Raw genomic sequence first — 57671 nt, 5'->3', positions numbered from 1 at the left:
TACATGTACAAGGCTTGCAGTAGGGGCAACTGTCGTTAGAGATAAGCGAATTATAGCAGGTGGTTATAACGGTTCAATTACAGGGGATGAACATTGTATTGAAAATGGCTGCTATGTTGTTGAGAACCATTGTGTGCGTACAGTGCATGCCGAGATGAATGCACTGCTACAATGTGCAAAATATGGTACGCCTACAAAAGGTGCAGACTTATATGTTACGCATTTCCCGTGTCTACCATGTACGAAATCTATTATTCAAGCAGGTATTGAACGAGTGTATTACGCTACTGATTATAAAAATAACCCTTATGCACAAGAACTATTTGAAAAAGCAGGTGTAGAGGTTGTACACGTTCCGTTTGATGAACGTAAAATCGACTTTTTAAGCGATGAAAAATTAGCCTTGTACATAGACATGCTAAACGAGCTTCGTGAGAGTGGTATGCCTGCAGAAAAATTGCTCCCATATGAACAGAAGGTGAGTGCATTATTTGGCAAAAAGCTTTAAAGCATAAATGGATTTACGTAGCACTAGCTGTACTTGTTGCTTCAATAGCGGCACACAAGTCAGCTTGGCTACTCGCTATTCTTCTAATTTTCGCGTTATGGCTTAAATTGAAAGGTGAAAGGCGTTTAATTTCAGCGCTTGTTATAGCCATTGGATTTCTTTCTTATTTCTTCATCGTAACATTTCAACTGACGGAACCTTCCCCTCTACCGTCAACATTCTCAATAACTTGGTCGAGTGAATATAAAATAAATGGTCAAAAGCTTAGAGGCTTTGTCAAAACTGAAACAGGTGAGAAGCTGTATGTCGTCTATACATTTTCATCAGAAGAAGAGAAAAGCTTGTATGAAACTACTTCATTGACAGGCAGGACCTATCTAGTCCAAGGAGAACTTGTAGCCCCTCTTCCACCTGCACATGCGTATGCGTTTTCTATGGAAAAATATTTAATCAGTAAAGGTGCTAGGGGAATATTTGAAGTTTCAAGCTGGACCTTTATTGAAGAGAAAAAATCTATACGTTCGTTTCTTGCTAAACAGAGACACTATATGAAAAAACATATTGAAACAACATTCCCGGATTCACTGGTTGCAGAGGCACAAGCACTTCTAATAGGATTGCAGGATCAAGTCGATTATGAGCTTCAAAGGGCCTATCAAAAGCTTGGTATCACCCATATATTTGCTATCTCTGGTTTGCATGTGGCACTTGTCTCATGGTTGTTTTTTGAAGGCCTTTTACGTCTAGGCGTACGGAAGGAAATGGCGACCTTAGTTTTACTCATCATTTTACCTATCTATGGGGTGATTGCGGGTGGTGCTCCTTCCGTATGGCGCGCAGTATCTGTTGTAGAATTAATCATGCTGATGCGTTACGCTAGGTGGCAAATATCGATTGACGATGCCCTAGCAATTAGCTTTCTTTGCTTTGTCCTACTTGAACCAGGTGTCATTTATCAGATTGGCTTTCAATTGTCATATTTAGCAACGGTTAGTCTTGTCTATTCGGGTGTCATTTTAAGACGATCCACGAACTGGTTAATCCGTTCATTTTTCATTACATTTGTATGCCAGCTTCTTGTTTATCCATTATTACTCCATCATTTTTATGAAATTTCTATTTCTTCATTTTTAGCGAATATTATTTTCGTACCACTGTTTTCCCTTGTTATTTTGCCTTTTAATATTGTCTTGTTTGTCATAACGATTATATCGATGCCAGTAGCGAAAGCTTTGTTTGTTGGATACGAGCCGTTCCGTGTGTGGCTTACAAAGTTTATTTTATATCTTCAGGAATTGCCGTTTCAGATGTGGTCGCCAGGGCAGCCTGCTATATGGCTTATTTGCGTAGCATTGATCAGCATATTAGCGGGCTTCTATTTTATAGAGATAAAACAGTATGGTAAATTTGCAGTTGTCATGTTTATTCCTGCATTGTGTATTCATTTATCACCGATGTTGTTTACCGATACTAAGCTGACATTTTTAAACGTTGGTCAGGGTGATTGTACAGTTATAGAATTACCGTTTAGAAGGGCTGTGTATGTTATTGATTCAGGCGGCGTACTACGCTTTGAACAGGAGATATGGAAGACTTCAGAAAGCCCATATGAGGTTGGGAGACAAGTTGTGGTACCATTTTTGAAAGGAAAAGGGATACGAAACATTGATATTTTTATCGCCACTCATGCGGATGCTGATCACGTAGAGGGAGCTGAAGAGATTTTGCAAGAGATTAATATGCATGAAATTCATCTCACTCCTGGTTCGATGGATAAGCCTGTTATGCGGGATTTACTGATGGAAGCCAAGAAGCAAAAAGTTTCTGTGAAAGAAAAAATGCGGGGAACTGCATGGCGCATAGGAAAAACTAGTTTTTATTATTTATGGCCCCGTGACACTCTTTATGAGGGGAATGATGATTCAATTGTTTTATATATGCAACAGGGGTCATTTCGAGCATTGTTTACGGGTGACTTAGAGGAATATGGTGAACAGGAGCTTATCCATCTTTACAACAAGCAATTAGCGAATATGACAGTGTTGAAGGCTGGACACCATGGCAGCAAAACATCGAGTATGGAGCCTTTTGTAGAGCTGTTACGGCCTGAATTAACCATTTTCAGCGCGGGACTAAATAACCGCTATCGTCATCCACATGGTGAGGTAGTGGAGCGTTTTACAAGTCGAAATTTAGCTACTTTAACAACTGGAATAGATGGGACGATTGAAGTAAGAATTCGTGGCAATAGTTGGTCTGTGCAAAAGGGAAAAGACCTTGTCCAATGAGCAAGGTCTTTTTCCTCGTACATTAAATTCAATTATTTAGAGGCTACTTCTACTACTATCGCGATGAGAAACATAAGTGCAAACATTCCAAATGATACACCGAAGCCAACTCCTGAATCAGTTGCATCGTTACGGCGACATTGTATGTTTTTTCCTTCAAATGGATTCATTGTTATCCCTCCAATTCTGTTATTTATTATAAGACATCGTTTTCATAAAAGCTATATCGAAACGGAGAATTTACCATGTGGCAAAGAATCGACACAATTCGGTCAAAGTCACAAAGGAATTTCAAATCATGTATACTAGTAGTATTGCTAGATGGAGGGAAAATTATGATTTCAACGGTTTGGAATAATATCAAAAAAGGAGAGCTCTCACCAGTGTATTTACTCGTTGGTGAGGAAGGTTATTTTATAGATGAAACAGTTAAACGGTTAAAAGAAGCGATAGGCCCCGAAGAAGAGATAGAGATGTCAACATTTGATTTGGAAGAAATGCCAGTGGATGCCGTTATGGATGAAGCAGATACAATTCCTTTTTTCTCTGAGCGAAAGCTTATCATTGCTAAAAACGCATCCTTTTTAAAGGCAACTGAAAAAGGAAAAGAAAAAATTGACCATGATATTAAACGCTTAGAAACATGGCTTGCTAATCCTTCTGATTTTTCAGTTACAGTTTTTATCGCACCTTATGAAAAATTGGATGAACGTAAAAAAGTGACAAAGATGATGAAGGAGCATGCGTTATTAGTCCAAGCTGAAACACCAAAGGAGCAGGACTTAGCTGTGTGGATACAGAGTAGAGTTAAAGCAGAGGGCAACCGCATTACACAAAATGCGATTGAGCAGCTTGTCGCAATGGTTGGATCGAATATGCTACAGTTGCAAATGGAAATTGAGAAGCTAACCCTTTATATAGGAGATGGCGGTGAAATAACGGCTACGCTAGTTGAGGATTTAGTGGCAAAAACGTTAGAACAGGATGCCTTCAAAATGTTAAATGCTTATTTTGCAAACGATTCTGTAGGGGCACTGTCTATTTATCACGATTTACTACGTCAAAAGCAAGAGCCTATCATGCTTGTCGGTTTGCTTGCATCAAATGTACGTACGATGTCCAATGTGTTTTATTTATTAAAAAAGGGCTATCATCCACAGCAAATCGCAAAAAATTTAAAAATACATCCTTATCGTGTCAAGTTGATGGTTGAGCAGCGTAATCGTCCATCAGAGGAAAGTTTATTGAAGGCGTTATATCAGTTAGCAGAGGTTGATTTACAACTGAAATCAACTGGAGGCAATCGTGAGCGTTATTTAGAACTCTTTTTACTACGTCGGCTTTAAGGATTGTGTAGAAGAAAACATCTATTGATGAGCTGTCCGAAGCAATAGGGGCAGCTTTATCAAGGTGTAATTAATTTTCTTGTAAATTAAAAAGATCAGCTACTCTTAATAGAGTAAACTGATCTTTTATAACAATTACGCTTTTTTAGCAAGGCGAGACTTTTTACGAGCCGCCGCGTTTTTGTGGATAAGTCCTTTTGAAGCTGCTTTATCTAAAGATTTGTAAGCTGCTTGTAAAAGTTCTTGTGCGTTTTCAGCTTTAGCAGCAACAGCGTTCTCAGCTTTTTTCACTGTAGTACGCATTGCAGATTTAGCTTGAGTGTTAGCAGCGTTAGCTTTTTCGTTAACTTTTACGCGTTTAATCGCAGATTTAATGTTTGGCATATGTTTCACCTCCTAAAATAGGTACGAGATGATATCTTCTCATTGATTTCTTGTGTCAATACAACAAAAATCATTTTAACAAACGCTAGGACAAATTGCAATAGATAAATGCAAAGAATATTTACTTGACAGTTTGAACAAACTACAGTTGAGGTGAACTGTATGCAAAATTTTAATTGGCAACGTACGGATTTGATTGATGAGTCTGAAGAGGTAGTTTTACATCAAACGAAAGAGCAAAAAGATACACTTAAAGAGTCGAGTGGTATTCAAATTGAAGATATCAATGCTGGTCGGGTAAAAATCACTGATGTGCTCGTCGATGCAGAAGGTGAGAAGCAAATTGGAAAGAAGAAAGGGAAGTACATTACTCTTTCTGTGCCTACTTTGACGTTAGAAGATCAGGATGGATTTGAGCAGCTTGAGAAAGAATTGCTTGCGAATTTCAAAAAAATGCATGAATCCATGTCATGGAAAGAAGATGACAAAATTTTAATTATTGGTTTAGGGAATCGGACAATTACACCAGATGCTATAGGACCGTATCTTATTGATCATTTGCATAGTTTAGATGTAATAGATGAAAAATTCGTCATGTATGCGCCTGGTGTAACGGGGCAAACAGGATACGAGACTGGTGAATTTGTAGCGGCGTTAGCAGAGCGACTAAAACCTAAATTAATTATTGTTGTAGACGCACTTGCAACGAGAGCTAGTGATCGCTTATGTAAAACAATTCAATTAACAGATACAGGGATACACCCTGGTTCAGGTGTAGGAAATCAGCGTAAGGAAATATCATATGAGATGCTTGGCATTCCTGTTACCGCAATCGGTATCCCAACAGTAGTTGATGCACCTGTATTAATTGCGGATGCTGTAGAGGTAATGCTACGTTCTATAGCTGCACGAGTGGCAGAGCGAAGTAAACCTTCATCCAAATTGTCATTGTCGTCTTGGCAACCAGATATAAATAAAGAACTAGATATGTCTTTAGTACAGCCGATTTTTGGAGAATGGGCTACATGGTCTAAAGAAGAGCGTCAGCAATTATTTGCAGAGACTTTCGCAGGCTCGCATACACAGCTAATGGTAACGCCAAAGGAAGCCGATTATTGGGTAGATAAGTATGCAAAAATCGTGTCTTCTATGCTTATGAAATGGGCAAATAATCTATAATTTTTTTCGTTCTAAAAGGCATACCCCCTCCATACGATAAGGGGAGGAGGGTGTGACTTTGCTAAAAAAACTACAGTGGTCATTTGGTTTATTGTTGTTCTTTTTCGTATTACCTGTCATTGCTGGGCAACTTCCGTTCAACAAGCAAGCATCGACTCCGATTAAAGAACCTGAGGATAAACAAGTCGTGTTTGCCGCTACTAATTTACCTGAACAAAGTGCACTGGAGCAGACAAAAGAGGAAACAAAGAATCAAGCAAAAGAGGAAACAAAAGATCAAACAAAAGATCAAACAAAAGATCAAGCACAAGATAAAACACAAGATCAAACACAAGATCAAACACAAGATCCATTTAAAGTCTTGTTATTATTTACGCATTCACAGGAATCATATCAACCAATGGTGAAAGCTGTTAGCGGGAAGGCGGCCTATTATGATGAAAAAACAAATATTTATAATTTAAAAGATACTATTTCTAAGCATTTTAGCATGAATGGTATACAAACTGACGTTTTAGATGTTGATGTTATGAAGGAACTAAAACTTAAGGGAAAAAGTTTTCCGGATTCTTATAACTTTGTACGTCCTTATTTAGCAAAACGTTTACAAGAGCAATCCTATGATTTAGTGATTGATTTTCATCGAGATTCTGCCAAGAAAAATGCGACAACGATAACCCATAATAACGAATCGTATGCACGGATTGCGATTGTCATTGGTGCAGAGCATAAGAATTATAGATGGAATACTGCTTATGCAGAAAGTCTATCAGCTGCTATGAATGAAATTGTGCCGAAAATTTCCAGAGGTGTTATATCAAAAAGTGGTGACAATGTGGATGGACGTTATAATCAAGATTTAACAAAAGAAATGATCTTAATCGAAATAGGTGGAATTGACAATACAGAAGAAGAATTGAATCGTACAATTGCTGTAATAGGAAAAGCTATATCAAAATCCTTCAATACAGGAAAATAAAAAATAGATTTTTTGGATTGGCAAAAAGCTGGACTTTTTTATAGTCTTCTTTTTGCCAATTTTTGTTTAGATGTAGCACTTAATCATTTTTTGGACAAAGTATGAAAATTGAATGATTGTTAGCAAAAATACCAGGAATTTGTTTTAGAAAAAATAGTTGTTAAGCCTTTTAATTATTCATTTCTTGCCTTATAATTTTCGAGTCAGCACATAAAGATTTGACGAAGAGTTGTAAAAGTTTTAAAGCGGCATATGCAATAGGCGAAATACGCTAAGCATCTACCATTTTGGAGATGCTTTTTTGATGGATAAAATATGAAAAAGATTAACCTTTATTTTAAAAGAATGAAGGAAAACATACATATGAGAAGTTATTTCCGAGTTGTTTATGTGATCAAAAAGAATATTAAACTTCTATCAGCAAATGTTTTCTGCGCGAAAGCGAAACGACAGCGGCAAATGTTTTCTGCGCGAAAGCGGCAATTATGCCGAGGGGATAATTAATAAATATCATTAGATGTAAACTTTTATTTATACTCATCCGTCATTTATATAAGTGAATGCACTGAATCATTAGTTAAAAGGGGACGATATTGACTTAATACTAAAATTTACACTATAAAAAAGGTTTGTAGATTATCGGAAGAAGAGGAAGGAATATTATGTCAGGCAAGACAGTCAATCATCGTTATATCCCTGGATTAGATGGGATTCGAGCTTTAGCAGTACTAGCTGTGATAGCTTATCATTTTAACTTTAAATGGGCCAGTGGAGGGTTCCTAGGAGTTGATATCTTTTTTGTTTTATCGGGTTACTTAATAACCTCTACTATTTTACCTTTACAAGGAAATCAATTAAAAGTAGGGCTAGGAGAATTTTGGATTGGACGATTTCGACGCCTAATACCTGCTGCGTACGTAATGATTATTACTTCATTCGCTTGGGCTACCTTATTTCATAAGGAACTTCTTCATACATTGCGCGGAGATGCAATATCTTCTATTTTTTATTCAAGTAATTGGTGGTTCATTTTCCATAAGCTCTCTTATTTCGACAGTTTTGGATCCCCTTCACCTATAAAAAATTTATGGTCTTTAGCAATTGAGGAACAATTTTATCTTATTTGGCCAATTCTGTTAATGCTAGGGCTTTATCTTGTTAAAAAACAGAGTAAATTAGCCATTTTTATCTTTATCGGTGCATTATGTTCAGCTGTGTTAATGGGCTTACTGTATGAGCCAGGAGCTGATCCTAGTCGTATATATTACGGGACAGATACACGTTCCTTTGAATTACTTATAGGCTGCTGGCTTGCTCTCGTTTGGCCGATGAAAAGACTATCTTCTCAAAAACTAACTACTGACCATGTTAATAAACTAAATGCTATAAGTTTGCTTGCTTTTAGTATTTTCATATTAAGTATTATTTTTGTAAATGAATATCAAACTTTCTTATATAGAGGAGGCATGTTCCTATTTTGTTTGAATGCAGCTATATTAATAGCGTGTGTTTGTCATCCAATTAGCATTTTAGGAAAATTACTTTCTTTGAAGCCTCTACGTTGGATTGGTTCAAGATCATATGGAATTTATCTATGGCATTATCCAATCATGGTGTTGGGTACTCCAGTCCACGAAATAGGTAATCCTACGTACTGGCGAGTTGCTATACAGCTAGTTCTTATTTTGATTATTGCAGAATTATCGTATCGTTTTATTGAAATGCCAATAAGGAAAGAAGGTTTCCGCTCCTATTATCGACAATATCTTGTAGTTAATAAAGATAAATGGGGCAGCATTTCGTTTACTAGAAAAATTTCTACTGTGCTTGTTCCACTATTCCTTCTAGTATTTTTTACTGGAATGACAGGCGTTATAGGAAAAGAACAAACGGAATCAAAAGAGTCTAAGCCAACAGAAATTAAAATAAATGGTGGAGAACAACCTTCTAAGCAAAATGATACCGTAGCGGAAAAAGAAACAACGGAAAGCGATTCATCGATTGTTAAGAATGAAAAAACTGAAACTAACCATCAATCGGACAAAGAAGAACCTAAGCAAGGAAAGAATGATACAACTGCTAATCCTAATGAATCCTATAATGGTATATTAGCTATTGGAGATTCTTTAATGATAGATATTGCTACAAGCTTACATAATGTCTATCCTAACATTACAATTGATGCAAAAATTGGTCGCCAAGTTTCACAAGCTGTCCAACTGGCACCAAATTATGCTAGTTTTAATGAGCCAAATAAAGCGGTTATTATTCAACTTGGCACAAATGGTTACTTTACGGATGATCAGATCGATGCACTACTTAAAGCATTCTCCAATGCCGATATTTATTTAGTGAATACTCGAGTACCGCGCTCATGGGAAAGTAATGTAAACTCTTCATTACAACAAAAAGCTCAAGAGCATGATAATATTACATTGATTGATTGGCATTCGGTTGCAATTAATCATCCAGAGTTTTTTGCTCCGGATGGTGTCCATTTAGTACAAAAAGGTGTTAATACGTTAACAAGCCTTATTCAACAAACAATAAATATATAATTTAGTAATAAAATATCCAGAGTGCACGTAAGTGTAGCTGGATATTTTTTGTAGGAAAATCTTAAGCACTCTTTATCATTTTTTTATTGATTGCAGAGGAAATGGCACGCTATTTAGAATAACCATTGATTTAACAGCATTTATGCCGTTCTAATGTTATGTTACAGACTGCTCCTCTAATTCCTTCAATACATGGCCGTAAATCTTATAGACACAGCCTACAGTCCAGATACGAGATTTTCATTCTACATTGGCGTTCCAATGTTAATACTGTACGTTATTGTCGGTACATATTTGCATAAAAAAGGAAAGATTAATAATCCTAGTTACAAACCATTTTTAGATGCACAATAAATGACAAAGAAATTAAATAATCCAACTATATATAAATAGTTGTTTGCATCCATTTTTCTAGTAAATAATCAGAATATTTCAGGGATTGCAATGAGTTAAAGAAGATACTGAATGTGTGAGGTTTTTAAATAAGAAATAATCCATTTGACTGCCCTCAATTCATTCTAGTTTTTGGTTGCTTAACCGGAAGATAGAATTTTCGAAATAATTTGACATTATTTTTTATCCTTGATAATATGAAATCGCATACATCACTTACATAGAAACTAGGGGGAGTAAATCAAATGGTGAAAACTCTGTACAAACTAGATTTAAGCAAATCAATGGAAGAACAGGCGCATCCTGGTCACAATCGATGGCACCCAGACATACCAGCAGCATTTTCAGTAGATCCAGGCACTTCTTTTAGAATGGAATGTAAAGACTGGACAGATGGACAAATTAAAAATGATGATAGTCCAAATGATATTCGAGATGTGAATCTTGCATGTGTTCATGTGTTGAGTGGACCGGTCTATGTGAACGGCGTTGAACCTGGAGATTTATTAGTCGTAGATATTTTAGATATTGGTACTTTTCAAGATTCGGCGTGGGGGTTTAACGGCATTTTCGCAAGAGAGAATGGGGGAAGTTTCTTAGTTGACGAATTTCCAGAAGCAGCTAAATCAATCTGGGATTTTGAAGGCATTTATACGACTTCGAGACATATACCTGGTGTGAAGTTTGCTGGGATTATCCATCCTGGCTTAATAGGTGTTGCTCCCTCTATGGAACTTTTGCAAAAATGGAATGCACGAGAAAAAGAACTCATCATGACCAACCCGGACCGGGTTCCAACGTTGGCAAATGCACCGACTCCGGAGAGGGCAGTGGTCGGCACATTAAAAGGGGCTGAGTTTGATCGAGTAGCTAAGGTAGGAGCTCGAACAGTACCACCAAGGGAAAATGGCGGGAACTGTGATATTAAAAATCTATCTAAAGGGTCGAAAATCTTCTTCCCAGTATTTGTGGAGGGAGCGAAGTTATCGGTAGGCGATCTTCATTTTTCACAAGGGGATGGAGAAATCACATTTTGTGGTGGTATCGAGATGGCAGGATGGATTGATCTAAAGGTGGATGTCATTAAAGGTGGCATGGAAACCTATAAAATTTACGAAAATCCTGTATTCCAACCGGGCCCAGTAGATCCAAACTATAATGATTTCCTCGTTTTCCAAGGGATTTCAGTAGATAATAAGGATGGGAAACAACATTATTTAGATGCTAATCTTGCGTTTCGTCGGGCATGCTTGAATGCCATTGAGTATTTAAAAACGCTTGGTTATACAGGTGAACAAGCTTATATGCTGCTGAGTACAGCACCAGTTGAAAGTCGAATCAATGGCATAGTCGATGTTCCAAATGCTTGTTGTACCATTGCAATCCCTACAAAAATATTCGATAAAAATATTATGCCAAAATGATAGGATAAGGAGGTTTATTCTTGCCTAGTTACACATTTCGTTGCAATGATTGTGGAGAGTTTACGTTATTTTTTAAATCAATGGCAGGGAATAAAGAAAAATCAACTTGTCCTATTTGCCAATTAGAGTCAAATCGGGTCTATTTTGCACCGAATGTGTATTCACTTTCGAGAGCACTTAGTTCGCAAATCGAAAAGGGAATGGAACCGCAAATTATGAGTCGAGAACAATTAGGGACCGATAAGCCAAGGAAAAAGGCGGGCGCAAATCGTCCGTGGCAATTCGGGTAAGCACCTGTTGCTTTACTAAATATATAGGCTAAAGATGCTATTCTATCATTCAGCGAAGGCGCCTACTGTGGTAGGCGAAAATAATAAGACTGACAGTAGTTTTCTGTCTAGTTTATTGCGGGTGGTATCCCTAAGCGCCGAGCGTTGTCGGTAGGATTTTTGATCAGATCCCGACAAAAGACTCCCACTTCAATCGTTAGCTAAGTGGCGAGTAGTTCAATTCAACGTACATTAATCATCTCTAAACGATAAAAAAGCTGATTGCCCGTTGTAAAATGGCCAATCAGCTTTTTGTGAGTCTTGAAGTGCATTATCAAAACGCCAAGCGGTTTAACAGCTGGCCTGGACATAACTTAGACACCGCGAATATCTTTATCAATCATCAGTGTATGGATTTCTAACTAATTCCAACAAATTTCTCCTAATATGCCGTCGTGGATTTGATCATTTTCACCTGTGAGGCGGTAACTAAAAGTCTAATAATAGTCGTCTTTTCGCTATGCTTCTTAAAAATGAGAAATCGTGAAATTTGAGGAGTGTTTACAAAGTACTTCCTTCGACACTTAAGTATAATCCTGCATTATTTATTGTCTAATTCAGAAGGAAATCATCCCCTTTTGTCGAATTAAAGTAGTTGGAAAAAGGAGAGGTTTTATGCAAGGAGAACAGCTTAAACAAAGAATATTAAGAGAACCATCTAAATTTATTTCATATTTGAAAGAACTAATAAGCGAGAATAGATTTGACGATGGTGAAGCGTTAGAAATATCATTGCTCCTCATAAAAAATGGATCTGAAAGTTTATCGGATAAACAATGGCATGTCTTTTTAGAGAATGGTATTTTAGGTGATAAATATGTAGATAAATGCGAAAGATGTTCTGAACATATTCCTTGGACAAATATGTACAGTGCTATATTTATCAATAAAGATTACCTTTGTTCTAACTGTAGTTATTTAGAAAATAAAGTTACCTTCCATAATTAGCTCTGAAGGGTTATCGAATGTACCTAGAAATGCACTGTACCAAGCAGTGCAAATTTTTATGTAAGTGTGCTATTCTTATAATTTACTAACAAAAAAAGACCGAAGCAATTAGCCTCAATTTTTCTTACTCACACATTCCTGTACACACGCTCGCCATATTTTTATTAGCCCCATTTAGCCCCAAATCCATGCATTTATATGCCTTATCTTGCAAAATCTAAAAACCGTAAAAACACTTATAAGTATTGATGTAATAGGCTTTTGAGTCTAGTTGTTGTTGTACTTTGCATATCTTTCATAGTATAATTCATTATAGTTTAATTAGGAGTGGAAAAGATGAACCGAGAAGCACGTTTAAAAAGACAAGAGAATATACGAAATTTCTCTATTATTGCACATATTGACCACGGGAAATCAACGCTTGCTGACCGTATTTTAGAGCAAACGAAATCTTTAACATCTCGTGAAATGAAGGCACAGCTCCTGGACTCAATGGATTTAGAGCGTGAGCGAGGCATTACGATTAAATTAAATGCAGTCCAATTAAAGTATGAAGCGAAAGATGGTGAAGTGTATACATTCCATTTAATCGACACACCGGGACACGTCGATTTCACATACGAAGTATCACGTAGTTTAGCCGCTTGTGAGGGTGCAATTTTAGTTGTCGATGCAGCACAAGGTATTGAAGCACAAACACTAGCAAATGTATACTTAGCGCTTGATAACGACCTAGAAATTTTACCTGTTATCAATAAAATTGATTTACCAGCAGCGGATCCGGAACGTGTACGTCAAGAAGTTGAAGACGTAATTGGGTTAGATGCTTCTGAAGCGGTTTTAGCTTCTGCTAAAGCCGGTATCGGGATTGAAGATATTTTAGAACAAATTGTAGAGAAAGTGCCTGCACCAACTGGTGACCCGGATGCACCATTACAAGCCCTTATTTTTGACTCTGTTTACGATGCTTACAAAGGTGTTATTATTTCCATTCGAATCATGAATGGTACAGTAAAACCTGGCGATAAAATTCGTATGATGGCTACTGGAGCAGAATTTGAAGTTATCGAAGTTGGTATACACACACCGAAAGTTGTAGCACAAGATGAATTAACAGTCGGTGACGTAGGTTATTTAACAGCGTCTATTAAAAATGTAGGTGATACTCGTGTGGGGGATACAGTTACATTTGCGAATCGCCCAGCAGATGGGCCATTAGCAGGTTATCGTCGTTTAAATCCAATGGTATACTGCGGATTATATCCAATCGATACTGCGAAATATAATGACTTACGTGAAGCGTTAGAAAAGTTAGAACTTAATGACTCTGCACTTCAATATGAGCCAGAGACATCACAAGCACTAGGATTTGGTTTCCGTTGTGGCTTCTTGGGGCTTTTACACATGGAAATCATTCAAGAGCGTATTGAGCGTGAGTTTAACATTGATCTAATCACAACAGCGCCTTCTGTAATTTACAATGTTCAAATGACGGATGGATCTATAGTAAAGGTTGACAACCCTTCATTTATGCCGGATCCTCAAAAGATTGATCGAGTGGAAGAACCATATGTAAAAGCTACAATTATGGTACCAAACGATTATGTAGGAGCTGTTATGGAACTTTGTCAATTAAAGCGCGGTAATTTTATGACAATGGATTATATTGATACGACACGCGTCAGCATTGTTTATGAAATGCCGTTATCAGAAATCGTTTATGATTTCTTTGATTATTTAAAGTCGAATACGAAGGGCTATGCTTCATTTGACTATGAACTCATTGGTTATCAGACTTCAAAACTAGTGAAGATGGATATCTTATTAAATGGTGAGCAAGTCGATGCACTAAGCTTTATCGTACACCGTGACTTTGCATACGAGCGTGGCAAAGTGATCGTTGAAAAATTGAAAGAATTAATTCCACGTCAACAATTTGAAGTGCCAATTCAAGCAGCTGTTGGCCAAAAAATTGTGGCACGTTCAACAATTAAAGCTATGCGTAAAAACGTATTAGCGAAATGTTACGGTGGGGATATTTCTCGTAAACGAAAACTTCTTGATAAACAAAAAGAAGGTAAAAAACGTATGAAACAAGTAGGTTCAGTCGAAGTACCACAAGAAGCATTCATGGCTGTTCTGAAGATGGATGATTCGAAGTAATGTTGATATAACAACGTTTATAAGGATTTTAATTGTGTGTTTTTATATTAGTATGGTGGAGGTTGCCACCGATTTGCCACCGCATTAAAATTGTGCCAGCAATTTATAAATCTTTTGCGATGGAATTAAAAATATCGACAGCATCTCTTGCCATCTTTTGAGTTAAATGGACATAGCGGTCTTCAGTAGTTGCTGACCTGCTATGTCCCAATCTTTTTTATACAGTTTTAACAGATGTACCATTCTCTATTAATGTCGTTGTATGTGTGTGACGCAATGAGTGATAGTTAAAACTAATATTTAATTTTTCTAGTATTATATTTGATGACACTTGGCGTACAATGTTCTCCATTTTCTTTTTTTAGGTCAACATATTCCTCCAGCCATAAAATTTTCATACACTAAAATCTTTCTTCGTAATATTGCTTCTACTTTTGACTATTATTTTCTTGAAATTCTCCAGTTGAAATAGGTAACTAAACAATTAAAACTAGGTGCTAAAAATGGTGAGTATCTAGCATTTTAATATTCATCCTAAAAATCCCTTTTTAAAAATCAGAAAAAACTAGTATACACGTCTATACATAGAATTAATCGCTACATATTCTAGCAATATAGAGAGCGCTCTCTAATACTAAAAAAATGAAAAGAGGGAATTTTTTGAGTGATCAATTAGATATTCAAGTTAATCAAGTCGAACCTTGTCCAGTAACATCAACAGAACAGATACCATTAACTACTGCTACTACTCCAGTAGTCGCTACACCGTTAGTGACTCCAACTATTAAAGTTCCAGTTGTACTTGCAGAACCAACACTTCAAATTGCTGTGGAGTCTGATATTACGCTTAGTCCTGCAGCAACAGAAATCAAAAGAGTGAAAAAAAATGTATTCCTAAATCAAGTGAAACTAGTACCGGTTGCTTTTGCGCGTATTGCTGGCACTGACTTTTTTGCGGTAACAAGAGCTAAATTATTTGTAGCTGGAAATATTCGCAAAAATATAGAATATGCTTCAGCAGCATGTAACGGGGCACTCCAAGATAGAATTGCCGATGTTCCGTTTTCAGGTTTTACAGACCTTACTTTCCCACAAACACTTGGAGGCCCTACTCCGATTTTAGGAATTTCCGAGTTTGCGGAAGCGAACTTCCTTAATGAAACTACGCAAATGGATGCTCGATTGGATAAAGCATTCTTCCAAAATCTAGTTAAATACAATGAACAACCATTTGGCGAGTTAGTAGCTGCAAACTTCTTTGAACTTGACTTTTCACCGGTTATGGCAGCACCAGAAGGCACTTTCGACACATTACGTGAAAAAATCGTGTTAGAGCTTACTGTAAAAGTACTACAAGTTCAACAAATTCGCCTTGGAGCTGGAACTAGTGTTATAACTCCTGTTCTTACAGGGCTTACTCCTCCAGTTAGTCCTTGATAATCTCTAGTTTTTAGAGGAGCAGAACAAAAAAAACGCAGTTCGCTGCAACAAAATTTAATCGAAAAAACAACCTTGTAATCAAATATTTGAGTTGGCAGTTGAAAGTGCGGCAGAATCTGATTTTCAACTGCCTTTTTGCATTTAATAACCAAAATGTATTTGACGGTGTGTTATTAGGGGAAGGCTAGAGGGTTGTAAACGGGCATTTATCAACAGTTCCCGAAAAATATTTTGTACAAATTAAATCTAAAGAAAGCACAATGAAGATTTATTCATCAATTCTTAGAACAATCGATTTAAAAGCCTTACATAGATGTTAACAAGACTGTTTACATTGATAGAGATATAAAGACCACTCCAGTGTGTGACGGATGGTCTTATTTTTGCACATCATATCACCACCATATGTAGAAAATAAGGCGATAAAAGCATGAATAAAATTAAATAAAAAACAACCGAAAAATCCTTATGTAGTAAAGGATTGTCGGTTAAATAGAAATATAAAAAGATAAACTTGACTATACATTTCCATAGTCTAAAATATTCTTTTTCATTTTCATCTGTAAATTTTTATTTTTTATTTATTAGTTGCTGTTCAATTTCTACTACCATTTCATCAAAATTTATATGTTTCCATTCAAGCCCGCATAATTCTCCGACCCGAACACCACAATGAAGACCAATATAAAAAGGTAAATAAAGTGGATGATCTTCATTTATTCTCTCATTCTTAGTCATGAATTTTCTTTCGATGAATTTTTAATCATCCCTCGTAGTTTTGCAATCTTTATCTTTTAATAACTCGACATAATGCATTGGATTACAACACATATGATTTATAGAATCATTTGAGTCATTCTACTTGTAAATTATTTAAATTGTATTCCCTCTTAAAAGTTTCGATAAATTTAATAGCACTTTTTGAAAGGTAACGGTCCTTCAACCAGATAACGGCGGAATCTGATTGGATACTAAGTTCTTCGAGCTCCAATATTTTCAGGCCATTCATAGAAAATGAACTTAAGACAGATATTGGAAGTAAGGAAGCACCGACACCTTCTCTAACTAGGGACATAATCATATCAGCGTCTGAACATTGACAGACAATATTTGGTTCATAGTGATATTTTCTACAAGCTTCTATAACCAGTTCGTATTGACCAACACCCTTAAAACGTTGTAGCAACATTAGTGGCATACTTGAAAGTTCATCTAGTTTTAATGTATTTTCATAATTCCACGTCTCGGGGATAACGGCTACAAAATGGTCCGGAGGTAATGGCAGTGAGGATAAGTCATCTGATTCTGATTCTAAAGGTAACCTGACTATAGCAACCTCAATATGCCTATTTCTTAAATCTTGTAATAATCGATAGGTATCCCCTTCGTATAAACGAAATGTAACGTTTGAATACTTTTCTCGGAAAAAACGAATGCGTTCAGGTAAGTGAGAAAAGCATGTTTTTACAGATCCAATTGATAAGGTACCCTTAAGTCCTTCTCCTACTTCTTTCACTTCCATAATTGTTTCATCAATCTGACTTAACAGATTGGTAGCTCTCTTATACAAAACTTTTCCTGCTGCTGTTAGTTCTATATTCTTTCCATTGCGTACTACCAAAAGAGTACTAAGTTCTTCCTCCAGCGCTTTTAGCTGTTGACTAAGAGGGGGTTGGGCCATATGCAATTTTTTTGCTGCTCGAGTGATTTGGCCTTCTTCAACAATAGTGGCAAAGTATCGCAATTGTCTTATATCCATGAAATTCCTCCTTAGAAGTATATTTATTTTGTATGCATCACGAATATTTTAAATATTTTAAATATTTTATACTTAATGATACATTAATCTTGTAAACGATTCCATAAAAAGGTATAGAGGGAGAAGATAAAATGTCTAGAATTCGAAAAGCTAAAGAAAGTTTAAAAGGTTCAATTGCACCAGTTATTACACCATTCAAAGAAGATGAAAGCTTAGATTTACAGACATTTAAAAGTTTAATTAACTGGCAAATAGAAAGTGGGAGCCATGGTATTTCGGTAACCGGTACATCTGGGGAACCTAGTTCTCTAACGATCGAAGAGAGAGAGCTTGTGATGGAAACAGCAATTAAAACGATTAACGGACGAGTTCCATTTGTTCCAGCAACGGGATCAGTTAATCATAATGAAGCACTTCGGCTAACAAAGGCTGCTCAAGAAATGGGAGCAGATGCTGCGATGGTCATTGTTCCATACTATAACAAGCCTTCCCAGCAAGCATTATATAAACACTATAAAACTATTGCCGATGCCGTGGATATTCCAATTATTATATATAACATCCCTGGAAGAACGGGTGTAAATATGGAAGTAACAACAATGGCTCGACTTGTTGAAGATTGCCCGAACATTATTGGTGCCAAAGAGTCAAATAAAGATTTTGAACATGTCAATCGGGTGCTATTAAATTGTGGGAGAGATTTTAGTCTATTCTCGGGAATTGAACTTCTTTGCTACCCAATGTTAACAATCGGTGGAAAAGGTTCTATTAGCGCCACAGCAAACGTTGCACCAGCAAAAGTAGCAGAAATGCACAATGCTTGGGAGGAAGGCGACGCTGAAAAAGCTTTAAATCTTCATTATGAATTGATGACATTAAATGATGTGTTATTCAAAGAAACTAACCCTGGACCAGTAAAAGCAGCTCTGGGCATGATGGGTAAAATTACGCCAGTTTTACGCAAGCCAATGGATTTACCATCTGAGGCACTTCAAAATGAAATTCGTGAAGTTTTAAATCAATACGGCATTTTATCAAATGAGATTGTAACTAAATAATAATTCAAAATCTAAAAAATTCTCTTACTCCTCGTTACAGGAGTAAGAGAAGAATGAGGAGTGTAATAACATGCAAGTTCAAGTAACTGAGACTCAAAAAAATCACGAACACAAGCAAGTAGAAAATGTAAAACTCTATATTAATGGACAGTTTGTCGACAGTGAATCAAGTGCTACTTTTGAAAATAAAAATCCATTTACCAATGAAATAAACAACTATATCGCTGAGGGACGTGAAGCGGATATAAATCAAGCTGTTCTTTCAGCAAAAGAAGCGTTCGAGAATGGTCCGTGGGGCAAGATGAAATTGAAAGAAAGAATGAAATATATTAATAGAATTGCAGATATCATCGATGAGGAGATTGAAGAAATTGCTTTCTTAGAATCATTAGATACAGGTCTGCCAATTAGCCAAACAAGAAATCAAACCGCACGTGCTGCAGAAAATTTCCGTTTCTACGCACGAATGGTTGAGACAAAATTGCATGGTGAATCTTACCCAATGGATGATGAATTCATTAATTATACAGTTTATAAACCATTAGGAGTTATAGGATTAATTACTCCGTGGAATGCCCCATTCATGTTAGAGACTTGGAAAGTAGCGCCTGCATTAGCAACTGGAAATACTGTTGTGCTAAAACCAGCTGAACTTTCACCATTAACTGCAAATAAATTAGCTGAAATTATTCATAAAGCTCAAGTTCCGGATGGAGTTTTTAATGTCGTTCATGGTTTTGGAGAAACTGCAGGGGCTGCTCTTGTTGCTCACCCAAATGTGAAAGCGATTTCATTTACAGGTGAAACGACTACAGGTTCCACTATTATTAAAAACTCTGCGGATACTTTAAAGAAAACATCGATGGAGCTTGGTGGGAAATCACCTTTAATTGTATTTGATGATGCAGATCTTGAACGAGCTCTAGATGCAGCAATATGGGGGATTTTCTCTTTTAATGGGGAACGTTGCACATCCAATTCTCGAGTATTCTTGCATAAAAATATTAAAGATCAATTTGTTGAAAAATTAAAAGCACGTGTCGCTAACATTAAAATCGGTGACCCAATGGATTCATCAACTCAGCTTGGTCCGCTAATTGAAAAAGATCACTACAACAAAGTAAAAAAATATATAGAAATCGCTAAACAAGAAGGTTGTGAAGTAATTCAGGGAGTGGTTCCGGAGAAGGTAAAGGCAGGTAATTTTGTACCACCGACACTTTTATTAAATGCAAGAAATGACATGAGAGTATGTCAGGAAGAAATCTTTGGTCCCGTTATGGCCGTAATCGAATTTGAAACAGATGAAGAAGTACTTCATATGGCAAATGACGTATCTTACGGACTAGCTGGTTTTGTATGGACAAAAGATTTAAAACGAGCACATCGTATGGCGGATGCTATTGAAGCAGGTATGCTTTGGATTAACGCTCAAAACGTACGAGATCTTCGAATTCCATTTGGCGGTACGAAAGATAGTGGAATTGGAAGAGAGGGTGGTCATTACGCAATTTTTGAATTCTATACAGAACCAAAGGTAATCCATGTTGCTATAGGTGATCATCATATTCCGCAATTTGGGAAGTAAAAACTATTTTTTAAGGGGGACACAATAATGCCAGCAAAAACAGGAAAGCAATATATTGAAAGAGTTGATAATGCACAGGCAAATATATGGATTGATGGCAAACGAGTAGAAGGGAAGATTTCTGAACATTCAGCTTTTAAAGGGGTTATGAAGACTCAGGCAGAACTTTACGATTTGCAACATGATCCAGACAAAAAGGATTACATGACATATGTATCTCCAACAACTGGTGAACGGGTAGGTACATCTTTTATTCAGCCAAAAACAAAAGAAGATTTGGTGACACGTCGCAAAATGATGCAAGAATGGGCGAAATATAATGGTGGCATGATGGGACGTTCCCCTGATTACATTAATGTCGGGATGATGGCGTATGGTTCAGCTTCAGAAATGTTTGGAAAACAGGACTCCATCTATGCCGAAAACATGACCAACTACTACGAGTATTGTCGTGAAAATGATTTATCTTTAACACATACGTTGATTCAGCCTCAAGTCAATAGGGGAGTAAATTCAGCACAGCTTCCAGATCCGTTTATTGCAGCACGGATTAAAGAGAAAACATCTGAAGGGGTCGTTATTAAAGGGGCAAGATTACTTGCTACTCAAGGTGGTATTACCGATGAAATCATGGTATTCCCATCTACTTTGTTAAAACAATCAGCTGAAGAAAATCCATATGCATTTGCATTTTCTATTCCTAATAACACACCGGGCTTAAAATTTATTTGTCGAGAATCTTTTGATTATGGTAAGTCTCATTTCGACCATCCGCTAGGATCTCGCTTTGAAGAAATGGATACCATTGTTGTGTTTGATGATGTTGTCGTTCCGTGGAATCGAGTCTTTGCCCTTGGTGATGTTAATGTGTGCAACCAGGCCTACAATGAAAGTAATGCAGTTGTTCATATGACGCATCAAGTTGTATCAAAAAATATTGCGAAGACAGAGTTTGTACTTGGTATTCTTCAATTAATGGCAGAGACAATTAATATTGGCCAATACCAACATATACAGGAGAAAATCTCTGAGGTAATTATTGCACTTGAAACGATGAAAGCATATGTCGTTGCTGCCGAAGCAAATGCAAAAGTAGATAGATGGGGAATTATGACACCAGAGTTTGCACCGTTAAATGTAGCACGTCATTACTTCCCAAAAATTTACCCTCGCTTTACAGAAATTATGCAACTAATGGGTGCAAGTGGCTTAATGGCGATTCCATCAGAATCAGACTTCAATTCTGATATTCGTCCGGATCTTGATAAGTATTTACAATCAGCCACTGGGGATGCTTATAATCGTGTGAAACTTTATCGTTTGGCATGGGATGTATGTATAAGTTCATTCGGTTCTCGACAAACACTTTATGAGCGCTTCTTCTTTGGTGATCCAATTAGAATGGCAAGTACGCTTTATAACGGATATGACAAACAGGAATATGTTGATCGTGTAAAAGAATTTTTGGATCGATCAGAAGAGTTTGCTAAAAATAGCTAATTAAACGACTAAGGGAGATGAGGAGTATGGATTTCAATATCATTCGTATTGCCAGAACGGTTATTAATGTGAAGGATTTAGACCGTTCAAAAGATTTTTATGTAAAAGCGCTCGGCATGATTGAAACGGAAACAAAGGACGACTGTGTTTATTTGAGAGGGCTTGAAGAACACACACACCACAGCTTGGTTCTTAAAAAGTCTGATAAGTTAGGGGTACACGCACTCGGTTACAAAGTAGCAAAAGAAGAAGATCTTGACCGTCTGGCCGAATTATTTCAATCAAAAGGCTTAAAAACAAAGTGGCTTAAGGAAGGAACTCAGCATGCTCTTGGGCGTGCACTGCATGTACATGATATTTCAGGGATGCCTCTTGAATTTTTCTGTAAGATTGAAAAAGCAGAGCGCTTACTTCAGCGCTACGACTTATACAGCGGTGCCCGAATTCAGCGGATTGACCACGTAAACTGTGCTGTACCGGATGTAGAAAAAGCTTACAACTTCTTTATCAACGAGCTAGGTTTTGCATGTTCTGAATATACAACTATAGAAGATGGGAATATCTGGGCTGCATGGCTCCACCGCAAACAGACCGTGCATGATCAAGCCTTTATGAACGGAGATGGTCCGCGTCTTCATCACTTTGCTTACTGGCTACCGGATCCACTTGCTCTAATTCACTGCTGCGATGTTTTAGCTTCTCTTGGTTATTCAGAGAACATTGAAAGAGGTCCAGCTCGCCACGGCTTATCCAATGCGTTCTTCTTGTATTTAAGAGATCCAGATGGATACCGCATTGAGCTGTATAACGGAGATTACTTAACAAGTGACAATGACTTCGAGCCAATTCGATGGGATTTAAATGACCCACGTCGTCAAACATTATGGGGGGCAAAAGCACCGGACAGCTGGTTTAATGAAACGTCTTCGTTTTTAGATATTGAAACCAATGAACAAATTCAATCGACGGCACCAAACCTTGCACAGCGCAAACCAGAATTAGTTATTTAAATAAAAAGAATGGAGGAATTTCAATGGATGATCGTACATTTCGAGATGCCATGGGTAAATTTGCAACCGGTGTAACAGTTATTACAACGGACATTGATGGAGAGCCTCATGGCATGACAGCAAATGCCTTCATGTCAGTGTCGTTAAACCCGCAACTCGTACTAATATCGATTAAAGAAAATGCAAAAATGCTGGATAAAATTAACCGCTCCGGTAAATTTGCAGTGAATATTTTATCGGAAGACCAGCAAGAAGTTTCTATGTTATTCGCCGGCCAGATCAAAGAAAAGCGTGAACCAGAATTTGACCGACTAAATGAAATGTCGGTAGTAAAGGATGCGCTGGCGAATATTACATGCAATGTATATGGAAAGCAAGTAGCTGGTGACCATACGCTGTTCCTTGGAGAAGTAGAAGATATTGTCCTTCGTGAAGGAAATCCTCTGACATTCTTTGCAGGGAAATATGGCCAGCTCGCTGCACCGCAGTTAACTTAACATATAAGGAGAGGGCCAACGATGAAGACAATTTATATCAAAAGTTCAATTGATAAATCAAAGTTCACTGAATTAGAAGCTTGTGTTTTGGCCCTTGGTTTTTTTGATGGAGTTCACATCGGTCATCAAAGAATTCTTGAAACAGCAAAACAAATTGCTGTGCAAAAACAATGCGCCTTTGGTGTTATGACGTTTTATCCGCACCCAAAAGATATACTCTTTCCTCATATGGAGCCAATGACTTATTTAACTCCGCTTCCTTTGAAAGAAGATCGATTTGAAAAGCTGGGTGTTGAGAAATTATTTGTTGTTGAGTTTAGCCCTGAGTTTGCCCGTCTTTCTCCTAACGATTTTGTTGAACAATACATTATAGAACTTGGATGTATACATGTTGTAGCAGGCTTTGATTATCATTATGGCTATAAAGGACTCGGTAATATGAAAACGTTATCAGAGTATAATCCCGGAAGCTTGGAAGTAACGACTGTCTCAAAGATCCAACATTGTGATGAAAAAATTAGTTCAACAGCAATCCGAAAATTGCTTGATGAAGGTCATGTGCAAAAGATTCCTATGTACCTTGGCGATTTTTATGAAATTAATGGAGAAGTGAATCAAAGTTCTCTTTTTTACAAAAAACATCAGTTTCTTAAATTAATAGTAAAAAAGAGATACCGAATGCCTAAACCTGGTATTTACCATATTCAAGTTGAAATAGATGGTAAAAATTATGATGGAACCTGCCACCAAATATCTATAAATGAGCAACACTCTTCATTACTAATACAATTGAAAGATTGTTCTGTAAACCCATACAAGAAGCGGATTAAGGTAAGGTGGCTAGATTATAAATATGGCAAGCAAAATGAGTCATATGGAATGAATGAATACATGAAAAAAGATGAGCTAGTGATCTAATTAATAGTTGGATATAACAGAAAGGAGTAGAATATGAATTTAAAAGTGCAAGCAAGAAAGAAAAATTTATACATTGATGGTCAATGGCAAGAAGCCACTGAACATGCATCTCTAACATCTCCATACTCTGGAGATGTTATTGCATATATTCCTAAGGCTAATGAAAAAGAAGTGAATGAGGCGATTGAAGCTGCAGTTCGTGCAAAAACAGTAATGGCGAAAATGCCAGCTCACGAACGTGCAGCTATTTTGGAACGTTTGGTAGCTTTGTTTGAGAAGCGTTTAGATGAAGCTGCAGAAATTATCGCTTTAGAAGCAGCGAAACCAATTGCTACTGCAATCGATGAAGTGAAACGAACAATACAAACGTATAAGTTTGCAGCTGAAGAAGCAAAGCGAATTCATGGAGAAACGCTTCCATTGGATGCTGCACCAGGTGGAGAAAAACGAGTAGCATATACGGTGCGTGAACCTATTGGGGTTATTGGAGCGATTACTCCATTTAATTTCCCGATGAATTTAGTTGCCCATAAAGTAGGTCCTGCCATTGCCGCAGGAAATACAATTGTATTAAAACCGGCAAGTCAAACTCCACTATCTTCCTTCTTTTTAGCCGAGTTGTTACAGGAGGCTGGTTTACCTAATGGAGCTTTTAATGTTATTACTGGAAGCGGAAGAGTCGTGGGGGATAAAATCGTGACCGATGGTAGAATTGCAGCTATTACATTTACGGGAAGTCCAGCTGTTGGGATTGGTATTCGAAACAAAGCAGGACTGAAGCGCGTGACATTAGAACTGGGTTCAAATGCAGCCGTTATTATTGATAAAGGGATCGATATTGATTCAATTATTAATCGTTGTGTGAAGGGAGCCTTTTCTTTCCAAGGTCAAGTATGTATATCATTACAACGAATTTATATTCATGAAAGTTTGTACGAAACATTTGTACAAAAATTCGTTGAAGCAACTCAACAACTCAAAATTGGTGACCCTTTAGATCCAAGTACGGATGTTTCAGCGCTTATTTCAAAAGGAGATGTGGAACGTACTTTAGACTGGATTCATGAGGCGAAACAACATGGAGCAGAAGTAGCAACTGGGGGAATCGCAAAAGGGAATATTCTATTGCCAACGGTAATATTAAATGCAGAGTCTTCTTTAAAAGTTTCGTGTCAAGAAGTGTTTGCTCCAATTGTGATCATCAATAAAGTTCAAGCAGTAGAAGAAGCAATTGAGCAAGTAAATGATTCGCGATATGGTCTCCAAGCGGGAATATACACGGATAATGTTCATACAGCGTTAACTGCAGCTGAAAATCTTCATGTTGGAGGCGTAATGATTAATGACATTCCAACGTTTCGTGTAGATCACATGCCTTATGGGGGTGTGAAGGAAAGTGGAGTTGGAAGAGAAGGAATAAAATATGCTGTAGAGGAAATGACAGAGCTAAAACTAGTGGTTTTTAATAGAAATTAAAAATCGAAGAATTAGAAGCATTTAAGTACCCTATTAAATTATTAGGAAAGAGGTGCTATCAATTTGGAGCTAGTAAAAGAACAGAGTAGTGTGAAAAAAGACATCGAACAACAAGACAACAAACAAATAGATTACGACAAAATTTCCGCTTCGGAGGATTTTAAACAACTACTTTTATATAAGAAAAAGTTTATTATTCCATACACAATTTTTTATTTGGCTTATTCACTAGCTTTACCATTCCTAGCCTTGTTTACAAATCTATTAAACGTCCAAGTAATAGGAGACATTACGTTGGCGTGGATTTACGGTATTTCAATTATCTTTATGTCATTTGGGGTATGCAGTGTTTATGTAAAGAAGGCTGCTGAATTTGACGAAAAGGTAAAGCAAATCATAGTAAAAGAGGGGCTGTAGACATATGGGATGGGATATTATTCTTCTTTTTATACTCATGTCAATAGGGGTACTTTTCATTACGTACTATGCTTCAAAAAAAACAAAAACGGCAGGTTCTTTTTATACAGCTGGAGGTGGTCTGACTGCTAGGCAAAATGGTCTTGCTTTAGCTGGAGACTTTATGTCTGCATCTACCTTTTTAGGGTTAATTGGAGCCTTTTCTTTAACGGGATATGACGGATTTTTCCTCATGTACGGTGCCCTTGTTTCTTTTCTTGTCATTTTATTTTTAGTTGCAGAACCATTAAGGAATCTTGGGAAATATACGCTAGGTGATATGATTACTGCGCGATTTAAGTTTAAACAAGTACGAGGTGTAACTGCCTTCAATACAATAATCATCTCAGTTTTTTATATGCTCGCACAGCTTGTTGCTGCAGGAGCTTTATTCAAATTATTATTAGGTATTCCGTATAATATTTCAGTCCTTATTGTTGGTGTTGCTATGTTAGCTTTTGTTTTGTTTGGAGGAATGACCGCAACAAGCTGGGTTCAAATTATTAAAGCCGTTCTTTTAGTAGGTGGAACCTTTATTATGTTTGTCATGGTTATGTGGAAATTTAATTTTAATTTTATTGGCATTTTTACTGATATGAAAACAGCCACTCCTTTTGGAATTGATTTCTTAAATCCTGGTTTAAAATATAAAAACGGATGGGATGCAGCTTCTTTAACACTTGGGCTCATTCTTGGGACAGCGGGTCTACCCCATGTATTAGTTCGCTTTTTAACTGTACCTAATGCTCAGGTTGCCAGAAAGTCAGTTGTTTGGCTTATGTGGATTATGGGGCTATTCCATATTATGGTCATTTTCCTTGGGCTTGGAGCAGCAAAACTAGTTGGGACTTCGAATATTATAGAGGCTAACCCAGCAGGGAATATGGCAGCGCCATTATTAGCAAAGTTTATTGGCGGAGATTTTATGTTTGCTTTCATTTCTGCGGTTTCTTTTGCTACTATTCTCGCAGTTGTTGCTGGAATTGTAGTTACAGGAGCAACAGCATTTTCCCATGACTTTTATAACGAAATTTTAAAAGACGGGAAAGCAACCGAAAAACAGCAAATGTTTATGGTACGTCTTGCATCGATTGTCATCACTGCTAGTGCCGTTGCCTTATCACTATTTCTTCAAAATTTTAATGTTGCCTTTTTATCATCACTCGCTCTAACATTAGCAGCGAGTTCGAATTTACCAGTTATTTTATTAACTATTTTTTGGAGAAAATTCAACAAAACTGGAGCAATCTTTGGGATGCTTATAGGATTAATTAGCACGATTGGTCTGGTTATGTTAAGTCCAAATGTTTGGAATCCACAACCAGGTGTAGCCTTATTTACTGGTAATCCTATTTTCCCTCTTGCATCACCAGGAATTCTTTCAATACCGTTAGGTTTCTTAGGCTGCTATATTGGTACATATATAGGAGCCCGTAAGTCAAAAAATGTAGAGGATAATTTTTCAAAAATTATCGTTAAGTCAAATATAGGTAATGATGTTAAAGGTGTAGTTAATCATTAGTAATAGTTTTGCAAGGTCAATAATATTAAGTAATTATCAGAAGAATTTACGAGTTTATGAGAGGAGTGAATAGTTATGAGTAAGGCAATTATTAAATTTAGTGAAACCCTTCACACAAAAGAAGTGGAAGTAGATCCTCAAAGCAATACAATTATTCTCGGTGATAGAAATTTAACCGTAGAACAGTCCTCTTTGGAGGCGCCAATTTCGGGTACAGTATATGGGGCTTTATTAAATTATAGTGGCGAGATTAAGGCATTAGGTTCATCTTTAACAAAAGAACCTTATAAACAGCCTCCCAAAGCGCCTGTCTTATATATAAAACCGGTGAACACCATTACTGGATTTAAATCTTCAATTCCATTACCCGAGGATACATCTCATCTGCAAGTAGGTGCCTCATTAGGCATTGTCATAGGGAAAAATGCTACTCGTGTAACAGAAGAAAAAGCTTTAGATCATGTATTAGGATACACCATTGTAAATGATGTGAGTATTCCACATGAGAATTTTTATCGACCAGCTATTAAACAAAAAGCAAGAGATAACTTTTGCCCTGTAGGTCCATGGATTATTGAACGCGATGCAATCTCTGACCCTAATAAGTTGACGATTACTGTATTCGTTAACGATGAATTAAAACAAAAGAATACAACGGCCAATTTAATTCGTCCTGTATCGCAATTGATTTCTGAAATTTCGGAATTCATGACGCTGTATGAGGGAGATGTTTTACTGGTTGGGGTACCTGAAAATCCCCCGCTTGTGAAAGAGGGAGATCGAGTACGGATTGCAATCGATGGAATCGGTTATTTGGAAAATACAGTTAAATGAAAATCTCATTGTTTTGTAAAGGAGCGCGATTATTATGAAACATGCACGTGTAGTATTTCAGGATGTCATTCATCAAGCAATTGAAACAAATGATGGTCACCTGAAACTAGATAATGGACAAATTGTTTCTGAGGAGGAAGTGGTCTGGCTACCGCCTGTCCAACCTAGAACCATTTTTGCTTTAGGACTAAATTATGCAGATCATGCAAAGGAACTTGCTTTTCAAGCACCAACAGAACCTTTAGTTTTTCTAAAAGGTCCTAATACTTTGATTGGTCATCGAGGTCAGACTTACCGACCGGCTGAGGCTACCAATATGCATTATGAATGTGAACTTGCAGTTGTCATTGGTCGTTCCGGGACAAACATTAAACGAGAAGATGCTTATGATTATGTAGCAGGATATACCGTTGCAAATGACTATGCCATCCGTGATTATTTAGAAAACTATTATCGTCCAAATTTAAAAGTGAAGAATAGAGATACTTGTACACCAATCGGTCCATGGCTAGTCGATGCAAAAGATGTTGAAGATCCTATGAATCTTACATTGCGTACTTATGTAAATGGAAAAGTGACTCAGGAAGGCACAACGAAAGATATGATTTTTAGTATTCCGCAATTAATTGAGTATTTAAGTAGTTTTATGACATTAAATAAAAACGACATTATCCTTACTGGTACGCCTGAGGGCTTAGTTGATACAAAGGAAGGAGATGAAGTCATTACTGAAATTGAAGGAGTGGGACGACTAGTAAATACCATTATTAGCGAAAAACATTTCTTAAAAACTAAAAGTGATAACGCTATTTTTAGTCAGTGAAAGGGATGAAAACATGCCGCATTTTATTGTTGAGTATACCGATAACATAAAGAAAGAAACAGACATTCCGAATTTGCTTAAAAAAGTGAATGATGTTTTGATTAGCCGTAGTAATCTTTTTCCGACTGGAGGAATTCGATCAAGAGCAGTTGAACTTCAAGATTACCGAGTAGCAGATGGAGCAGAAGATGATGCATTTGTTCATGCTATATTAAAAATTGGGGCGGGAAGATCGGCTGAAAATAAGAAAGAAACTTGTGACGAATTATTCGAAGTAATGAAGGATCATTTTGCTGATCTATTTACTAGACGATACCTGGCATTATCTATGGAATTGATTGAATTCAGTGAGGAAGGTACTTACAAGTATAACAATATTCATACACGTTTTAAAAAGTAAGAAGGCGTGTAAGTCGTTCATTCCTATTCTTTTATTTTTTTGCTTCTCTTAGCAATTATCATCCTGATAAGTATAGTTCCGCTTTTTACAATAAAAAACAATTAATACCGCTTACAATTTAGATTACATCGCGTTAAGTATAGATTTTCATTTCAGGAAGGGGACTTTAAATGACAAAGAATCAGGCTTTAGATGTGAACTGCATTGAATGGGCAAGTAAAATAAACAAAAGTTATATTGGCGGTCAATGGGTAGAGGGTGGTAGTAAAAGAACTTATTCAATAAAGGATCCATATGATCAGTCAACTATTACATCTGTAGAATTAGCGAATGTAGAGCAAATAAAAGACGCATATCACAAAGCAAAAGTAGCTCAAAAGGAATGGGCTAAATCTACTCCAGAACAAAGAAGAGAGGTTTTAACGAAAGCATTAGACTATTTAGAGAAAAATAAAGAGCATATTTTGGAATTAATTACACGGGAAACAGGTGGAACACTACTTAAAGCTCATATTGAGTTTGGCTTTGGGGTTAGTGACATAAAAGATTCTATTAATATGGTTGATGAAATATACAGACCCCAAAATTATGCATCTACTACACCAGGAAAGGTTAGCCGTGTATATCGATTACCTTTAGGTGTAATTACGTCCATCACACCTTTTAACTTTCCATTTAACATGGCAACAAGAACAATTTTCCCGGCCATTGCTCTCGGGAACAGTGTTGTTCATAAACCAGATCTCCAAGTTGGAATAGTTGGTGGACAAGTTTTTGCAAAGGCTTTCGAAGAAGCAGGACTTCCTGCTGGAGTGTTTAATTCAATTTTAACCGATCTTCAAGAATCAGGAGATGAATTCCTGTTAAATAAGAATTCTTCGTTTATCAGTTTTACAGGATCAACTGCAGTAGGAAAACATATTAATAAGGTAACAGGCGGAACATTAAAACAAATGGCATTAGAACTTGGAGGCAATAATCCTTTGGTAGTTTTAGGAGATGCCGACGTTGAACAAGCTGTGAGAGCCGCCATCTTCGGGAAATTTTTGCATAGTGGCCAAATCTGTGCGATTACAAACCGAATTATTGTTCATAGAGATATTTATGATGAATTTGTTGCTAGATACGTAGAAAAAGTAAAGGGATTAACAGTAGGAGACCCCAAGGACCCTAACACAATTATTGGACCTGTTATAAATGAAAAACAAGCTGATAAAATCATGGATTTAGTTAATAAAGCAAAGGAAAGTGGATTAAAAGTTGCCGTAGAAGGTGACCGTACAGGGAATGTTATTTCTCCATTTGTATTTGTTGATGTACCTAATGATTCAAGTCTTGCATCTTGTGAAATCTTCGGTCCTGTTGCACAAATTATTCCGGCTGAAAGTGATGAAGAGGCCATTCGTTTTGCTAATGACACGGAATATGGACTATCCTCTGCCATTATAACTAGTGACTTAGAAAGAGGGGAAAGATTAGCCCTTGAGATCGAATCTGGTACAACACATATAAATGATATGCCTGCAGTGCTAGAAGGAAATGTTCCATTTGGTGGAGTGAAACAAAGTGGAATTGGGCGATTTGGATATGAATGGATTGTAGATGAGTTTACTGTTACGAAATGGGTATCCGTACAGACAAGTAAATTAGATTATCCGTTTTAGGATTGCAGCGAAGTTCAAATTACTTACAGCTCGATACTATTAAGAGGATATTAATAGATTTGAAGATATTTCTCAATAAAGCATTGAACCGTTGTTAGAAAAGCCTGTAACCTTGAGTGACAAGGGATACAGGCTTTTAACTTACTATGAATGGGAAAGCGCTCTTTATAGCTGTTTTAAAGTCTGCCCGCTATTCGTAACTCGTCTACTTTTTCGAAGAATTTACCATCTTCAGCAAATAAAAGGAACACTGAGGGGAGATAATTAATTATCTAAATTTTCCGAAAGTTTTATTGATTATTTTTCCTTTTTTTATTACACTTATTTTACGAACATTCGTAAACAACATTAGCAACTTTCAAATCGTTGATTTAGCTGTTATTCGATTAACCGAGGAAATTATCACATATTAAACATTGATTTGTAAGCGTTTACTAATTTGTATTAAAGGTGGTATAAAGTTGATTAATCCTTTAAATTCCAAAATAATTAGTTACTTGCCGTCTCAGCCTGACTTTGAATTTCAGACAGATTACTATACTGAACAAAAAGTTAGAATTAAACCAAATCAACCATCTATTCTGTTTTACCAATTTAAAATGGGAGGGGTCAGTAATCAAATTTCTGTTATCCCGGATGGATGTATCGATATTCTCATTAATTGTGATCAGCATTACGGTAATATTTGTGGAAGCGTTACTAAAAGTAGAGAGATTAACCTTCTCCCAAACAGTACATACTTTGGGTTTCGTTTTCTGCCATGTCTAGATATTAAGAAAATAAAATTCGGTATAAAAGACCTTACAGATAAAGAAGTTTCCTTAAATGAAATGTTTCCTGTAAATACGAATATTTTAGAAAGGGTAGTAACCTACGATAGTTTTACGGAGAGAGTCAATATATTCAATGAAATATTGGGAAGTCAAATTTTTGAGATTGATAAATCATCAAAACTAATAAAACAAGCATTATATAATATATACGCGACAAGAGGTAATATTACCATAGCTCAACTTGCAGAAGAAGTAGGATATTCAACTAGATATTTAAGAAAACAATTTGAAGATCATATTGGAATTTCCCCAAAATTATTTAGCCAAATAGTAAGATTTCAATCATCACTAAATATGCTTCTGAGGACAACCCACTCTACGTTAAATGATGTTATTTATGAGAATGGTTATTATGACCAAGCCCATTTGATTCATGAGTTTCGGAATTTTGGATGCATGACACCTTATCAATTAACTGGGCAAAAAAGTTGCCTGAAAACCAGCTAAATAATGTTTGTATAGCTCAAGCAATTACTTATTTAAGTAATTGCTTTTTTAAGTGCACCCGGCATGCGCATACTTGAAGAATCCTTGGGTGAAAATTTAGAATGTTCCGATTTTTACAATATCAAATTATCTTAATCTGATAATCTGTAATTAATATAAAGAATGCTTATTTTCCTACTACAGTTCTAAGGAAAAATGGGCAATCAACAAAATCAAAGAGGGGAGTCAGATGAATGACGAAATACTAACTGTTTATTAGTTGTAACTGGGTTGAGGCCGTGTTAGGCAGAACATTTTCGTTTATTAATCCCAGAACTGAAAAGTGAATTCCGTCTTATCCGAGGTCAGACCAGAAGATGTGGACCTCCAGTCAAAGCTACTAGGAAGGCTTTTGGCTGAAATGGTTCCATCGAAACATGGCCGTTTGCTATATAGAGCTGCGCTAAGAATGCGGGAGTATTTTGATTTTCTTGCGGAAGTAGAGTGAAAAGAAACTGCCTGCCTATCAAAGCAGATTTTGTGCAAGATTCAATCTAAGATGATTTTATGGAGCTATTTGTAAAGAAAGCACAGTCGATATGGGTAGGAAATCCTCTAGGTCCGACAATCCAGATGGGTTCTCAGGTTTCAGATAAGCAATTACATCAATAGGTAAATGCATACAGCTTCTTAAACCATGCAGCATTTTTTGAAGGGATGAAACAAAATGGTTTCGGACGTGAATTAGGAGTGCGGGCTATGGAAATGTCCAGTTAGGCAAGCGCCTGGGTTGACTTGAATGAAAAAGTTTTGAATTGGTATGGAGGGTAACGTTTTGTATAAATAACAAAATTATAATAACGCCAATGGGGGTAGGGATTATAGAAACACAAAAATCAATAGGGAACATTCAAATTTTATCAGATGGGCAAAGTCTAAAAAGAAGTTTAAAGATGCGAGATTTAGTTATTTTTGGTCTTGGCTTTATGGCACCAGTTGCAGCGATGTCAATGTTTGGAATTATCACATTGGTATCTCAGGGCCATTCTGTCCTCTCTTATGTTCTTGGTTTTGTTGCAATGTTATTTACGGCGTACAGTTTCGGTAAAATGGTTGAAGCTTACCCAGTTGCGGGTTCAACCTATACCTACGCCCATAAAGCGCTACACCCTAAAATAGGATTTATAGCAGGATGGGGAATGCTCCTTGATTATCTGTTGATACCCATGCTAACTTTTTTGATCAGTGCAAGTTTTGCAAACGCCCTTGTACCAAGCATTCCAGTTTGGGGTTGGGTTCTCATTTTCGCTATCCCAATCACGATTATAAATATAATTGGAATTGATATAGCGGCTAAGTTGAATTTAGTTTTAGTGCTCCTCATGATTATCGCGGTGATTGCCTTCGTTTTCAGCGCAAGTCACTATATTATAACGGGGGATTTAACTTTAATAAACTATAATGCAATTTATGATGGTGATTCATTTTCAATAGGAGCAGTTATTGGCGGGGCAGCTATTGTTATTGTCGCTTACCTAGGTTTTGATGCTATTACAACCTTGGCTGAAGAGACGAACGTAGGGGGGAATAAAATTGGTTTGGCCATTTTGTTTACCTGTATCATTCAAACAGTATTTTATGTTTCCGTAACTTATTTAGCAGTGATTCTTGTAGGGGACTATTTAACTATTGATAATCCCGACACAGCCTTCTTCAACGTTTTAGAGACGATAGGGGGCGGGTTCCTCCAGACTTATATTACACTTACGATTATCGCATCTGGAATTGCAAGCGCCTTAGCGAGCCAAGCAGCTTCAAGTCGTCTGCTCTTGGGGATGGGACGTGACAATGTCATCCCTCAAAAATTTTTTAGCTATATCCATCCAAAGTATAAAACACCAATTAATAATATTTTATTAATGTCAATAATCGGAATGATTGGTGCAATATCTTTGAATCTGCAAATTGTATCAGACTTAGTTGCATTTGGTGGATTATTAGGATTTGCTTTCGTGAATATTTGTGTAATTAAACACTACTATTTAAAAAATAAGCAAAAAAATATCGTTAAATATTTGATTATTCCATTAATTGGAACGTTGGTTTGTCTTTATATCTTGTGGGGGCTTTCAACAGCTGGAAAAATAGTTGGATTTACCTGGATGGGAATTGGTGTGTGTTATTTAGCGATTCGATCCCTGTATTCAAAAGAATCCAAGAAACTCTTAACAGATATAGAAGGGCAGAATGTTAGTTAAATGCGCTAACGAATGTGACAATCCCATATGGTGTGAAAATTGCAAATCAAGGATTTAGACAAGCTGCTCTGGCATTAGCTAAAGGAATTAACGTTATTGGAGGATTTGTGACATATAAAGCTGTAGCCGAAGCTCATGGCTATTTATATACCCTTATTGAGAGCCTGATAGAGTGTGAAAGGGTAATTTCATAAATCGAAAATTAATTATTAAATAGCTAGGAATGCTTAATTATATTTGTCTATTAAAGGAGGAATAAAATATGCAATACGTTGCAAAGCGAAATAACCTAAGCAAATTGGAATTATCAGAACTGGATAAAAAACATTATTTGCATCCAACGACACCACCAAGAGCTCATTATTTATCAGGGCCTTCAACAATCTTTACAGAAGGCAAAGGAATTTATCTGAAAGACATAGAGGGGAAAGAGCGTATTGATGGGGTTTCGATGCTTTGGAATGTAAACCTTGGCTATGGGAATGAAGAGCTTGCTGAGGTAGCAAAACAGCAGATGTTAAAACTTTCTTACAGCTCTTCATTCAGCGGACAATCCAATGAGCCCGCTATCCTTTTAGCACAGAAAGTGGCTTCATTAGCACCTGGTGATTTGAATGTTTGCTTCTTCACATCGGGAGGCTCGGAATCTAATGATACTGCGTTTAAACTAGCCCGTTTTTATTGGAAAGTAAAAGGTCAGCCAGAGAAAACTAAAATTATTTCTCTTGAACAATCATTCCATGGAGTTACAGTAGGAGCCACAAGTGCTACCGGAATCGAGGGATTCAACAAATTTACGACTTCCAATGCTCCGAACTTCCTTACAGCTGCAGCACATGTTTTGAATGCAGAACTTGGTGACAAAAGTGATCCAAATTACTCGCGTTCTATTCGTGGAATGATTGAATCAGAAGGATCCGACACCATAGCTGCTGTCATTCTGGAGCCAATCCAAGGCGCAGGCGGGGTAAGATTTCCTCCTGACGGATACCTTCAAGCTGTTCGCAAACTTTGCGACGAACACAACATTTTGCTTATTGCAGATGAGGTGATTTGTGGGTTTGGAAGAACCGGAAAGACCTTTGGTGTTGATAATTGGAACATTGTTCCGGACCTTCTATGTGTTGCAAAAGGAATCTCAAGTGGCTACGCTCACTTGGGTGCCGTAATTATGAGAGAGCATGTAAGAGAAGCATTTATTCAATCAGATGAAATGATGTTCCATGGATTCACATATAGTGGACATCCAATGGCTTGTGCGGTTGGCTTGAAGACACTTGAGATATTAGAAAGAGATCAAATTGTTGAGAATAGTAGACTTCGTGGTGAAGAATTATTAAAAGGACTTAAGTATCTCGAAAGCAATCATAAACATATAACGAATGTAAGAGGTCTCGGTCTACTTGCCGGTATTGAGCTAGTTAAAGATCCTGAAAAAGGCATCCCATTTGATCCGTCGGTACATGCCGCAGCTCTGTATACAGATATATGCATGGACTTAGGGCTGCAATTGCGTTACTTCGATTGGAAGGGAACAAATACGGTTGCTCTTGCTCCACCTCTTATTATTACAAGCCAACAGGTTGAAGAGATTATTTACAGAATGTCTGAGGCTCTTAAAAGGTTCGAAAAACAGATTTAATTCAAGCTAGCAAAATCTATTAAGATTATTGATAGTAAATTACTATCGTTATTCAATTATAGGACGCTTTTCCTAAGTATAGGAAGTGTCCTTTTTCATATATTTTAATGATTTACATGATTCAGTAATTTATTATTACCCATGATCCGATCCTTGAATATCCTCGTATGAGAAAGACCCTCCACGAACAGAATCGATTCTAGATTAATGTAATTCGACAGCCGAACGCCAGCAATGGTCATGTAAACATCGTATGTTAATGCAATAGATGATAAAAAGTAACTGCACAATATGAGGGAAGAAACGATTAAAGGGTCACTAGGCAAGAAGCGACCCTTTAAAGAGGTGAGAAAGACTGATAGTTTTGTATTGATATGCTAACAGTTTTCATTATTTAAGAAAGTAGCGCCGATAATAATTAGAAGAATGAATAGAACAACAATCAGCGTAAATGATGAACCGTGGCCACGGCTATAGCCACCATAACAGCCACAATTAAAATTACCTGCGTTTCCATAGTATCCCATAAAAAAATCCTCCTTCCTACAATATATAATATGTAGGCTGTTGAGAAGGAGTGGGGTATTCATCCATTCAACAATAGGCATTAAAAATTAATCAAGTTAGTAATATTTTTGTGGGATAAGACAATAAAAAAGGTCACTTAGGATTGAACTGACTACTCCCACAGCTAAAGCAGTGGGGTTCTTATGTACTTAAGAGAAGCGTTACAAAGCTCTCCACAGATGGTGGTAGAACGGTATTTCCACTAAAAAAATCCTTCGTGACGCTGTTTTTCGTAAATAAATGAAGACCCCTTTTTTCTATTTTTCAATAATTGTTTGCACCGAATTTTACTTGCACATTTGCATCCTCGCATTCTTTTTTAACCAGATAAATAATCTCATTTGCTCGAGATTTTGATAATTTATTTGCCACCACTGTTACGGAAATGTTTTCTCCTTCTATTCTTACTAAAGCATCGGGAAAGCCTAATGATTTAATTTGCATCTCAAGTATTGCCTCTGTAGATTCTTCCTTATTGAGAGTATCGATTTCCATAGACGCTGTATTTTGATCCTCAACAAAATACTCATTTGACGTTATTTTTTGCGTTAACTTTTGGCGAAGTTGATTTCTTTCGTTATTAACTTGTAGGCGTGTTTCTTCAAATAAAGGGCTAGAAGAAGATACTTCCTTCGTAACAGTCTGTATTGCAGCTTTTTGATCTGCATCTACAGACAAGATAATATCCTCTTTGGATTGTTTTGGTGAATCCAACAAATAAAACACTGAAATAACCGCTACTAGAGTTAATAATGCAAGTAACCAAGACGATTTACTTTGTAGGTGCATTCACTGTCCCTCCCTCAATAAATTTGGTTAAACACCACTAAGCATCTTTTCAATGTATGTTTTATGAGAAATTTATTTATAAATATGCTGACAGTTAAACGAAAACAACTCATTTTGTCTATCCGATTTGTCGAAGCCGCTTTAAATTATCAAAATTAAGTTTCGTCTTCGCATTTAAAATAGGTGTCATGAACGAGTGTATTGCGTGTTTGGCTACAGGGGAAGAATACTAACAACTAATAAAAGGGTACTAGAATAATTTTTTGATTCAGTACCCTTTTGTTGATTATTTTTTTCATCAAACTATAAGAATAATAAGCCAAATAAAGAAAGGAGTAGAGAAATTCCGAGGATTGTCCCAACAACTTTCATATGTCTTTTTCGCCCCATTACAACAATTGCAACATATTCACGAACCATTGCGTTGGGCCAATAATAAAATGCTGTTTTTGAACCGATACCTTGGCTATTCAGACCAGCTTGTCTAGCGTATAGACCGGCACGGAAAAGATGGAAATTATTTGTTGTAAAGATGCTGTTGTATTTACCATCTGGTTTTAACGTATCCATAACTTGTTTCGAAAATAACATATTTTGATAGGTGTTTACAGAACGATTTTCTTGCATAGTATGCTCAAGAGGAATGCCTTTTTCAACAGCGTATTTCTGCATCGCTTCCGCTTCAGGCAGATTTTCATCGGGACCTTGTCCTCCAGAGAAAATAATTGATGGTGGTGTGGTAACCGTTGCTTGTTTCTGATAAAAATCAATAGCTTTATTAATTCTACTGGCAAGAAGTGGTGGTACTTTATCGTTAATTAAACCACTGCCTAGTACGATGATAAAATCTTGGTTATACTTTGGTTTATTAAACTGATAGAGGAAATATGCAGATAGAAAGTTTGATAAATGAATCAAGAAATAAAACATTATAAGCGATATTCCACCAAACATAGGTTGAAATATATTAGATAACAAACTGGATGGACTAATAATAGGCATGACAATAAATAATAAAATAATAATAGCTACAATTAAAGTTAAGGAATTTGCTAAGCGTCTTCCTTCTCTTTTCATTAAAATTCTTGCGTTAAGAAATAGACCGAACATTAAAGTTACAATTCCAAAAGGTATAATAAAGAAAAGTGCTATTAAAGGAATAATAACTAAAAGCTTTATAGTATTGTTTTCAGATGCTAATGAAATAATCGTACAAAATAAAAGAAATGAACAGAAAAAAATATTAAATAAAAAGCCATTTACAATCTTTCTGGGATCTTTCAAGTAAGAATACAAAAAAATAAAAAATAGGATAAGCGGAATAATCCCAAAATACATAAAAACCCTACACCTCGCCTATATAGTATTGATCGTATTATTTTTAAACTCCTATATATTAGCATAGATTTTTGAAATTACATCCTTTTTACGTAATCCTTACATAAACCTTAAAAAATATTGTTAATTGCACATACAAATTAGAAGAAATATATATTCTTGCAAGTCTAGTGATGATTCTTCTAAACTTAGAATAGGGAGAAATAATTTACATATTTAAGGGGGGACTATATTGATAATTATGGAGACAGAAAGGTTAGAATTACGAGAATTTAATGATGAAGATATTTCTATACTTTACTCAATTTTTTCAGATGCTGAAACAATGAAATATTATCCATCACCATTTAATTTCGAACAAACAAAAAACTGGGTTGAGAAAAATAAACAAAGATATCGAGAAGATGGTTATGGTTTATGGGCTGTATGTTTAAAAGAGTCGAATGAATTAATTGGAGATTGTGGACTCGTTAAACAAATAGTTGATGGAAAAACTGAAGTGGAAGTAGGCTACCATATTCATAAAAAACATTGGTCTAAAGGATATGCAACTGAAGCGGCTAAAGGTTGTGTAGAGTATGGATTTTTACAGTTAGGACAAGAAAAATTAATAAGTATTATTGATCCTAAAAATGAACCATTAATTCGTGTGGCTGAAAAAAATGGTTTTACGATGGAGAAGGAGTTGTTTATTTTTAATAAAATTCATCATATATATTCAGTACAAAATTATTAGAATACTAATTGGTAATTAATATTTAGTATAAAAGAATAAGTTGTAATTGTAAGACATAATGAGGATTAAGTGATTACAATTACAACTTTTTTTAGATGGAAGTTCCTTATTTCTGTCTCTATTCCTTATTCATTTTCGTTTAGTAGCTTTAATATCCGTTTCAAATTGACAGCGAATATCGTTGTAGCACCTTGAATTTCCATGCCAAATAGACCCGCTGTCGATGCCGTATCGTACCCGTGTCCGTTTATTAATTCACTATTCTTCGCTTCTACTTTGTAGCGATTTGCGGCTAATTGCTTAAAAGCTTCCGTATTTTGAAATGCCTCTTGTTCGGCATGTGTATCTGACTTAATTGTGACAGAATACGTTTTACTTTTTGCGCCTTCTTTATAACAGCCCTCTCTCATTGAACATACTTTGCATTTTTCAATATCAAAATAATATGTCTGACTTTGACTCTTACTCGTTCTTTTTTACCCGTACATGCTTTTCTTGTCGCGAGATGGCCGGCCTTACAAACAAACATTCCAGCATCTTTATTAAACTCAAACTTGTCTTCTTCTTTTCGTGGTCCTTGTGTAAGAATAGGATTCAACTTTGCCACAAGGGCGATTTTCTCTTCTTTAGCATATTCGATATTTGCCTTTTCAGAGTAAGCTGCGTCTCCAATAACTGTAATAATTTTCATACCTGCTAGTGTGCTTTTTTCAATTAATTCTTGAAGATATTTCCCATCGCTTTTTTCATCTGTTGTAATGACAGCCGGTATTTGTGCAATTTGTGGTTACTTTTCAATGACTGAAATGACTCCCTTACAGTAAGCTAATTCATCCTTTACAAGGAAAGCGTGACTAAAATAATAGTATGATACATTGCGTTGTTTGGAGAAGCATCGCTCGACTCCTGCGGGAAAGCGAGACAGACGAGACCCCGCACGAAGCGAAGCGTAGGAGGAGGCTCGGCGCTCGCCCGCGGAAAGCGAGCGGAATGCTTCGGAAAACAACAGTAGAGTCACAGTGCCAAATGAAAAAAGCGAGGTATTCAACGATTTAATCGTTGAATACCTCGCAATGTGAGAAGATATGGACTTTTTCAGTGCCCTCGCATTTGCAAATCATTCATTTATTTTTTCATTCTCCGGTTCTAAGTGAATAAGAATATTGGCTTGATGAAATAGGGTATTAATCTTTTCTTCAATACGATCACATAAATTATGAACGGTTTCAATGCTTTCATTTGATGCTACGACTAAATGGAAATCGATGTATTCTTCCGCACCAGAACGTCTAGTTCGAAAATCGTGATACTCAATGTATTCATCTTTAAATGATTCAATAATTTGAATAATTTGTTCTTCCTCTTCCTTTGATAATCGGGCATCCATTAATGGAGGAAATGTTTCTTTCATTAGTTTGAAAGCTTCCATCATAATATAACATGCTAATATTATTCCGATGATTGGATCTAAAATGTACCAACCAGTTAAATGGACAATCAGTAAACTCAAGGCAACACCTAATGATGTATAGACATCTGTAAGTAGGTGTAGTGCATTTGATTTCATGGCAACGGAGTTGGTATTCTTTGCAGTCCTATAAACAATCCTTGAAACAAAAAAATTAATTAAGGCGCCTAATAACATGACCAGTATTCCTAGAACTGGGAGTTTGATTGGTGTAGGAGTGATAATTTTATGAATACATTCATAAATAATCCAAATTCCAGCAACAAAAATTAAAAGTGTTTCAATTGTCCCTGATATATTTTCAACCTTTCCATGTCCGTAGGGGTGCTCTTTATCCGCTGGTTTACTGGAAATTCGTACGGAGAGAAAGGCAATAAAAGAGGCGAGTAAGTCTAGAAGTGAATGGATTGCCTCCGATAAAATTGCAACTGATCCTGTGAACAATCCAACGATAATTTTTAATATGACCACAGTAGAATTACTTAAAACTGATAAAAATGCAATTTTTGATGAATTCACCTGAAATCACCTCCTGATAAATATAAACCTATGATACCAAGTAAACTTTGAGTGGGTCTATAGCAACGTTTTTTCCTAACTCCGATTAAATAACTAGTGTGAAAAAAAGTTGTATAAAGGAAAAAGACATAACCATCTTTTTTTATAAAAATCGTACAACCAAATGAGTGCACTAGCTAAGGTGTTTGGGTTAAAATCGTATGCTAATAAAGTGAGAGAAGAATAATGACTATATTATGTGTAGATGCGATAAGTTTACTTAAGAAATTAAAGTGGTTTAATTCCTAGGATTAAATATCAATATAGATTTTCAATTGTTCGCTTTTTTGTCGTGAAATCCAGATTATAGATAATAAAAAAGAAAAGGAATTGCTATCCATTTTCTACCTTCGATATAATAAAATAGTGGTACCAAATTGGGTTAGTAAAGAGGCGGTTAGTCAAGTGGATTATATTCAAATTACTAGAAACAATATTGAACAGGAGCATATATGTTGCGCTCTCGGTTCGAAGCAATACGAGGAAGCGGTAAAGGAAAAGAAAGAATGGTTGATGAACCGTATGGATGAGGGGCTAGTTTTTTATCGTCTAAACGACCGGGCAAAAGTGTTTATTGAATATTTACCGGCAAATCAAGCTTGGGTTCCTATCGATGCACCGAATTATATGTATATTAATTGCCTATGGGTTTCAGGTAAATTCAAAAATCAAAACCATGCTAGACAACTGTTTGAAAAGTGTAAGGAAGATGCATTAGCGCAAGGAATGGATGGCATCGTACATATAATAGGGGAGAAAAAGCTTCCATTTCTAAGTGATAAGCGTTTTTTTGAACATTTGGGATTTGAAATTGTAGATCAAGCAGCACCTTATTTTCAACTAGCTGTCTATAAATTTAACGATTGTGCCGACGATCCTTCCTTTAAACTGCAGGTGAAAAATCCTTTATCTAATAATAATGGTATTGTGATATACTTCACTGCCCAATGTCCGTTTGCAGTAGGCGTTATAGATGATTTGAAAAAATTAGCAGAGAAAAGGGGCATTCCTTTTCATGCATATCAACTAAGGACGAAAGATGAAGCACAGAATGCACCTATCATATGGACTACCTTTGGACTGTTTTACAATGGTCATTTTATGACACATGAAATACTGAGTGCAAACAAGTTCGAAAAATTATTAAATACATTATGAAAAGGGGATTTATCTCCTTTTCATGAACATTAAAATTAGAGCAAATAAACAAATACCTATAATAGAACCTAGAGTAAACGACCAGGAAAAATAATTGAAAAAGATGTATGCAATTAATAATGCCAGTATATAGCCGAGAGCAGTGCCCAGCAATTGTTTTTTGATATTCAACAATCTCACTCCTTACTGCGTGATAGTTAAAATACTTATTTATATTTTATAGAAATATTAGGTAAATATCCATAACAATCAAGATAAAAGGAAGGGGATATCAGTTTTGAAAATTAGCAAACAGTATGCAGAACATTATATATGGGGAGAACAATGTGATGGCTGGCATTTAGTGAAGAATAATGATCTCAGTATTATCCATGAGCGTATGCCTGCTAAAACAGTAGAGGTAAATCATTATCACCATCATGCACAACAATTTTTCTTTGTACTATCTGGAACAGCAACAATGGATATCGGCGGAGAACGAATTGTGTTACAAAAGAATGAAGGAATTGAAGTGCCGCCCCTTAAACCGCACCAGATGCGTAATGATTCAGAGGAAGAGGTAGAGTTTTTAGTCATTTCACAACCAAATAGTAGGGGCGATCGTATCCAACTATAAAGTAATTTTCATTCTTTTGCATGAGGTATGTATTTATTTTAGTAAGTATAGTAAATGCTAACAATTGCAAAGGAGATGTTTTACGATGAAGATTACAAAGGTGAAACTATATGTGTATGATATACATAAAATAAAGGAGTTTTACTGCAATTATTTAGGATTTACATTAATAAAGAATGCAGATAATTTTTTTGATATAGCTGTTGGCGAAAGTATTATCACTTTTGAAAAAATACCGTATTCAGTTAAAAAGCAATATCATTTTGCGTTAAATATTCCATGCAATTTATTTAAACAAGCGAAAAACTGGGTAAAAGAATATGCAGAATTATTATTTTCAGAGGGACAGGATGAAGTATATTTTGATAAATTAAAGGCTCATTCTTGTTATTTTTATGATCCAGAAGGAAATATTATTGAGCTCATTTCAAGACAGGAAGTAAATCCAAAACAGGATGTAGAGTCTTTTTCACCCGAGCGTGTACTAAATATTGCCGAAATGAATTTAACGACGGATGCTATTTATTCAGTAGCCGATAGTTTAAAAGAATACGGTATAACGCCAATGAATCATAACGAAATTCGCTCAAATGCTCTCACGTTTATGGGGAATTATGAGGATGGAGCAAATTTACTTTTAGGACCAAGTGAACGTGTTTGGTATTTTTCTAACAAAAAAGCAATTGTTAGTCCTATTAAGATAGAAATTAATAAAAACCTACAACTATGTATGACCGAAGACGGTGAATTTACCATTTCACAGCTTTAAAAACACCATCAGACCATTAAATTTCCTTATAATTGTCATTGAATAAAAAAAGTAAAAGTGATTAGGGGAATATTTAATATTCGCGATAGCAAAGAAATTAAGCGGGAGAAAAACTGCTCATAAAATCTCGATTGGTGAAAATTAATAATCGGTGAGGATGAAGAAAGCCCTCTGAAGGTTTCATTTTGGAGTAGTTGCAAAAATGTTATTAATCAATCATAAGGAGTTAATTTTTTGAAAGCAAAAAGCATTAAATTATATGAATTTGGAAGCCCTCGGGAGGTTTTGAAGTTTGAAAATAAGACGATTAAACCTCCTGAAGAACAAGAAATCCTTGTTCGAATGTTGGCACGACCTATTAATCCTTCCGATTTAATACCAATATGGGGGAGTTATGCTCATCGAATTTCTTTACCAACTATTCCTGGCTATGAAGGGGTCGGAATTGTAGAAGCTGTGGGTCCGTATGTTTCTCAAAATCTTATCGGAAAACGTGTTCTACCTTTACGAGGAGAAGGGACTTGGCAGGAAATTGTAAAAACGAGCGCAGAATTTGCAGTACCTATTCCCGATTCAATTGATGATTTTACCGCAGCGCAAATGTATATCAACCCAATGACAGCTTGGGTAACTTGTACTGACATATTACAATTGCAGCCAAATGATGTTTTATTAGTGAATGCCTGCGGGTCCGCAATTGGACACATATTTGCTCAGCTAGCAAAATTGTTAGGGTTCAAGTTAATCGCGGTTACGAGAAATAATAGACATACTGACGATTTAATTCAGCTTGGCGCTTCCTATGTAATAGATACTTCAGTAGCACCGCTCTATGAGACAGTAATGGAACTAACAAATGGCAATGGGGCTGATGCCGCTATTGATTCAATTGGGGGGACAGCAGGCAACGATCTTGCTTTCTGTCTGAAAGCTGGAGGGAATTTTTTAGCTATTGGTCTTTTATCAGGTGTACAAGTGAATTGGCAAAAAATCGTTAAAGAGGCGAATGTAAAGGCAAATATGTTCCATTTACGTCATTGGAACAAGCAAGTCTCGATAGAAAGATGGCAAGGTACATTTCATAACTTAATCGATCTAGTTAATAGTGGTAAGTTAAAAATGATGGCAGTGGATTCTCATTATGATTTGTTAGACATTAAAAATGCGATAACGGCCGTTGAATCGTCTAAAGCCTCAAAAGGAAAGATCTTTTTAACAAGTTATATGAACGAAGGGTAATTTATTTTATTTTACCCTTCGTTTTTTATAGGGTGTCTAAGCGACTGCGTATCCTTCGATGCGCTTGTTTCTAAAATAAATCTGTAGATAAATATCGTAGACCAGTATCGGGTAGGATAACGACAATCCGTTTCCCTTTGTTCTCTGGACGTTTTGCAAGGGCTGTGGCTGCAAATAAAGCAGCACCTGATGAAGTACCTACTAATAGACCATCTGACTTCGCAACAGCACGTGCCGCCTCATAAGCTTGTGCAGTTTCCACCTCAAGTACTTCATCAATTATTTCTAAATGAACATTCGATGGTACGCGAGCCTCGTCAGCATCAGAGAAGCGGTGAACACCTGTGATTTCAATAATATCTGGATTATCAACTGTTGCAATGGAATTAACAGCAGGCTCAACACCAATAATCTGAATATCTGGATTTTTAGATTTTAAATATGCACCAGCACCACTGATCGTACCACCTGTGCCAATTGCTGCTACAAAAATATCAATTTGTCCGTCTGTATCCTCCCAGACTTCAGGACCAGTTGTTAACTTATGAATATTTGGATTGGCATCATTATCAAGCTGATTTAAAAATACAACATTTTCTTCTTGTTCAACGACTGTTTCTCGAAATACTTTAATCGTTTCAACAAAGTCACCATCAGTTTCCTCAAAGGCAGCTACCATTTCTGGGACATCTGAAAATGGTACAACCTCCGTTCCGTATGCCTTAACTACCTTTGTACGCTCTTCACTTACGCCATCCTGCATGTAAATTCGAAGCTTATAGCCTTTTGCTGCCGCAATTGCTGCTAGACCAATACCAGTATTGCCACTAGTTGTTTCAATTATTGTTTTATCCTTTGTCAATACACCACGTGCTTCAGCATCCTCAATCATCGCTTTAGCAACACGGTCTTTCACACTATTAGCAGGATTAAAATACTCCAGTTTTACAATAATTTCGGTTTCTAGCTGTTGCTCTTTTACATACTGATTTAATGCTAAAAGTGGTGTATGTCCGATTAATTCTGTAATAGATTGTTTAATCTTATTAGTTACAATTTGACCCATCCCAATCAACCCCTTTAATTTAACCTACTTAACAAACTTGTTTTGTAGGGATTGAGGGAATCATATCAATATATATCCATATAAGCAATAAAATCAGTAATAGAAGTATTTAATGTAGCAATAGAAAAAAATAATTAATCGAATCTACAAAATAATTTTTTCTTGGTTTAGTAATACGAGAAATACGGATTATTATTGACAATGCTTCTATGCAAAAGCGAGTAGCCCAAAACACAAATTGATGTCTTCTCAGAAAGTAATAGTGCATGAATATATGTGAATTTGGAGGAATTTACTTTAAATTTGCTAATTAATAATATTTTGGAATAATATTTGCTAAAATGGAACCCTTGTATAAAAGTTGGTTAGAGTAGAGACTGAATGACTACTTGAGATCAACGTTAAAAATTAGCTTGATGTTGTTTGGGAGATGAAAGTATGAAAGAGACAATTTCTTCAGTTTGTATAACAGCTGAAACAAAAATTAACATGATGAAGCAAAAGCCTGCTAATTATTTATTGTTAGCTATTTTTGGTGGACTTTTTATCGGATTTGGAATTTTGCTCATCACTACTATTGGAGGCTTATTAAGTCCAGCTGGGGTACCGAGTATGAAGATCGTACAAGGATTAGCATTTGGTGTGGCACTTAGTATGGTCATGATGGCCGGGGCCAATTTATTTACCGGTGATAATCTAGTGCTAACGGTTAGTACACTATCAAAAAAATCATCACCATTAGAGATGTTGAGCATTTGGACGTTTAGTTACATAGGAAACTTCTTTGGTTCTCTTCTAGCAGCCGCATTATTTTTTTACTCAGGGCTAGCAGGTGGAGACATAGCAGCTTACATTGAAAAACTGGCTACAGCTAAGATGAGTGGTAGCTTCGTTGAACTTTTATGTCGAGGTATTTTATGTAATTTGCTTGTATGCTTGGCCGTATGGTGTACCTATAAATTAAAAACGGAGATTGGAAAATTAGTAATGATTTTCTGCTGTATTTTCCCTTTTGTTACAATTGGATTTGAGCATTGTATAGCAAATATGACATTGTTTTCACTTGCTCTTTTAGTACCTCATGGTGAACTCGTATCGTTTGCTGGAGCCATTTCAAATTTATTACCTGTAACACTAGGTAATATTATCGGTGGAGCCGTTATTGGTTTTGTATATTGGGTAAATGGTAGAGACTAATAAATTACATATTGCTATTGCAGTTAGTATCATTTCCTGGGTAATGGCAATTTGAAAGTGATTGTAAGGTCTCCTGCAATTAAATTAACGGATGAATACTTGACTTCATCTATTAATATTTTGACTTTGGAATAAATGATAGATAGAATGACAGGTAGAGTTGCTAATGTAACTCTACCTTTTTTATTTATGACAATGTGATTAATGCTGTGAAGTTAATAGATTATGGAATGAATATAAAAGAGGGGAGGAATTCAAAAATGGAACAAGAGGTAAACCAACATACGATTCTTCAAGCAATTTTAGAGCTTTCGAAGCAAATGCAAGACATGAAATCAGATCTTCAGCAACAGATTGAAGCGGCCGAAAAGAGATTAGATGTAAAAATTGAAGCAGTGGAAACAAGGTTAGAAAAAGTTGAACAAAATTTAAGTCGAAAAATTGATCTTGTAGATGCAAAATTTGAAATATTATCACTGGATTTATTAACGACAAAAGCTGAAGTATCTATGCTAAAACAGGTAAGATAGTAGCAAGTATATCTTGGCATAATTGCTTCCAGGATTGGCTCTGTGCTAGCACAATGAGTAACTTAAACCCACATTCAACTCACCCATAACTTCCTAAATTGGTTTACCGTATCCCTTAAGGTTACGGTATTTTTTTGTGTTATAATAAATGTCATGAAGGAGTGAAAACATTGTTAAAAACTGAGGTATTTGAACAATTAAAACAGGCAATGAGAGAAAAGAATGTATTAGCAAAAGGCGTATTATCAATTTTAAAATCCGCTCTAGATTTAGCTGAGAAGGAAAAGGGAGAAGCTTTATCATCTGAAGAGGAAATGGCTATTATAAATCGTGAAGTCAAGCAAACAAATCAGGCGTTAGAAGGTGCTCAAAATGCAGGGCGAGCTGATTTAATTGAAAAAGAAGAAGCGAAATTAGCACTTCTCAAATCATTTTTACCGAAGCAATTAACGGAAGAAGAAATTGCAGAAAAACTTGTGGCAGCTGGCATTGTAAAAGGGATGAACATGGGGGACGCTATGAAAATTGCAAAACCTTTGTTAACTGGTCAGGCTGAAGGCGCTGTTATTTCAAAAGTTGTAAAAGGTCTAATTTAAATTCGTTAGAAACAACCTCCTACTCTGAAGTAGTAAGAGGTTGTTTTTTAAGCTCCTGCATTTTTTGTTCCATGTTAGTGTCACTATTGCCAAAAAATGAAAACAACTATATACTATTAATTAACCACCGGTCAATAAGGAGGATAATATGTCGCCACGTAAGCCGTCAACAAAAGATTTGACGAAAGAAATGATTATAAATGAGGCTCATAAGCAATTTATCACGAAGGATTTTCACCAAGTATCAATGCGTAGTATTGCTAAAGAGCTTGGTTGTAGTCATGGGGCTATTTACTATCATTTTAAAAATAAAGCAGAAATATTTTATGCAATATTAAGTGACTATTTTTCTGAACTAAATAATACTCTAGATGAAAATATGAACGGTCCTGAAGATCATAACACTAAACTACTAAATGTTTTTGTAGGCTATATGGCGTTTGGTTTAAATCATCAAAGCCAGTATGAATTAATGTTTATCATGAGAGATCGTGAAATTGATGGGCTTTCACAAGAGGCAGCGAACGTTAGTTATGAAAAATTTGCGCAAGCTGTACAGTCCTTATCAATGACAGAACTGCTGATTTCAGATATACATTCTACATTCATTGCTCTTCATGGATTTGTTACACATTATCGTCATTATGTAAAAAATTATGAAGAAGCGAAAGAAGCAGTGGATATACATGCAAAATTTCTTATCAAGGCTTTAACACATAGTGAAAGTAGCTCTAGTTAAAAAATCTAGAGCTTTCATTTAATAGTTATTTGACCAGTGGTTAATTAATAGAGGAGGGAATTAATTTTGCAAACAGCATTAGTTATTGGAGCATCTGGTGGTATGGGATTTGCATTAGTAAATGAACTAGTAAGTCGCAATATACACGTGAAGGCATTTGCTAGAAATAAAGAAAAGTTAGTTGCACTTTTTCAGCATCACAAAAATGTAGAAATCATTTCGGGTGATGTATTTAATGAACAGGATTTGATGAGGGCCTCAAATGGTGTGGATATTATTTTTCATGCTATTAGTTTTCCGTATCAAGATTGGGAAAAACTCCATATGCGATGCGTAGACATGGTGATTAACATAGCAGAAAGGCGAGGAGCGAAGATTGCACTAGTAGATAATATTTATGCATATGGAAGACAATCAACAAACCCTGTAATAGAGCAAGCTAGAAAGGAACCGCAGACGAAAAAAGGGAAGATTCGTTTAACGATGGAAAATAAATTAATAAACAGTAATGTACCCTCGATAATTGTACATTTCCCGGATTTATACGGACCAAATGCAGAGAATACAATACTCTATGAAACGTTAAAAAATGTAGCACAAGATAAAAAAGCTAATTTTGTAGGGAATATGCAGGTGAAAAGGGAATTCCTTTATACAGTTGATGGCGCAAAGGCTATGGTTGAGCTTGCTTTACGTAACGACACATATAATCAGAATTGGAACGTGCCAGCCGTTCATCCAATTGCAGGGGAAGAACTAGTGAAAATTTTACGTGAAATTACAAGCTACAAAAAAGGTATTCGTACAGTTTCTAAAGGCATGATCCGATTAATTGGACTATTTAATCCTTCTATGAAAGAAGTAGTTGAAATATTGTATTTAACAGAAGAACCAGTCATTTTAAGTGGGGAAAAATACGAAAAGGAAATAGGCGCTTTACCACGTACTTCATATCGAGTAGGGCTAGAAGAAACGATTGCCTGGATGAACAAGAGAGCACTAAAATAAGAAAACTATTAACTTATTTCAGCAGACATCCACTGAAATAGAGGAACTCAATCTAAGAACGCCACGTCCTGTGGCAATTTATCTGTGCGAAAGCGAAGCGACAGCAACAAGGTTTTATCTGTGCGAAAGCGAAGCGACAGCAACAAGGTTTTATCTGTGCGAAAGCGAAGCGACAGCAACAATTAGCCGAGGCATAATTGTTGAGTTAATGAAAAAAATCCGCTTAAACTTTTGTTGGTAGAAAACTTACCTACAAAAAGTATAGCGGATTTTTGTCATTAGTTATTTTTATAACTGGAATTTTTGTATGATATTACGAAGTTGCTGTGCCATCTCAGCTAAATTATTTGAAGACGCAGTAATTTCCTCAATACTAGCTGATTGTTCTTCAGAAGCAGCAGCCACATTTTGAATGTTTCCAGATGATTGAACGGCTATTACACCAACTGTCTCTACAGAAATGGCAATGCTGCTAACCCCATCGTTAATATTTGAAATGATATTATTGACATAACCCATTTCTTGAGTTAGTGAAGTAATATGCGAATATATTTCTTTAAAAGCTTCACCTGATTCATTAAAGGTAGTAGAGCTTTCTGCAAGATTACTACTACTAATTTCCATAGATTTTACAGCTTGCACAGACTCTTCTTTAATTGTTTCAATACGTGTTCGAATATTATTCGTCGCTGCTAAAGATTGGTCTGCAAGTTTACGCACTTCTTCAGCTACAACTGCAAAGCCTTTACCATGCTCACCAGCACGTGCTGCTTCAATAGATGCATTTAAAGCGAGTAAATTTGTTTGATCCGTAATCTCATTAATTAAGGTTACAATGTCGCCGATCTCATTTGAGTATGTGCTTAAACGTTTCACAACTTCCGAAGTCTCTTGAATAGCATTAGATGTTATGGCCATCTTTTCTGTAGCACTTTGAATCGTTGTATTGCCTTTTTCTGAAATAGAAGATGCACTAGATGCTTTAGCAGTGACATCATTAACGCTCGATACAACTTCTGACATTTTTGTGGAGATTGTCGTAATATGATTTTCTACTTCTTCAATAGAAGAAGTTTGTTTTTCTGATCCTGAAGCTACTTCTTGCATTGAAGATGTAATTTGTTGAATAGATGCACTTGTTTGCTCAGAGCCTGCCGATAACTCTTCAGACATAGCAGCTACTTGCTCAGCATTCTCAGCAATTTGCTGAATAAGAGAGCGTAAATCTGCTGTCATATTTTCAATGCCTGAAGAGAGCTGTGCAATTTCATTAGAACCCTTTATTTGAAGTGGTTCAACAGCTAAGTCTCCTTGTGCCACCTTACCAACATAGTTAGTCATATTTTTAATTGGTTTTATAATGCCTTTGCTAATGATATAAGCCACAATAATACCGAATATCAAAAACATCACAGTCATGATGATACAAATCCAAAGAGTCTCTGTTTGAAGTTTAGAAATGAAGGAAGCGTCCATATCTAAACCAAAAAGAATATCAGTATCTTTAAATGGTATAAAAATCGATTTATGAATACCGTATTCATCTTTATAAATATCACTAGATTGAATGGTTCCAGTATTTAGCGCTTCATTCATGTCTTCACTAAAAGCATAGTCCTCTTGATAATCGTCTTTATTACTTAATGCCACAATATGTTCTTTGCCATTTGCACGTGAAAGAACGTAAGCATTTTCAATTTCATACTCTTTAAGTGTTTCATTTAATTCATTTAATATTTCATCATATTTATCCTTATCGCCATCATCTGCAGCTTTGACGTCATTTTTGTCTATATCATCAAAAATTGTATGAGATATAACCTCTAATGATGACTCAAATTGTGTAATAACATTATTATCGATAATCCGATAAGATGTAACAAATAATACGATACTAAATATTACTGAAATAATAGCAATTGGAATAGTAAAACTCGCAATATATTTATAGAGTAAAGAGCTCTTAAATTTTTTGACTATACTCAACTTTAGCAGCCTCCAATACTTTTACCTTTTGTTGTAAGAAATGAACCATATCACTAATATGTTCTGTCTCTGTATAAGGAGAAATTGAAAAGAATTTTGCAGCAGCGACTGGAATTTGTTGTGTTGTATCGCTAGTGTTGACAGTGCAAACACGTGTCGTATCACCGAAAAATACTTCGTCGCGACCTTCTCCTATAATTTCAAATAAAGAAGCGTTAAGACCATTAATATATTCAATCTGATCTTGCGTATAGCTACCTGATTGTTCAGATTTCCAATTAAAGCCTTCAGGATACAAACGGAAGGCTGTAACTGGTCCAATATTAGACTCATTGACTACTTGTAACATTGGAGTTTTCTCAGCTAACTGCGCACGGAACGCTAAGTTTACACGCACATAATTAGCTAATATTTGTTGGTAGCCTTCTTTACCAAACGCCTGTAATGCAGCATAAATAGCAATTGAACTCCCCATACGAGAGCACTCTAGGGTATAGCCTGTATGATAAGAACCATAGCCTCGATTACCAACATAAGGTGTGTCGAAGTCCTCGATATCTAATAGCTGAAGATGTTTTCCTTCTTTTATTAAGAATAAGCTTGTTAAATAAGGTGTTTGACCAAGCTTTTGGAAGTCGAAGCAAAGGCTATCTGCAATAGGTAGATATTGCATACGTTCTTTAATTTGTTCTAGTGCTTGTAAAACATTAGTCTCTAACTGAAGTGGATTTGCCTTAAAATCATAATCGTTGAAAAATGCGTAAAAACCACCTAACGCTGAATCAGCGTGAATATGTATAGGTTTTAAGGAATGTTTTTGTTCAAGGTCAGTTGTAACTTTTTTGATTGCTTGTACATCATCAATAGCAAATTGATCTGTAGCGCCTGTAGTAGCAACTACATACACTGGAATACCACCTTTTTCGATAACCTCAGTCATACGCATACGTAAGTCTTCAATATCCATTGAATGGTCTTTTCCAACTTTAATACGAATTAAATGCTTGCTACCGATGCCGACTGCTTCAATTGATTTTAATAAGCTGTAATGAGCATTTTCTGAAGCGAAGCAATATAAATTATTTGGTACGCCATCTTCTTTTGCGTTAGGGAATTGTTTAGCAATTGCAAGACGAAGCCCACTGAAAACAGCCCCTTGTCCACCCCACGTTGTGTAACCAAAGCTTTGAGTATAGTCGTAGCCAACTAACTTCGACATCATTGCTACTACCTTTACCTCACATTCTGCTGCAGCTGGTCCGTATACATCCCATAGATTGTTACCATTAAGCAGAGCATTCGTAAATTGACCTAATATACCGGGAATGCTAGCCATTGGTAAAACATTTGTTACAAAGTTGCGTGTATGGTAAGGATGTCCTTGCATCAATTGTGTTAAATCATTCACAACCTGTTCAAGTCCGACACCTGAAGCTGGTACTTGATTTTCTTGCATTAACTCTTTATAGAAATTGTCAGAGCGCTCTTTCATTGGTCCAAGAGTTGTTGTTTGTGGGTTTTTTAAATCATCTAAAGATGAAACGATTTTCTCTAATAGGGATAAAAAATTCTCTCTTTGTTCGATATTACCATCTTCGCTTTGGAATAATTGCTGGATTTTTTTCATGTTCATCGTCCTTTTTAGTTCATTTTTCCTTTATTTTCTTATTTAGCAAAAATAGGTCGTTTTACTAAAATTATAATAACATATTATAACAAAAAAATGAGTTTATATTTTATAGGATAATTAATTTCAGTTATTTCTAAATAATCTGATTTAATTTGAGGTGAAATATATGGGGAAATATTGTGATAGATTATGTTTGTAAACGTTGAATTTAAAGGATTTATATGACCTCTTTTAATAATTTGTTGCAAAGCTAATGATGGGGAAGTGATATGAGGAGGTAAAAACATAAATACTATTCAGAAAATGATTTTAATTTATTTATAATTGGTGAACGTTTTAATGCTTTATGACTATTAACGGTGATATATGGTATTAATCTGCTTTTAGTCAAAGAATAATAATCTACATAAGTTTTTCATCTGTCTAGCTGATGGGGAGCATATCAAAATGTGAAAAGAGGTTCGTTGAAATTTTTAGTAAGTAAATTTTTTTCAATATAAACAGCCTTACAATACCGATAATTTTTCAATGATAAACCATACTAATATTGAGGTGAAAAAATGTATAAATTGCTATCGCATAATGATTTAGATGGAGTAGGTTGCGGGATATTAGCCAAGCTTGCCTTTCAAGATCAAGTGAAGGTAAAGTACAATTCAATTTCAACGTTGGACCGCGAAATTGAGTTTTTTTTAGACAATAACGAACAAGATACATTTTTATTTATTACCGATTTATCTCCCAATGAGGAAAATGAAAGGAGATTAAATGATTATTATATCGCCACGGGTAATGTTCAATTACTTGATCATCATAAAACGGCTTTTCATTTGAACGATTATGAATGGGGTAAAGTATTAATAGAAGATGAAAAGGGCTATTTAACATCAGCAACGTCTTTATTTTATCAATATCTTGTTACACATGGATATTTAGAACAAAAGAATTCCATCACAGAATTTGTAGAGTTAGTCAGACAGTACGATACGTGGGAATGGGAAAAGAATGATAATCAACAAGCGCGTAGACTCAATGCACTCTTTTTTTTAGTATCAATCGAAGAATTTGAAGAAAAAATGCTTGAACGTTTAAAGACTAGCAAACATTTTGACTTTGATGAATTTGAAAAGAAAATTTTAAAAATGGAAGAGGAGAAGATAGAACGGTACATCCGCCGGAAAAAAAGGGAGTTAGTGCAAACATCGATAGGAGAATATTTTACAGGTGTGGTTTATGCAGAATCGTATCATTCAGAGCTTGGTAATGAATTGGGAAAAGAAAATGTACACCTTGATTTTATAGCTATTTTAAATATGGGTGGCAAAAGAATTTCATTTCGTACGATTCATGATCATATAGATGTTTCGGCTATTGCAGCAGAATTCGGAGGGGGAGGGCATCAAAAAGCAGCTGGTTGCTCTTTGACTGATGAAGCTTATGAGCAGTATGTGGCACAAATATTTCATATAGCACCAATACCAGAGGATGCGAAACGAAATCGCTATAATTTAAGGTTCTCTTCTTTTGGGACAATGTATAAAAACCTTAAGGGAGAATTTTTCCTCCTATATTCAATAAGTGATTTTGATTGGATCATTGAAAAAAATAAAATCCCGTTAGATCAAATCTTTACAAGTTTTTATGAAGCAGAATGGTTTTTAAAAAGAAATTATCAAGCATGGTTAGTGAAAGATGAGTTATTTGTAGATTATTTAATGGAAGAAGCAAAAAAGGTTCGTCATCAAGAGTAAGGGATATATATTACTCCTTGTGAAAAGGTAAATAGTCAAGGGAATTTTGTGAATGTTGTGGTGTTGTAAATAAGGATGATTTCCGTTCCAAGCTACTCACTTTCGCTTAGATAAAACTCTTTTGCTAAAGTTGCGTTTTATCACAGAATACATGCTATGTGAATTAGTTGATTGGATGGGCGACATAAAGAAAAGGATTCACGCACAGTTTTGTGTGTGAATCTTTTTTTGCTCTTTGGAAGGTAGATGTCGATAAAATTCAAAAGTTGGGTGATAAAACGTGAAAGTTAGGCGATGAAATTCAAAAGTTGGATGATAAATCCTGAAAGTGTTCCGGTAAAACTAAAAAGTTGGATGACATTTTGTTAAAACGTACGTCATGTAAATCAGTTGATTGGAGTGGAGACTGGGCGACTCCCTGGGGATTAACAATAGAGGAGCGAAGGCTAAAACCATCACATAATGTGATAACGCCTTCGTGACATTGTGCTGTTGCCGCTGTCGCTTCGCTTTCGCGCAGACAAAACACGTTGCCGCTGTCGCTTCGCTTTCGCGCAAAAAACATCTGATGGCCGGAGACTCTGCGGCGAAGCGAAGCGGCTCATCGGACGCCACCGGGAAAGTGCCCAGCCGGAACGGAAATCACCCCCCTCGTTTTTCTGAAAAGCCATACTTTATATGACGCCTTAGTTTCGTACATACAATTGTTTCAACAACATCTAAAGATACATAGTGAAATCAGCCAAACCTTAACATTGTTAGAGGTTATATAATGTCCAATTGAAAACTACAATAAATAAAAAGCATTTGTGTAGACATACTTTCTTAAAATGAGGTGTACATGATGTCCAATGATATGCTTCTTGTCGAGAGTCAGCTTAAGGAAAATCGAGGGCGGAAAATATGGTTTATTGTATTATTGCTTTTATTGGTAGCTACTTGTGTAATTGTTTATTATTTTTTGTTTAAGAAGGATTTGAATTTTGAAGCCTACAAAACAGTGATCGATAAAACTACTGAAAATAGTCTCGGACGTTTAACGTTAAATGAAATAATAATTGATGATAACCAAATACTACTGAATGCTACCTTTAAGCCAGTAAAAGGCTTAAATTTCGACTACCAAATCTTTTTCTTTCCACAGGTTTTTGTGAATGGAAAAGAGTTCACGGTTAGAAATGGGGGACAGACTGTCCAACAATCTGATAAAACTTATACAATCTATAGTAGTGTGAAATTAAGTGAACTACCAGAGGATAAAATATTAAACTTAGATATTCGTTATAACGACTGGAACGGTGAAAAAAAGATTGACGAGCCGTGGGAA

At 36.0% G+C, this 57671-nt stretch carries 50 protein-coding genes and 2 pseudogenes (2 of these 52 cut by a window edge); 40 read left to right on the top strand and 12 right to left on the bottom strand.

Annotated features, from left to right (window positions below; genetic code table 11):
• Together ABH966_RS14445 and ABH966_RS14440 are read left to right on the top strand one after the other, a co-directional pair.
• Positions 1-508: the 3' portion of a ComE operon protein 2 gene (locus ABH966_RS14445; RefSeq protein ID WP_370079511.1), read on the top strand. It extends 62 nt beyond the left edge of the window; only the last 508 of its 570 coding nucleotides appear in the window; its start codon lies off the left edge, out of view; it ends in the stop codon at positions 506-508.
• 107 nt (positions 509-615) lie between these two features.
• Positions 616-2796, top strand: a complete 2181-nt coding sequence (locus ABH966_RS14440) for a DNA internalization-related competence protein ComEC/Rec2 (RefSeq protein ID WP_370079510.1) — start codon at positions 616-618, stop codon at positions 2794-2796.
• A gap of 32 nt (positions 2797-2828) precedes the next feature.
• On the opposite strand, the gene ABH966_RS14435 is transcribed toward ABH966_RS14440, so the two are convergent.
• A complete protein-coding gene (locus ABH966_RS14435; RefSeq protein WP_142508925.1) occupies positions 2829-2966 on the bottom strand; it encodes a YqzM family protein in 138 nt (45 codons plus the stop codon).
• A gap of 165 nt (positions 2967-3131) precedes the next feature.
• Here ABH966_RS14435 and holA point away from each other — a divergent pair, with 165 nt between their 5' ends.
• Positions 3132-4142 (top strand): DNA polymerase III subunit delta, encoded by a 1011-nt coding sequence (gene holA / locus ABH966_RS14430; RefSeq protein WP_370079509.1) that lies wholly within the window; start codon positions 3132-3134, stop codon positions 4140-4142.
• Between the two features lie 135 nt (positions 4143-4277).
• Here holA and rpsT read toward each other — a convergent pair whose 3' ends face one another.
• Positions 4278-4526, bottom strand: coding sequence for a 30S ribosomal protein S20 (rpsT, locus tag ABH966_RS14425; protein WP_142508923.1), 249 nt, complete (start codon positions 4524-4526; stop codon positions 4278-4280).
• Between the two features lie 162 nt (positions 4527-4688).
• Here rpsT and gpr point away from each other — a divergent pair, with 162 nt between their 5' ends.
• From gpr to ABH966_RS14385, 8 genes are all read left to right on the top strand, one after another.
• Positions 4689-5705, top strand: coding sequence for a GPR endopeptidase (gene gpr / locus ABH966_RS14420; RefSeq protein ID WP_370079508.1), 1017 nt, complete (start codon positions 4689-4691; stop codon positions 5703-5705).
• A 52-nt stretch (positions 5706-5757) separates the two neighbouring features.
• Positions 5758-6684 (top strand): stage II sporulation protein P, encoded by a 927-nt coding sequence (gene spoIIP / locus ABH966_RS14415; RefSeq protein WP_370079507.1) that lies wholly within the window; start codon positions 5758-5760, stop codon positions 6682-6684.
• 662 nt (positions 6685-7346) lie between these two features.
• Entirely contained in the window at positions 7347-9242 is a 1896-nt protein-coding gene (locus ABH966_RS14410; RefSeq protein ID WP_370079506.1) for an acyltransferase family protein, read from the top strand.
• 638 nt (positions 9243-9880) lie between these two features.
• Positions 9881-11059 carry a formamidase gene (gene fmdA, locus ABH966_RS14405; protein WP_370079505.1) on the top strand — a complete coding sequence of 393 codons (1179 nt, stop codon included), beginning with the start codon at positions 9881-9883 and terminating at the stop codon, positions 11057-11059.
• Between the two features lie 20 nt (positions 11060-11079).
• Entirely contained in the window at positions 11080-11349 is a 270-nt protein-coding gene (locus ABH966_RS14400) for an FmdB family zinc ribbon protein (RefSeq protein ID WP_370079504.1), read from the top strand.
• Positions 11350-12003: 654 nt separating this feature from the next.
• Positions 12004-12336, top strand: a complete 333-nt coding sequence (locus ABH966_RS14395; RefSeq protein ID WP_370079503.1) for a hypothetical protein — start codon at positions 12004-12006, stop codon at positions 12334-12336.
• A 336-nt stretch (positions 12337-12672) separates the two neighbouring features.
• A complete protein-coding gene (gene lepA, locus ABH966_RS14390) occupies positions 12673-14499 on the top strand; it encodes a translation elongation factor 4 (RefSeq protein ID WP_370079501.1) in 1827 nt (608 codons plus the stop codon).
• Between the two features lie 660 nt (positions 14500-15159).
• Entirely contained in the window at positions 15160-15936 is a 777-nt protein-coding gene (locus tag ABH966_RS14385) for a CsxC family protein (protein WP_370079500.1), read from the top strand.
• A 573-nt stretch (positions 15937-16509) separates the two neighbouring features.
• On the opposite strand, the gene ABH966_RS14380 is transcribed toward ABH966_RS14385, so the two are convergent.
• Together ABH966_RS14380 and ABH966_RS14375 are read right to left on the bottom strand one after the other, a co-directional pair.
• Complete coding sequence (locus ABH966_RS14380) at positions 16510-16677, bottom strand: site-specific integrase (RefSeq protein WP_370079499.1); 168 nt, start codon at positions 16675-16677, stop codon at positions 16510-16512.
• A gap of 115 nt (positions 16678-16792) precedes the next feature.
• Complete coding sequence (locus ABH966_RS14375) at positions 16793-17698, bottom strand: LysR family transcriptional regulator (RefSeq protein ID WP_370079498.1); 906 nt, start codon at positions 17696-17698, stop codon at positions 16793-16795.
• Positions 17699-17829: 131 nt separating this feature from the next.
• Here ABH966_RS14375 and hpaI point away from each other — a divergent pair, with 131 nt between their 5' ends.
• The 17 genes and pseudogenes from hpaI to ABH966_RS14290 all read left to right on the top strand — a co-directional run bounded on the left by hpaI (position 17830) and on the right by ABH966_RS14290 (position 36603).
• Complete coding sequence (hpaI, locus tag ABH966_RS14370; RefSeq protein WP_370079497.1) at positions 17830-18756, top strand: 2,4-dihydroxyhept-2-ene-1,7-dioic acid aldolase; 927 nt, start codon at positions 17830-17832, stop codon at positions 18754-18756.
• Between the two features lie 70 nt (positions 18757-18826).
• Complete coding sequence (hpaE, locus tag ABH966_RS14365) at positions 18827-20344, top strand: 5-carboxymethyl-2-hydroxymuconate semialdehyde dehydrogenase (RefSeq protein ID WP_370079496.1); 1518 nt, start codon at positions 18827-18829, stop codon at positions 20342-20344.
• 27 nt (positions 20345-20371) lie between these two features.
• Complete coding sequence (gene hpaB / locus ABH966_RS14360; RefSeq protein WP_370079495.1) at positions 20372-21844, top strand: 4-hydroxyphenylacetate 3-monooxygenase, oxygenase component; 1473 nt, start codon at positions 20372-20374, stop codon at positions 21842-21844.
• A gap of 26 nt (positions 21845-21870) precedes the next feature.
• Positions 21871-22854 (top strand): 3,4-dihydroxyphenylacetate 2,3-dioxygenase, encoded by a 984-nt coding sequence (gene hpaD / locus ABH966_RS14355; protein ID WP_370079494.1) that lies wholly within the window; start codon positions 21871-21873, stop codon positions 22852-22854.
• A 23-nt stretch (positions 22855-22877) separates the two neighbouring features.
• Positions 22878-23351 carry a flavin reductase family protein gene (locus ABH966_RS14350; protein ID WP_370079493.1) on the top strand — a complete coding sequence of 158 codons (474 nt, stop codon included), beginning with the start codon at positions 22878-22880 and terminating at the stop codon, positions 23349-23351.
• Positions 23352-23372: 21 nt separating this feature from the next.
• Positions 23373-24269, top strand: coding sequence for a cytidyltransferase (locus ABH966_RS14345; RefSeq protein WP_370079492.1), 897 nt, complete (start codon positions 23373-23375; stop codon positions 24267-24269).
• Positions 24270-24302: 33 nt separating this feature from the next.
• Positions 24303-25745, top strand: a complete 1443-nt coding sequence (locus tag ABH966_RS14340) for an aldehyde dehydrogenase family protein (RefSeq protein WP_370079491.1) — start codon at positions 24303-24305, stop codon at positions 25743-25745.
• A 63-nt stretch (positions 25746-25808) separates the two neighbouring features.
• Positions 25809-26162, top strand: coding sequence for a DUF485 domain-containing protein (locus ABH966_RS14335; RefSeq protein ID WP_370079490.1), 354 nt, complete (start codon positions 25809-25811; stop codon positions 26160-26162).
• Positions 26163-26166: 4 nt separating this feature from the next.
• Positions 26167-27723 carry a solute symporter family protein gene (locus ABH966_RS14330; RefSeq protein ID WP_370079489.1) on the top strand — a complete coding sequence of 519 codons (1557 nt, stop codon included), beginning with the start codon at positions 26167-26169 and terminating at the stop codon, positions 27721-27723.
• Positions 27724-27798: 75 nt separating this feature from the next.
• On the top strand, positions 27799-28557 hold the full coding sequence (locus ABH966_RS14325) for a fumarylacetoacetate hydrolase family protein (RefSeq protein ID WP_370079488.1): 759 nt from the start codon (positions 27799-27801) through the stop codon (positions 28555-28557).
• A 34-nt stretch (positions 28558-28591) separates the two neighbouring features.
• Complete coding sequence (locus ABH966_RS14320) at positions 28592-29380, top strand: fumarylacetoacetate hydrolase family protein (protein WP_370079487.1); 789 nt, start codon at positions 28592-28594, stop codon at positions 29378-29380.
• A gap of 13 nt (positions 29381-29393) precedes the next feature.
• On the top strand, positions 29394-29780 hold the full coding sequence (locus ABH966_RS14315; protein ID WP_370079486.1) for a 5-carboxymethyl-2-hydroxymuconate Delta-isomerase: 387 nt from the start codon (positions 29394-29396) through the stop codon (positions 29778-29780).
• Between the two features lie 170 nt (positions 29781-29950).
• On the top strand, positions 29951-31444 hold the full coding sequence (locus ABH966_RS14310) for an aldehyde dehydrogenase family protein (protein ID WP_370079485.1): 1494 nt from the start codon (positions 29951-29953) through the stop codon (positions 31442-31444).
• A gap of 461 nt (positions 31445-31905) precedes the next feature.
• Complete coding sequence (locus ABH966_RS14305) at positions 31906-32724, top strand: helix-turn-helix domain-containing protein (protein ID WP_370079484.1); 819 nt, start codon at positions 31906-31908, stop codon at positions 32722-32724.
• An 845-nt stretch (positions 32725-33569) separates the two neighbouring features.
• Positions 33570-34961, top strand: a complete 1392-nt coding sequence (locus ABH966_RS14300) for an APC family permease (RefSeq protein ID WP_370079483.1) — start codon at positions 33570-33572, stop codon at positions 34959-34961.
• Between the two features lie 2 nt (positions 34962-34963).
• Positions 34964-35155, top strand: a pseudogene (locus ABH966_RS14295) (alanine dehydrogenase); the annotation flags it as partial.
• Positions 35156-35223: 68 nt separating this feature from the next.
• Complete coding sequence (locus tag ABH966_RS14290; protein ID WP_370079482.1) at positions 35224-36603, top strand: aminotransferase family protein; 1380 nt, start codon at positions 35224-35226, stop codon at positions 36601-36603.
• 377 nt (positions 36604-36980) lie between these two features.
• On the opposite strand, the gene ABH966_RS14285 is transcribed toward ABH966_RS14290, so the two are convergent.
• The 3 genes from ABH966_RS14285 to ABH966_RS14275 form a co-directional block, all read right to left on the bottom strand.
• Positions 36981-37130 carry a YjcZ family sporulation protein gene (locus tag ABH966_RS14285; RefSeq protein ID WP_370079481.1) on the bottom strand — a complete coding sequence of 50 codons (150 nt, stop codon included), beginning with the start codon at positions 37128-37130 and terminating at the stop codon, positions 36981-36983.
• A gap of 304 nt (positions 37131-37434) precedes the next feature.
• Positions 37435-37959, bottom strand: a complete 525-nt coding sequence (locus ABH966_RS14280) for a SpoIIIAH-like family protein (protein ID WP_370079480.1) — start codon at positions 37957-37959, stop codon at positions 37435-37437.
• A 303-nt stretch (positions 37960-38262) separates the two neighbouring features.
• Positions 38263-39297, bottom strand: a complete 1035-nt coding sequence (locus ABH966_RS14275) for an ElyC/SanA/YdcF family protein (RefSeq protein ID WP_370079479.1) — start codon at positions 39295-39297, stop codon at positions 38263-38265.
• Between the two features lie 241 nt (positions 39298-39538).
• Between ABH966_RS14275 and ABH966_RS14270 the strand changes: the two genes are divergently transcribed.
• Positions 39539-40033 carry a GNAT family N-acetyltransferase gene (locus tag ABH966_RS14270; protein WP_370079525.1) on the top strand — a complete coding sequence of 165 codons (495 nt, stop codon included), beginning with the start codon at positions 39539-39541 and terminating at the stop codon, positions 40031-40033.
• A 125-nt stretch (positions 40034-40158) separates the two neighbouring features.
• Here the strand turns inward: ABH966_RS14270 and ABH966_RS14265 are convergent.
• Positions 40159-40799: pseudogene (locus ABH966_RS14265) on the bottom strand (transposase); the annotation flags it as partial.
• 351 nt (positions 40800-41150) lie between these two features.
• The gene (locus ABH966_RS14260; RefSeq protein WP_370079478.1) at positions 41151-42020 is read right to left on the bottom strand and encodes a cation diffusion facilitator family transporter; all 870 of its coding nucleotides are present in this window, start codon (positions 42018-42020) and stop codon (positions 41151-41153) included.
• A gap of 444 nt (positions 42021-42464) precedes the next feature.
• On the opposite strand from ABH966_RS14260, the gene ABH966_RS14255 reads away from it, so the two are divergent.
• The 4 genes from ABH966_RS14255 to ABH966_RS14240 all read left to right on the top strand — a co-directional run bounded on the left by ABH966_RS14255 (position 42465) and on the right by ABH966_RS14240 (position 45841).
• Positions 42465-43217, top strand: a complete 753-nt coding sequence (locus tag ABH966_RS14255) for a GNAT family N-acetyltransferase (protein ID WP_370079477.1) — start codon at positions 42465-42467, stop codon at positions 43215-43217.
• A 277-nt stretch (positions 43218-43494) separates the two neighbouring features.
• Complete coding sequence (locus ABH966_RS14250) at positions 43495-43833, top strand: cupin domain-containing protein (RefSeq protein WP_370079476.1); 339 nt, start codon at positions 43495-43497, stop codon at positions 43831-43833.
• 85 nt (positions 43834-43918) lie between these two features.
• Positions 43919-44602, top strand: a complete 684-nt coding sequence (locus ABH966_RS14245) for a VOC family protein (RefSeq protein ID WP_370079475.1) — start codon at positions 43919-43921, stop codon at positions 44600-44602.
• A gap of 234 nt (positions 44603-44836) precedes the next feature.
• The gene (locus tag ABH966_RS14240; RefSeq protein ID WP_370079474.1) at positions 44837-45841 is read left to right on the top strand and encodes a zinc-dependent alcohol dehydrogenase family protein; all 1005 of its coding nucleotides are present in this window, start codon (positions 44837-44839) and stop codon (positions 45839-45841) included.
• A 70-nt stretch (positions 45842-45911) separates the two neighbouring features.
• Here the strand turns inward: ABH966_RS14240 and ABH966_RS14235 are convergent, their stop codons facing one another.
• Positions 45912-46907 (bottom strand): PLP-dependent cysteine synthase family protein, encoded by a 996-nt coding sequence (locus tag ABH966_RS14235; protein ID WP_370079473.1) that lies wholly within the window; start codon positions 46905-46907, stop codon positions 45912-45914.
• A gap of 438 nt (positions 46908-47345) precedes the next feature.
• On the opposite strand from ABH966_RS14235, the gene ABH966_RS14230 reads away from it, so the two are divergent.
• From ABH966_RS14230 to ABH966_RS14210, 5 genes are all read left to right on the top strand, one after another.
• Positions 47346-48104 carry a formate/nitrite transporter family protein gene (locus ABH966_RS14230; RefSeq protein ID WP_370079472.1) on the top strand — a complete coding sequence of 253 codons (759 nt, stop codon included), beginning with the start codon at positions 47346-47348 and terminating at the stop codon, positions 48102-48104.
• A 260-nt stretch (positions 48105-48364) separates the two neighbouring features.
• Positions 48365-48634, top strand: a complete 270-nt coding sequence (locus ABH966_RS14225; protein ID WP_370079471.1) for a hypothetical protein — start codon at positions 48365-48367, stop codon at positions 48632-48634.
• A 170-nt stretch (positions 48635-48804) separates the two neighbouring features.
• Positions 48805-49230, top strand: a complete 426-nt coding sequence (locus tag ABH966_RS14220) for a GatB/YqeY domain-containing protein (RefSeq protein ID WP_370079470.1) — start codon at positions 48805-48807, stop codon at positions 49228-49230.
• A gap of 148 nt (positions 49231-49378) precedes the next feature.
• A complete protein-coding gene (locus tag ABH966_RS14215; RefSeq protein ID WP_370079469.1) occupies positions 49379-49969 on the top strand; it encodes a TetR/AcrR family transcriptional regulator in 591 nt (196 codons plus the stop codon).
• Between the two features lie 66 nt (positions 49970-50035).
• Positions 50036-50977, top strand: coding sequence for an SDR family NAD(P)-dependent oxidoreductase (locus ABH966_RS14210; RefSeq protein ID WP_370079468.1), 942 nt, complete (start codon positions 50036-50038; stop codon positions 50975-50977).
• 288 nt (positions 50978-51265) lie between these two features.
• Here ABH966_RS14210 and ABH966_RS14205 read toward each other — a convergent pair whose 3' ends face one another.
• Positions 51266-52963, bottom strand: coding sequence for a methyl-accepting chemotaxis protein (locus tag ABH966_RS14205; RefSeq protein ID WP_370079467.1), 1698 nt, complete (start codon positions 52961-52963; stop codon positions 51266-51268).
• Positions 52941-54590: a pyridoxal phosphate-dependent decarboxylase family protein gene (locus tag ABH966_RS14200; protein ID WP_370079466.1), complete on the bottom strand. Its 1650-nt coding sequence runs from the start codon at positions 54588-54590 to the stop codon at positions 52941-52943. The genes ABH966_RS14205 and ABH966_RS14200 overlap by 23 nt, the downstream gene beginning before the upstream one ends.
• A gap of 563 nt (positions 54591-55153) precedes the next feature.
• Between ABH966_RS14200 and ABH966_RS14195 the strand changes: the two genes are divergently transcribed.
• Both ABH966_RS14195 and ABH966_RS14190 read left to right on the top strand, forming a co-directional pair.
• Positions 55154-56344: a DHH family phosphoesterase gene (locus tag ABH966_RS14195; protein ID WP_370079465.1), complete on the top strand. Its 1191-nt coding sequence runs from the start codon at positions 55154-55156 to the stop codon at positions 56342-56344.
• 844 nt (positions 56345-57188) lie between these two features.
• Positions 57189-57671: the 5' portion of a DUF4179 domain-containing protein gene (locus tag ABH966_RS14190; protein ID WP_370079464.1), read on the top strand. It continues 360 nt past the right edge of the window; the window shows 483 of its 843 coding nt (coding positions 1-483); it begins with the start codon at positions 57189-57191; the stop codon falls past the right edge of the window.

Origin of the sequence: Lysinibacillus sp. RC46, from assembly GCF_041262385.1 — a bacterium.
Lineage (GTDB): Bacteria > Bacillota > Bacilli > Bacillales_A > Planococcaceae > Lysinibacillus.
The sequence above is the reverse complement of the archived record's forward strand: the minus strand, read 5'-3'. Positions and strand labels throughout refer to the sequence as shown.

Bases quoted from the DNA above. Each gene is read 5' to 3' on its own strand.
- ABH966_RS14435 (WP_142508925.1), bottom strand. From the start codon at position 2,966: ATGAATCCATTTGAAGGAAAAAACATACAATGTCGCCGTAACGATGCA.
- ABH966_RS14290 (WP_370079482.1), top strand. From the start codon at position 35,224: ATGCAATACGTTGCAAAGCGAAATAACCTAAGCAAATTGGAATTATCA.
- ABH966_RS14315 (WP_370079486.1), top strand. From the start codon at position 29,394: ATGCCGCATTTTATTGTTGAGTATACCGATAACATAAAGAAAGAAACA.
- ABH966_RS14280 (WP_370079480.1), bottom strand. From the start codon at position 37,959: ATGCACCTACAAAGTAAATCGTCTTGGTTACTTGCATTATTAACTCTA.
- ABH966_RS14330 (WP_370079489.1), top strand. From the start codon at position 26,167: ATGGGATGGGATATTATTCTTCTTTTTATACTCATGTCAATAGGGGTA.
- ABH966_RS14225 (WP_370079471.1), top strand. From the start codon at position 48,365: ATGGAACAAGAGGTAAACCAACATACGATTCTTCAAGCAATTTTAGAG.
- ABH966_RS14215 (WP_370079469.1), top strand. From the start codon at position 49,379: ATGTCGCCACGTAAGCCGTCAACAAAAGATTTGACGAAAGAAATGATT.
- ABH966_RS14325 (WP_370079488.1), top strand. From the start codon at position 27,799: ATGAGTAAGGCAATTATTAAATTTAGTGAAACCCTTCACACAAAAGAA.
- ABH966_RS14320 (WP_370079487.1), top strand. From the start codon at position 28,592: ATGAAACATGCACGTGTAGTATTTCAGGATGTCATTCATCAAGCAATT.
- ABH966_RS14245 (WP_370079475.1), top strand. From the start codon at position 43,919: ATGAAGATTACAAAGGTGAAACTATATGTGTATGATATACATAAAATA.
- ABH966_RS14395 (WP_370079503.1), top strand. From the start codon at position 12,004: ATGCAAGGAGAACAGCTTAAACAAAGAATATTAAGAGAACCATCTAAA.
- ABH966_RS14195 (WP_370079465.1), top strand. From the start codon at position 55,154: ATGTATAAATTGCTATCGCATAATGATTTAGATGGAGTAGGTTGCGGG.
- gpr (WP_370079508.1), top strand. From the start codon at position 4,689: ATGCAAAATTTTAATTGGCAACGTACGGATTTGATTGATGAGTCTGAA.
- ABH966_RS14285 (WP_370079481.1), bottom strand. From the start codon at position 37,130: ATGGGATACTATGGAAACGCAGGTAATTTTAATTGTGGCTGTTATGGT.
- ABH966_RS14380 (WP_370079499.1), bottom strand. From the start codon at position 16,677: ATGACTAAGAATGAGAGAATAAATGAAGATCATCCACTTTATTTACCT.
- ABH966_RS14310 (WP_370079485.1), top strand. From the start codon at position 29,951: ATGACAAAGAATCAGGCTTTAGATGTGAACTGCATTGAATGGGCAAGT.
- hpaB (WP_370079495.1), top strand. From the start codon at position 20,372: ATGCCAGCAAAAACAGGAAAGCAATATATTGAAAGAGTTGATAATGCA.
- fmdA (WP_370079505.1), top strand. From the start codon at position 9,881: ATGGTGAAAACTCTGTACAAACTAGATTTAAGCAAATCAATGGAAGAA.
- ABH966_RS14200 (WP_370079466.1), bottom strand. From the start codon at position 54,590: ATGAAAAAAATCCAGCAATTATTCCAAAGCGAAGATGGTAATATCGAA.
- ABH966_RS14410 (WP_370079506.1), top strand. From the start codon at position 7,347: ATGTCAGGCAAGACAGTCAATCATCGTTATATCCCTGGATTAGATGGG.
- hpaD (WP_370079494.1), top strand. From the start codon at position 21,871: ATGGATTTCAATATCATTCGTATTGCCAGAACGGTTATTAATGTGAAG.
- hpaI (WP_370079497.1), top strand. From the start codon at position 17,830: ATGTCTAGAATTCGAAAAGCTAAAGAAAGTTTAAAAGGTTCAATTGCA.
- ABH966_RS14375 (WP_370079498.1), bottom strand. From the start codon at position 17,698: ATGGATATAAGACAATTGCGATACTTTGCCACTATTGTTGAAGAAGGC.
- ABH966_RS14230 (WP_370079472.1), top strand. From the start codon at position 47,346: ATGAAAGAGACAATTTCTTCAGTTTGTATAACAGCTGAAACAAAAATT.
- ABH966_RS14340 (WP_370079491.1), top strand. From the start codon at position 24,303: ATGAATTTAAAAGTGCAAGCAAGAAAGAAAAATTTATACATTGATGGT.
- holA (WP_370079509.1), top strand. From the start codon at position 3,132: ATGATTTCAACGGTTTGGAATAATATCAAAAAAGGAGAGCTCTCACCA.
- hpaE (WP_370079496.1), top strand. From the start codon at position 18,827: ATGCAAGTTCAAGTAACTGAGACTCAAAAAAATCACGAACACAAGCAA.
- ABH966_RS14345 (WP_370079492.1), top strand. From the start codon at position 23,373: ATGAAGACAATTTATATCAAAAGTTCAATTGATAAATCAAAGTTCACT.
- ABH966_RS14300 (WP_370079483.1), top strand. From the start codon at position 33,570: ATGGGGGTAGGGATTATAGAAACACAAAAATCAATAGGGAACATTCAA.
- lepA (WP_370079501.1), top strand. From the start codon at position 12,673: ATGAACCGAGAAGCACGTTTAAAAAGACAAGAGAATATACGAAATTTC.
- rpsT (WP_142508923.1), bottom strand. From the start codon at position 4,526: ATGCCAAACATTAAATCTGCGATTAAACGCGTAAAAGTTAACGAAAAA.
- ABH966_RS14350 (WP_370079493.1), top strand. From the start codon at position 22,878: ATGGATGATCGTACATTTCGAGATGCCATGGGTAAATTTGCAACCGGT.
- ABH966_RS14270 (WP_370079525.1), top strand. From the start codon at position 39,539: ATGGAGACAGAAAGGTTAGAATTACGAGAATTTAATGATGAAGATATT.
- ABH966_RS14235 (WP_370079473.1), bottom strand. From the start codon at position 46,907: ATGGGTCAAATTGTAACTAATAAGATTAAACAATCTATTACAGAATTA.
- ABH966_RS14275 (WP_370079479.1), bottom strand. From the start codon at position 39,297: ATGTATTTTGGGATTATTCCGCTTATCCTATTTTTTATTTTTTTGTAT.